The 55,453-nt window shown below is 65.7% G+C and carries 65 protein-coding genes (2 of these 65 running past the window's edge); 32 read left to right on the top strand and 33 right to left on the bottom strand.

Annotation, left to right across the window (positions count from 1 at the left end; all coding sequences use genetic code 11):
• The 3 genes in view from H289_RS0120170 to H289_RS0120160 are tightly spaced (at most 1 nt apart) and all read left to right on the top strand, a layout consistent with a single transcriptional unit that may run on beyond the window.
• A protein-coding gene (locus H289_RS0120170) for an acyl-CoA dehydrogenase family protein (RefSeq protein WP_020102629.1) crosses the window boundary here: on the top strand, positions 1–733 show its 3' portion. 83 nt of this gene lie to the left of the window's left edge; the window shows 733 of its 816 coding nt (coding positions 84–816); its start codon lies off the left edge, out of view; the stop codon is at positions 731–733.
• A complete protein-coding gene (locus H289_RS0120165; protein ID WP_020102628.1) occupies positions 720–1,808 on the top strand; it encodes an acyl-CoA dehydrogenase family protein in 1,089 nt (362 codons plus the stop codon). Before H289_RS0120170 ends, H289_RS0120165 begins: the two co-directional genes overlap by 14 nt.
• Before the next feature lies 1 nt (position 1,809).
• On the top strand, positions 1,810–2,574 hold the full coding sequence (locus tag H289_RS0120160; protein ID WP_029105492.1) for an enoyl-CoA hydratase/isomerase family protein: 765 nt from the start codon (positions 1,810–1,812) through the stop codon (positions 2,572–2,574).
• 63 nt (positions 2,575–2,637) lie between these two features.
• On the opposite strand, the gene H289_RS0120155 is transcribed toward H289_RS0120160, so the two are convergent.
• Complete coding sequence (locus H289_RS0120155) at positions 2,638–3,402, bottom strand: SDR family NAD(P)-dependent oxidoreductase (RefSeq protein WP_020102626.1); 765 nt, start codon at positions 3,400–3,402, stop codon at positions 2,638–2,640.
• 86 nt (positions 3,403–3,488) lie between these two features.
• Between H289_RS0120155 and meaB the strand changes: the two genes are divergently transcribed.
• Positions 3,489–4,358: a methylmalonyl Co-A mutase-associated GTPase MeaB gene (gene meaB / locus H289_RS0120150; protein WP_029105491.1), complete on the top strand. Its 870-nt coding sequence runs from the start codon at positions 3,489–3,491 to the stop codon at positions 4,356–4,358.
• Here meaB and H289_RS0120145 read toward each other — a convergent pair.
• Complete coding sequence (locus H289_RS0120145) at positions 4,355–4,915, bottom strand: TetR/AcrR family transcriptional regulator (RefSeq protein WP_020102624.1); 561 nt, start codon at positions 4,913–4,915, stop codon at positions 4,355–4,357. The genes meaB and H289_RS0120145 overlap by 4 nt on opposite strands.
• 157 nt (positions 4,916–5,072) lie before the next feature.
• Between H289_RS0120145 and H289_RS0120140 the strand changes: the two genes are divergently transcribed.
• From H289_RS0120140 to H289_RS0120120, 5 genes are read left to right on the top strand one after another with little or no spacing between them, the layout of a single operon-like run.
• Positions 5,073–5,708: a hypothetical protein gene (locus H289_RS0120140; RefSeq protein ID WP_020102623.1), complete on the top strand. Its 636-nt coding sequence runs from the start codon at positions 5,073–5,075 to the stop codon at positions 5,706–5,708.
• The gene (locus H289_RS0120135; protein WP_020102622.1) at positions 5,705–6,442 is read left to right on the top strand and encodes a hypothetical protein; all 738 of its coding nucleotides are present in this window, start codon (positions 5,705–5,707) and stop codon (positions 6,440–6,442) included. The genes H289_RS0120140 and H289_RS0120135 overlap by 4 nt, the downstream gene beginning before the upstream one ends.
• A gap of 3 nt (positions 6,443–6,445) precedes the next feature.
• Positions 6,446–7,033, top strand: coding sequence for a cytochrome c oxidase subunit 3 (locus tag H289_RS0120130; protein WP_020102621.1), 588 nt, complete (start codon positions 6,446–6,448; stop codon positions 7,031–7,033).
• Position 7,034: 1 nt separating this feature from the next.
• On the top strand, positions 7,035–7,304 hold the full coding sequence (locus tag H289_RS0120125) for a cytochrome C oxidase subunit IV family protein (protein ID WP_020102620.1): 270 nt from the start codon (positions 7,035–7,037) through the stop codon (positions 7,302–7,304).
• Positions 7,305–7,308: 4 nt separating this feature from the next.
• Positions 7,309–7,800, top strand: a complete 492-nt coding sequence (locus tag H289_RS0120120; protein ID WP_020102619.1) for a nuclear transport factor 2 family protein — start codon at positions 7,309–7,311, stop codon at positions 7,798–7,800.
• On the opposite strand, the gene H289_RS33110 is transcribed toward H289_RS0120120, so the two are convergent.
• The 4 genes from H289_RS33110 to H289_RS0120095 form a co-directional block, all read right to left on the bottom strand.
• Positions 7,797–7,973 carry a hypothetical protein gene (locus tag H289_RS33110; protein ID WP_155944186.1) on the bottom strand — a complete coding sequence of 59 codons (177 nt, stop codon included), beginning with the start codon at positions 7,971–7,973 and terminating at the stop codon, positions 7,797–7,799. The genes H289_RS0120120 and H289_RS33110 overlap by 4 nt on opposite strands.
• Positions 7,974–8,249: 276 nt before the next feature.
• Complete coding sequence (locus tag H289_RS0120105; protein WP_020102618.1) at positions 8,250–9,095, bottom strand: mycofactocin-coupled SDR family oxidoreductase; 846 nt, start codon at positions 9,093–9,095, stop codon at positions 8,250–8,252.
• 54 nt (positions 9,096–9,149) lie between these two features.
• The gene (locus H289_RS0120100; RefSeq protein ID WP_020102617.1) at positions 9,150–9,950 is read right to left on the bottom strand and encodes an acyl-CoA thioesterase; all 801 of its coding nucleotides are present in this window, start codon (positions 9,948–9,950) and stop codon (positions 9,150–9,152) included.
• Positions 9,951–9,993: 43 nt separating this feature from the next.
• Positions 9,994–10,650, bottom strand: a complete 657-nt coding sequence (locus H289_RS0120095; protein ID WP_029105489.1) for a TetR/AcrR family transcriptional regulator — start codon at positions 10,648–10,650, stop codon at positions 9,994–9,996.
• 161 nt (positions 10,651–10,811) lie between these two features.
• On the opposite strand from H289_RS0120095, the gene H289_RS0120090 reads away from it, so the two are divergent.
• Positions 10,812–11,984 (top strand): acyl-CoA dehydrogenase family protein, encoded by a 1,173-nt coding sequence (locus tag H289_RS0120090; protein WP_020102615.1) that lies wholly within the window; start codon positions 10,812–10,814, stop codon positions 11,982–11,984.
• A 148-nt stretch (positions 11,985–12,132) separates the two neighbouring features.
• Here the strand turns inward: H289_RS0120090 and H289_RS0120085 are convergent, their stop codons facing one another.
• Genes H289_RS0120085 through H289_RS0120055 form a run of 7 tightly spaced genes read right to left on the bottom strand, consistent with a single transcriptional unit; the run spans position 12,133 to position 17,847 of the window.
• Positions 12,133–12,942: an acyl-CoA dehydrogenase family protein gene (locus H289_RS0120085; protein ID WP_020102614.1), complete on the bottom strand. Its 810-nt coding sequence runs from the start codon at positions 12,940–12,942 to the stop codon at positions 12,133–12,135.
• A gap of 1 nt (position 12,943) precedes the next feature.
• Complete coding sequence (locus H289_RS0120080; RefSeq protein ID WP_020102613.1) at positions 12,944–14,059, bottom strand: acyl-CoA dehydrogenase family protein; 1,116 nt, start codon at positions 14,057–14,059, stop codon at positions 12,944–12,946.
• Positions 14,056–14,472, bottom strand: a complete 417-nt coding sequence (locus H289_RS0120075) for a nuclear transport factor 2 family protein (protein WP_020102612.1) — start codon at positions 14,470–14,472, stop codon at positions 14,056–14,058. Before H289_RS0120075 ends, H289_RS0120080 begins: the two co-directional genes overlap by 4 nt.
• Positions 14,459–15,670 carry a metal-dependent hydrolase family protein gene (locus tag H289_RS0120070; RefSeq protein WP_020102611.1) on the bottom strand — a complete coding sequence of 404 codons (1,212 nt, stop codon included), beginning with the start codon at positions 15,668–15,670 and terminating at the stop codon, positions 14,459–14,461. The genes H289_RS0120075 and H289_RS0120070 overlap by 14 nt, the downstream gene beginning before the upstream one ends.
• A 3-nt stretch (positions 15,671–15,673) precedes the next feature.
• Positions 15,674–16,012: a hypothetical protein gene (locus H289_RS0120065; RefSeq protein WP_020102610.1), complete on the bottom strand. Its 339-nt coding sequence runs from the start codon at positions 16,010–16,012 to the stop codon at positions 15,674–15,676.
• On the bottom strand, positions 16,005–17,312 hold the full coding sequence (locus H289_RS0120060; RefSeq protein ID WP_020102609.1) for an aromatic ring-hydroxylating oxygenase subunit alpha: 1,308 nt from the start codon (positions 17,310–17,312) through the stop codon (positions 16,005–16,007). Before H289_RS0120060 ends, H289_RS0120065 begins: the two co-directional genes overlap by 8 nt.
• Positions 17,313–17,316: 4 nt before the next feature.
• Complete coding sequence (locus H289_RS0120055; RefSeq protein ID WP_020102608.1) at positions 17,317–17,847, bottom strand: carboxymuconolactone decarboxylase family protein; 531 nt, start codon at positions 17,845–17,847, stop codon at positions 17,317–17,319.
• A 204-nt stretch (positions 17,848–18,051) separates the two neighbouring features.
• Here H289_RS0120055 and H289_RS0120050 point away from each other — a divergent pair, with 204 nt between their 5' ends.
• The 8 genes from H289_RS0120050 (at position 18,052) to H289_RS0120015 (ending at position 25,594) form a co-directional block, all read left to right on the top strand.
• Complete coding sequence (locus tag H289_RS0120050; protein ID WP_020102607.1) at positions 18,052–19,329, top strand: amidohydrolase family protein; 1,278 nt, start codon at positions 18,052–18,054, stop codon at positions 19,327–19,329.
• A gap of 11 nt (positions 19,330–19,340) precedes the next feature.
• A complete protein-coding gene (locus H289_RS0120045; RefSeq protein WP_020102606.1) occupies positions 19,341–20,507 on the top strand; it encodes an acyl-CoA dehydrogenase family protein in 1,167 nt (388 codons plus the stop codon).
• Positions 20,508–20,522: 15 nt separating this feature from the next.
• Positions 20,523–21,281 carry an SDR family NAD(P)-dependent oxidoreductase gene (locus H289_RS0120040; protein ID WP_020102605.1) on the top strand — a complete coding sequence of 253 codons (759 nt, stop codon included), beginning with the start codon at positions 20,523–20,525 and terminating at the stop codon, positions 21,279–21,281.
• On the top strand, positions 21,278–22,462 hold the full coding sequence (locus H289_RS0120035; RefSeq protein ID WP_029105488.1) for a CaiB/BaiF CoA transferase family protein: 1,185 nt from the start codon (positions 21,278–21,280) through the stop codon (positions 22,460–22,462). Before H289_RS0120040 ends, H289_RS0120035 begins: the two co-directional genes overlap by 4 nt.
• Entirely contained in the window at positions 22,462–23,250 is a 789-nt protein-coding gene (locus H289_RS0120030; RefSeq protein WP_020102603.1) for an enoyl-CoA hydratase/isomerase family protein, read from the top strand. The genes H289_RS0120035 and H289_RS0120030 overlap by 1 nt, the downstream gene beginning before the upstream one ends.
• The gene (locus H289_RS0120025) at positions 23,250–24,398 is read left to right on the top strand and encodes an acyl-CoA dehydrogenase family protein (protein WP_020102602.1); all 1,149 of its coding nucleotides are present in this window, start codon (positions 23,250–23,252) and stop codon (positions 24,396–24,398) included. The genes H289_RS0120030 and H289_RS0120025 overlap by 1 nt, the downstream gene beginning before the upstream one ends.
• A 96-nt stretch (positions 24,399–24,494) precedes the next feature.
• Positions 24,495–25,097, top strand: coding sequence for a TetR/AcrR family transcriptional regulator (locus H289_RS0120020; RefSeq protein ID WP_029105487.1), 603 nt, complete (start codon positions 24,495–24,497; stop codon positions 25,095–25,097).
• Positions 25,094–25,594: a hypothetical protein gene (locus H289_RS0120015; RefSeq protein ID WP_029105486.1), complete on the top strand. Its 501-nt coding sequence runs from the start codon at positions 25,094–25,096 to the stop codon at positions 25,592–25,594. The genes H289_RS0120020 and H289_RS0120015 overlap by 4 nt, the downstream gene beginning before the upstream one ends.
• Here H289_RS0120015 and H289_RS0120010 read toward each other — a convergent pair.
• The 6 genes from H289_RS0120010 to H289_RS0119985 form a co-directional block, all read right to left on the bottom strand.
• Positions 25,591–26,556 carry an NADPH:quinone oxidoreductase family protein gene (locus tag H289_RS0120010; protein ID WP_020102599.1) on the bottom strand — a complete coding sequence of 322 codons (966 nt, stop codon included), beginning with the start codon at positions 26,554–26,556 and terminating at the stop codon, positions 25,591–25,593. The genes H289_RS0120015 and H289_RS0120010 overlap by 4 nt on opposite strands.
• Positions 26,553–27,605: a phosphotransferase family protein gene (locus H289_RS0120005; RefSeq protein ID WP_020102598.1), complete on the bottom strand. Its 1,053-nt coding sequence runs from the start codon at positions 27,603–27,605 to the stop codon at positions 26,553–26,555. Before H289_RS0120005 ends, H289_RS0120010 begins: the two co-directional genes overlap by 4 nt.
• Positions 27,606–27,683: 78 nt before the next feature.
• Positions 27,684–29,369: a nitric oxide reductase activation protein NorD gene (locus H289_RS0120000; protein WP_020102597.1), complete on the bottom strand. Its 1,686-nt coding sequence runs from the start codon at positions 29,367–29,369 to the stop codon at positions 27,684–27,686.
• The gene (locus tag H289_RS0119995) at positions 29,366–30,184 is read right to left on the bottom strand and encodes a CbbQ/NirQ/NorQ/GpvN family protein (RefSeq protein ID WP_029105485.1); all 819 of its coding nucleotides are present in this window, start codon (positions 30,182–30,184) and stop codon (positions 29,366–29,368) included. The genes H289_RS0120000 and H289_RS0119995 overlap by 4 nt, the downstream gene beginning before the upstream one ends.
• 1 nt (position 30,185) lies before the next feature.
• Positions 30,186–31,340 (bottom strand): spirocyclase AveC family protein, encoded by a 1,155-nt coding sequence (locus H289_RS0119990; RefSeq protein WP_020102595.1) that lies wholly within the window; start codon positions 31,338–31,340, stop codon positions 30,186–30,188.
• 6 nt (positions 31,341–31,346) lie between these two features.
• Positions 31,347–32,501, bottom strand: coding sequence for a spirocyclase AveC family protein (locus tag H289_RS0119985; protein WP_029105484.1), 1,155 nt, complete (start codon positions 32,499–32,501; stop codon positions 31,347–31,349).
• Positions 32,502–32,591: 90 nt separating this feature from the next.
• Here H289_RS0119985 and H289_RS0119980 point away from each other — a divergent pair, with 90 nt between their 5' ends.
• From H289_RS0119980 to H289_RS0119920, 13 genes are all read left to right on the top strand, one after another.
• On the top strand, positions 32,592–33,194 hold the full coding sequence (locus H289_RS0119980; RefSeq protein ID WP_020102593.1) for a TetR/AcrR family transcriptional regulator: 603 nt from the start codon (positions 32,592–32,594) through the stop codon (positions 33,192–33,194).
• Between the two features lie 91 nt (positions 33,195–33,285).
• On the top strand, positions 33,286–34,551 hold the full coding sequence (locus H289_RS0119975) for an aromatic ring-hydroxylating oxygenase subunit alpha (RefSeq protein WP_020102592.1): 1,266 nt from the start codon (positions 33,286–33,288) through the stop codon (positions 34,549–34,551).
• A 2-nt stretch (positions 34,552–34,553) separates the two neighbouring features.
• Positions 34,554–34,883 carry a hypothetical protein gene (locus H289_RS0119970; protein WP_029105483.1) on the top strand — a complete coding sequence of 110 codons (330 nt, stop codon included), beginning with the start codon at positions 34,554–34,556 and terminating at the stop codon, positions 34,881–34,883.
• Complete coding sequence (locus tag H289_RS0119965; RefSeq protein ID WP_020102590.1) at positions 34,880–36,139, top strand: metal-dependent hydrolase family protein; 1,260 nt, start codon at positions 34,880–34,882, stop codon at positions 36,137–36,139. The genes H289_RS0119970 and H289_RS0119965 overlap by 4 nt, the downstream gene beginning before the upstream one ends.
• Positions 36,139–36,591, top strand: coding sequence for a MarR family winged helix-turn-helix transcriptional regulator (locus H289_RS0119960; RefSeq protein ID WP_020102589.1), 453 nt, complete (start codon positions 36,139–36,141; stop codon positions 36,589–36,591). Before H289_RS0119965 ends, H289_RS0119960 begins: the two co-directional genes overlap by 1 nt.
• Positions 36,592–36,723: 132 nt before the next feature.
• On the top strand, positions 36,724–37,740 hold the full coding sequence (locus tag H289_RS0119955) for a ferredoxin--NADP reductase (RefSeq protein ID WP_029105482.1): 1,017 nt from the start codon (positions 36,724–36,726) through the stop codon (positions 37,738–37,740).
• Positions 37,741–37,748: 8 nt separating this feature from the next.
• Positions 37,749–38,492, top strand: coding sequence for an SDR family NAD(P)-dependent oxidoreductase (locus tag H289_RS0119950; RefSeq protein WP_020102587.1), 744 nt, complete (start codon positions 37,749–37,751; stop codon positions 38,490–38,492).
• Between the two features lie 39 nt (positions 38,493–38,531).
• Positions 38,532–39,791 carry an aromatic ring-hydroxylating oxygenase subunit alpha gene (locus H289_RS0119945; RefSeq protein ID WP_020102586.1) on the top strand — a complete coding sequence of 420 codons (1,260 nt, stop codon included), beginning with the start codon at positions 38,532–38,534 and terminating at the stop codon, positions 39,789–39,791.
• A gap of 2 nt (positions 39,792–39,793) precedes the next feature.
• Positions 39,794–40,129 carry a hypothetical protein gene (locus tag H289_RS0119940; RefSeq protein ID WP_029105481.1) on the top strand — a complete coding sequence of 112 codons (336 nt, stop codon included), beginning with the start codon at positions 39,794–39,796 and terminating at the stop codon, positions 40,127–40,129.
• A complete protein-coding gene (locus H289_RS0119935; RefSeq protein WP_020102584.1) occupies positions 40,126–40,971 on the top strand; it encodes a TauD/TfdA dioxygenase family protein in 846 nt (281 codons plus the stop codon). The genes H289_RS0119940 and H289_RS0119935 overlap by 4 nt, the downstream gene beginning before the upstream one ends.
• Positions 40,972–41,064: 93 nt before the next feature.
• Complete coding sequence (locus H289_RS0119930; protein ID WP_020102583.1) at positions 41,065–42,354, top strand: cytochrome P450; 1,290 nt, start codon at positions 41,065–41,067, stop codon at positions 42,352–42,354.
• Positions 42,351–42,545: a ferredoxin gene (locus H289_RS0119925; protein WP_020102582.1), complete on the top strand. Its 195-nt coding sequence runs from the start codon at positions 42,351–42,353 to the stop codon at positions 42,543–42,545. The genes H289_RS0119930 and H289_RS0119925 overlap by 4 nt, the downstream gene beginning before the upstream one ends.
• Before the next feature lie 14 nt (positions 42,546–42,559).
• The gene (locus H289_RS0119920; protein ID WP_020102581.1) at positions 42,560–42,850 is read left to right on the top strand and encodes a DUF1330 domain-containing protein; all 291 of its coding nucleotides are present in this window, start codon (positions 42,560–42,562) and stop codon (positions 42,848–42,850) included.
• 23 nt (positions 42,851–42,873) lie between these two features.
• Here H289_RS0119920 and H289_RS0119915 read toward each other — a convergent pair whose 3' ends face one another.
• From H289_RS0119915 to H289_RS0119865, 10 genes are all read right to left on the bottom strand, one after another.
• A complete protein-coding gene (locus H289_RS0119915; RefSeq protein WP_020102580.1) occupies positions 42,874–43,629 on the bottom strand; it encodes an SDR family NAD(P)-dependent oxidoreductase in 756 nt (251 codons plus the stop codon).
• A gap of 85 nt (positions 43,630–43,714) precedes the next feature.
• Complete coding sequence (locus H289_RS30895) at positions 43,715–45,100, bottom strand: NAD(P)H-dependent amine dehydrogenase family protein (RefSeq protein ID WP_051128541.1); 1,386 nt, start codon at positions 45,098–45,100, stop codon at positions 43,715–43,717.
• 232 nt (positions 45,101–45,332) lie between these two features.
• The gene (locus H289_RS0119900; protein WP_020102577.1) at positions 45,333–45,536 is read right to left on the bottom strand and encodes a ferredoxin; all 204 of its coding nucleotides are present in this window, start codon (positions 45,534–45,536) and stop codon (positions 45,333–45,335) included.
• On the bottom strand, positions 45,533–46,744 hold the full coding sequence (locus H289_RS0119895; protein ID WP_020102576.1) for a cytochrome P450: 1,212 nt from the start codon (positions 46,742–46,744) through the stop codon (positions 45,533–45,535). Before H289_RS0119895 ends, H289_RS0119900 begins: the two co-directional genes overlap by 4 nt.
• Positions 46,741–47,544, bottom strand: a complete 804-nt coding sequence (locus H289_RS0119890; protein ID WP_020102575.1) for an NAD(P)-dependent oxidoreductase — start codon at positions 47,542–47,544, stop codon at positions 46,741–46,743. The genes H289_RS0119895 and H289_RS0119890 overlap by 4 nt, the downstream gene beginning before the upstream one ends.
• Positions 47,541–48,359 (bottom strand): NAD(P)-dependent oxidoreductase, encoded by an 819-nt coding sequence (locus H289_RS0119885; protein WP_020102574.1) that lies wholly within the window; start codon positions 48,357–48,359, stop codon positions 47,541–47,543. Before H289_RS0119885 ends, H289_RS0119890 begins: the two co-directional genes overlap by 4 nt.
• Positions 48,359–49,240 carry an alpha/beta hydrolase gene (locus tag H289_RS0119880; protein WP_020102573.1) on the bottom strand — a complete coding sequence of 294 codons (882 nt, stop codon included), beginning with the start codon at positions 49,238–49,240 and terminating at the stop codon, positions 48,359–48,361. The genes H289_RS0119885 and H289_RS0119880 overlap by 1 nt, the downstream gene beginning before the upstream one ends.
• Positions 49,237–50,880: a thiolase C-terminal domain-containing protein gene (locus H289_RS0119875; RefSeq protein ID WP_020102572.1), complete on the bottom strand. Its 1,644-nt coding sequence runs from the start codon at positions 50,878–50,880 to the stop codon at positions 49,237–49,239. Before H289_RS0119875 ends, H289_RS0119880 begins: the two co-directional genes overlap by 4 nt.
• Before the next feature lie 5 nt (positions 50,881–50,885).
• Positions 50,886–51,182 (bottom strand): ferredoxin, encoded by a 297-nt coding sequence (locus H289_RS0119870; protein ID WP_020102571.1) that lies wholly within the window; start codon positions 51,180–51,182, stop codon positions 50,886–50,888.
• Positions 51,179–52,450, bottom strand: a complete 1,272-nt coding sequence (locus tag H289_RS0119865; RefSeq protein WP_029105479.1) for an NADH-ubiquinone oxidoreductase-F iron-sulfur binding region domain-containing protein — start codon at positions 52,448–52,450, stop codon at positions 51,179–51,181. The genes H289_RS0119870 and H289_RS0119865 overlap by 4 nt, the downstream gene beginning before the upstream one ends.
• On the opposite strand from H289_RS0119865, the gene H289_RS0119860 reads away from it, so the two are divergent.
• Positions 52,449–52,910 (top strand): hypothetical protein, encoded by a 462-nt coding sequence (locus H289_RS0119860; protein WP_020102569.1) that lies wholly within the window; start codon positions 52,449–52,451, stop codon positions 52,908–52,910. The two genes, H289_RS0119865 and H289_RS0119860, sit on opposite strands and share 2 nt — an antisense overlap.
• A 2-nt stretch (positions 52,911–52,912) precedes the next feature.
• On the opposite strand, the gene H289_RS0119855 is transcribed toward H289_RS0119860, so the two are convergent.
• The 4 genes in view from H289_RS0119855 to H289_RS0119840 are tightly spaced (at most 16 nt apart) and all read right to left on the bottom strand, a layout consistent with a single transcriptional unit that may run on beyond the window.
• Entirely contained in the window at positions 52,913–53,800 is an 888-nt protein-coding gene (locus tag H289_RS0119855) for an alpha/beta fold hydrolase (RefSeq protein WP_020102568.1), read from the bottom strand.
• Entirely contained in the window at positions 53,797–54,186 is a 390-nt protein-coding gene (locus tag H289_RS0119850) for a Rieske (2Fe-2S) protein (protein ID WP_020102567.1), read from the bottom strand. Before H289_RS0119850 ends, H289_RS0119855 begins: the two co-directional genes overlap by 4 nt.
• 1 nt (position 54,187) lies before the next feature.
• Entirely contained in the window at positions 54,188–55,330 is a 1,143-nt protein-coding gene (locus tag H289_RS0119845) for an amidohydrolase family protein (RefSeq protein WP_020102566.1), read from the bottom strand.
• Positions 55,331–55,346: 16 nt separating this feature from the next.
• A protein-coding gene (locus tag H289_RS0119840) for an amidohydrolase family protein (protein ID WP_020102565.1) crosses the window boundary here: on the bottom strand, positions 55,347–55,453 show its end. It continues 973 nt past the right edge of the window; the window shows 107 of its 1,080 coding nt (coding positions 974–1,080); its start codon lies beyond the right edge, outside the window; it ends in the stop codon at positions 55,347–55,349.

Below are 55,453 nucleotides of genomic sequence, written 5' to 3'. Positions count from 1 at the left end.
CGCCGACCTCGATGATGCCGGCCGCCGCACTCAGCTGGAGAAGGCCGTCGACAGCACCGGGTTTCGGACGCTGCGCTCTGACGGGGCCTCCGGCGTCGAGGTGGCCATCGTCGCCGAGGAGTTCGCTCGCGGACTTGTCGACGTGCCGTTCCTAGGGCCGGTGCTGGCCGATGACCTCCGGCGGATACTCGGCCGAGAGCCGGAAGCCGCAAGTGCGCAACCGGATTCGGTCGATCTGCTGGGCGGAGTGACCGGCGTGGCGGAATGGCCGCCCGAATTGAGTGAGCTGTCCGCGGAGGACGCCGGCCGCTGGCATGCACTGGCGCTCACGGTCACGTGTGCCGATCTCGTCGGTGCCGCGCGCGGGGTGCATGCGCTGGCCGTCGACTACGCCAAGGTGCGCGAACAGTACGGTGCGGCGATCGGCTCGTATCAGGCCGTCGCGCATCTGCTGGCCGAAAGCCTTGCGCTCATCGAGGGCTCGGTCAGCGTGCTGCGGCACGCCGCCTGGGCTGTTGATGCCCTGCCCGCCGCCGAGGCGATCGAAGCGGCACGGGTTGCCAAAATCTACTGTGCGCGTGCGGCATTGACGGTCTGCGAGACGTCGATCCAGGTGCACGGCGGCATCGGCAACACCTGGGAATGTCTTGCGCACGTGTACCTGCGTCGCGTTCTGACCGCCACCGAGCTGTGGCCGGCCAAGTTGGAGGAGCTGACCATTGGACTTTCGTGACTCACCGGAGGAAGCCGCTTTCCGGGACCGGCTCCGGAATTGGCTGACCGAGCAGAAGGGCAGGTTCCCGACCTCGGGCGACGAATACTGGGCGGCTCAAGGTGATTGGCACCGCGCGCTCTACGGCGCGGGCTTCTTCGGCACCTCGTGGCCGCGACAATTCGGTGGGCAGGAACTGCCGCCGGTGTACGACGTCATCGTCGACGAGGAGATCGCGAAGGCGGGAGCGCCGGCGCGGCCGAGTCTCGGCTACCTCGTGGTGGGACTGGGCCACCACGGCAGCAAGGAACTGCAGCAACGGTTTCTGCCCGGGATGATCAATGGCACCGAGCGCTGGTGCCAGGGCTTCTCCGAGCCGGGTGCGGGCTCGGATCTCGCGTCGCTGACCACGACGGCCACGCGCGACGGTGACGAGTACGTCATCCACGGACACAAGGTCTGGACGAGCTATTCCGATGTGGCCGACTGGTGCCTGGTGCTGGCGCGCACCGACAAGGACGTTGCAAAGCACAAGGGCATCTCGGCGTTCATCGTCTCGATGCACCAGCCGGGCATCGAGCAGCGGCCGTTGAAGATGATCAGCGGTGTCACCAAGGAATTCGGCCAGGTGCTGTTCGACGGGGCCCGCGTGCCGGCGGAGAACATGGTCGGTGCGCCGGGGGAGGGCTGGAAGCTCGCGATGACGGTCGTCAGTCACGAGCGCGAACCCTCGACCCTCGGGTTCTCGGCGCGCTACGGAAAACTGGTGCGGCAGTTAGCCGCCCGGGTCGACGGCACGCCGCCGGAAGCGCTGTCGTGGGCATGGGTGCAGACCGAGATGCTGCGCCTGCACGTGCGCAGGCGGTTGTCCGAGCAGCTCGACGGGATCACGCACGGGCCGAACGGTTCCCTCGACAAGCTGCTGATGACGTGGACCGAGCAATCGGTGGGGCATGCGGCGCTGGCGACGGTCGGCACCGGAGATCCCGAGTTGTTCGGCGCCTACATGTACAGCCGTGCCCAGAGCGTGATGGGCGGCACCTCGCAGATTCAGAAAAACATAATCGCACAACGCATTCTGGGATTAGGAGTCTGACTTGTACGGCATGCCAACGGAAATCGACGTAACGGCCGACGGCCCGCTGCGGATCATCACGCTGAACCGCCCGGAGGAGCTCAACGCCGTCAACGACCCGCTGCACGTCGGTCTGGCGAGCATCTGGGAGTCACTCAACGAGGACGCCGACGCCCGGGCGGCGGTGATCACCGGAGCCGGCCGGGCCTTCTCCGCGGGTGGCGACTTCAACTATCTCGACGAGCTGCGCCACGATGAAGCCTTGCGGCAGAAGACCATCAAGCACGGCCGCGACCTCGTCATCGGTATGGTCCGCTGCCGCATCCCGGTCGTTGCCGCCGTGAACGGGCCGGCAGTCGGTCTCGGGTGCAGCTTGGCCGCGCTGTCGGACATCGTCTACATGGCCGAAAATGCGTTCTTCGCTGACCCGCACGTGCAGATCGGTCTGGTTGCGGCCGACGGTGGTCCGCTGGTCTGGGGGTCGCAGATAAGCCTGTTGCAGGCCAAGGAGTTTGCGTTGACAGGTGTGCGGATCAAGGCGGCCCGCGCCCTCGAGCTCGGTCTGGCGAATCATGTCGTCGCCGACCCGTTGGCCGAAGCCATCGCGTGCGCCAAACAGCTCGCGGAGTTGCCCAAGCAGGCCGTCGAGGCCACCAAGCGTCTGATGAACATCCAGCTGGAGCGTTCGGTGATGGCGTCGCTGGACTACGCGAACCTCGCGGAGTACGTGTCTTTCGGCACCGCCGACTTCAACAAGATCGTCGACGGACTGATCGCCAAGGGATAGTCGCGATACGAAAGTGGGGGTCACGCCGTCGGAGTGACCCCCACTTTCGTACCGGGTGGCCGGTCAGCGCGGCGGGAAGCGCAGGGCGCCGTCGAGACGGATGACTTCGCCGTTGAGGTAGTCGTTTTCGATGATGCTCTGGGCCAGTTGCGCGTACTCCGTCGAGCGGCCCATGCGCTTGGGGAACGGGATCTGCGGGGCCCAGTACTTCTCCAGTTGGTCGGCCGCCTGACCGTAGGCCGGGGTGTTGATGGTGCCCGGTGCGATGCTGACGACCCGGATGCCCAGCGGTGACAGGTCGCGGGCGGCGACCAGCGTCATCCCGAGTACGCCGCCCTTGGCCGCGGAGTAGGGGAGCTGGCCGATCTGGCCTTCCATGCCGGCGATCGACGCGGTGTTGATGATGACGCCGCGGGCGCCTTCCTCGAGCGGGTCGGTCTTGGCGATGGCGGCTGCCGCGAGGCGCATCACGTTGAACACAGCCGTCAGATAGAACTTGATGGTTGTCTCGAAGCCGTCGAGTCCCAGCGGCGAGCCATCCTTGCCGATCAGCCGTCCGCCGGCGGCCGGACCGCCGTGCGTGTCCACCGAAATCCGTAGCGGTCCAAGCGATTCGGCCTCGGCGATGGCGGCTTGCACAGATTCCTCGGAGGTGGCGTCGGTGTGGACGTAGCGAATACCCAGCTCGTCCTGCAGGGCTTTGCCCTTGTCGTCGGCGACATCGGCGACCACGACTTTCGCGCCCGCGGTGACGAGGCGCCGCACTGTTGCTTCGCCGAGCCCGCCGGTACCGCCGACGACGATGGCCGAGCTGCCACTGATCTCCATACCGCCTACCCTTCGTGCAAGGAATGCTCTCTTCATTGGAGAATAACATTCTCAATCAAGGGGGTGGGTCGGATAGAGTGCGGATGATGACGATCGACGAGCTCATCGCGGCGGCCCGCAGCGGTTCTCTCCGCGCGATCGGTCGACTGCTGAGCCTTGTCGAGAGTCCGCGCCGGACTGAGGTTCTCGACGCCCTCGGCGGCTCGCGGCCGCCCAGGGTGCTGGGGGTGACGGGGCCGCCCGGTGCCGGAAAGTCCACGACGGTCGGCGTGCTCGTCGGGGCCTACCGTGCGCGCGGGATGCGGGTGGCGGTGCTGGCCGTCGACCCGTCGTCGCCGTACAGCGGCGGCGCGCTGCTCGGCGACCGGATCCGGATGGCCGCGCACATCAACGATCCCGACGTGCTGATCCGGTCGGTGGCCACGCGCGGCCACCTCGGTGGCCTGGCCGCCGCGGTGCCGGCCGCCATCAGAGTGTTGGCGGCGCTGGCGTATGACCTGATCGTGCTCGAAACGGTCGGCGTCGGGCAGTCGGAGGTCGAGGTCGCCGCGATCGCCGACCCGACGATCGTGATCCTCAACCCCGGCGCCGGTGACGCGGTGCAGGCCGCGAAGGCCGGTCTGCTCGAAGTCGCCGACATCGTCGTCGTGAACAAGGCCGACCGGGACGGCGCCGACCAGACGGTCCGTGATCTGCGTGGCGAGACCGCCGTGCCGATCCTCAAACTCGTTGCCGCGCAGGGTGAAGGACTGTCCGAGTTGATCGACGCGATCGACGCGCATCACCGGGCCGACGATGCGGCCCACCGCGCCGCGCGTGCCCGTGCACAGATCCTGTCGCTGGCGCTCACCCGGCTGCGGGCCCATCCCGACCTCGATCGGCTCGCCGAAGCGGTCGCGAGCGGTGATGACGACCCCTACTCGGCCGCCGAGCGATTGTTCGCCCGCGAACCCTAGAGGCCGAGCATTCGGCGCGTCATCTCCAGGAGTTGCGTACGCAGGGTGTCGTCGTCGATATCGGCGACCAAGGGGTGCATCACCGCCACGCTGATCGCGCTCGACAACATCGCCGCGTGCAGCCTGGCCGCGACACCGTCCTCGGTGCCCAGCAGTGCGCCGTACAACCGCTCGACGAACCGCTGAAACGGCTCGTGTTCGGCCTGTAGTCGGATGATGACGGGATCAAATTGCAGCACGTTCACCGCGCCGCGACGATCGATGGCGAGGTCGATCACCCTGCCCAGCAATACTTCCCGGGCTGCAGCCGCCTGGCCGGTGGCCTCGGCGGCGTCGAGCGCATCCTCCAGCTTGCCGAGTTCGCGCTCAGTGATCGCGACGACGATCTCTTCTTTGGTCTTGAACTGCTTGTAGACGGCCGCCTTCGTCACGCCCATCGCGTCGGCGATCATCTGCAGCGATGTGCCACTGACGCCGTGCGCCGCGATCAGGGTCAGCGCGGCATCGAGCACCCGGGTCTGTGCGGCGCTGCGCGTGATCTCGCTGAATCTCCCCACGCGCCAAAGCCTAGCTGAGTATTGACCGCTAGGTTGCCGATCGGCTACCGTGCGGAAGTAGCCGATCGGCAACCGAATCGGCGGATGGAGGGAGTCCCCTGTGGACTTGCGACCCCAATGGATAAGCCTGTGGCTGGTACCGGTTTTCGGCGCGATCATGGCACTGGCGTTCGTGGCCTTTCCGGGTTTCTGGCCGCCGATGCCACCCAGCATGACCGCGGTACAGGTCGCGGACTTCTACGCACAGCACACCGCGTCGATCCGGTTCTCGATGGTGACGTTCAACCTGTGCGCCATCATGCTGATCCCGTTCTTCATGACGATCGCCGTGCAGATCAAGCGAATGTCGTTGCCGAGTCACGTCTTGGCGTACAGCTACCTGGGTGCGGCCGCCACGGGCGCAACGCTGTTCGCCATTGCCGACGTCTTCTGGCTCATCGCGGCCTACCGACCGGGTCGGGATCCTCACCTGGTCCTGCTTCTCAACGACATGGCCTGGCTCGTTTTCACCGCACCGGTCGGGGCCGTCGTCGTCATGAATCTCTGTCTGGCGCTGGCGGTTCATCTGGACCGCCGGCCGGCGCCGATCTTCCCGCGGTGGGTCGCCGGTTTCAGCGTGGTCACCGCGGCGGCGATGACGCCCGCGGTGTGTGCGGTGGTCTTCACCGACGGGCCGCTGGCCTGGAACGGCATCGTGTCGTTCTGGCTGCGACTGGGCGCCTTCTGCCTGTATCTCGCCGTCATGTTCGTGGTGGTGCGGTCGGCGATCAGTGCCCAGGCGAGGGAGTCATGACGGTCGGCCTCGCAGACGCCCCGGCCTGGACGCACAAGCCGAAGGTCGACCAGTGGATCACGTGGTGGACGATCCCGGTGTTCTACAACATCTTCGGGCTCATCTTCGTGGTGCTGACGCGGGTGATGCCACCGCCGCGGCCCGACATCACGCCGGCGCAGATCGTGCAGTTCTTCGTCGACCACTCGCTGACCATCCGGATCGGGTTCGCGCTGCTGATGTTCTTCATCGGCTTCGCCAGCATTGCGAACGGGCTCATCGCGCAACAGATCAAACGGATGTCGGTCAGCCCCGTCTTCGCCTACGCCTACATCGGCGCCCTGGTGGTCGGCGGACTGCCAGGCTGCCTGATCCCGGCATTCGCATTCGTGGCGGCTGCGTTGCGGCCCGACCGGGATCCACAGATCATGGTGATGCTGTACGACTGGTGCCTGCTGTCGTTCGTCGGCTCACTGGGGTGCTTCTGCACCCAGAACATGGTGCTGGCGCTGGCGATATTCCTCGACCGCAACGCCATTCTGCCGAAATGGCTTGCCTACATGTCGATCTGGATGATCGTGACGGAACTGCTCGCCGGCCCGGTGTTCGTCTTCCGGTCCGGACCGTTGGCGTGGAACGGGTCCATCAGCTTCTATCTCGGCACGGTGATCTTCGTGGTGTGGGAGTTCTGCATGATCCGGCTGCTGTATGTGGCGATCAAGAATCAGTCGCCCGGCGAGCAGGTCCAGGACTGAACGATGACGGAAACTTCCACGCCTGCGGCCGATTCGATGACGAGGCCCAAACGGCAGCTGCCGGCCGACAAGGACCTCTGGGTGTTCGTCCTGGGCGACTTCGTGATCTTCGGCAGCTACTTTGTCATCTTCATGATCTCCCGCCACCAGGAACGGGACCTGTTCATCGAGTCGCAGCGGCACCTGAGCCTGAACATCGGTGTGGTCAACACCTTGGTGCTGCTGGCCAGTTCGTGGTTCGTGGCCCGTGCGGTGCAGCTGACTCGCGGTGGCGAATTCGACCGCGCGCGCAAGCTGACCATCGGCGGCGGGCTGTGCGGCGTGCTGTTCATGGTCGTCAAGGCTTATGAGTGGGCCGCCAAAAGCGCTCAGGGCCATACCTTTCCGAGCAACAACTTCTTCATGTACTACTACATGCTCACCGGCGTGCACCTGTTCCACGTCGCCATCGGCCTGGTATTTCTCGGCGTCGCCTATGCCGAGCTGCGCAACGGCAAGCGGGTTGCACATGTCGAGACGGGAGCGACCTACTGGCACATGGTCGACCTGCTCTGGGTCGTCATCTTCGCGCTGCTCTATGTGATGAGGTGACATGACTGCTGGCGCACGTACCACCGCCGTCTGGGCCGGACTGTCGGCGATCACCGTGGTGTCGTGGTTCCTGGCGCCCGCTCACCACACCGGGCCGGTGACCGCGAGCGTGGGTATCACCGTCGCGGTACTCGCGCTCGGGCTGATCAAGTCCCGCCTGATCATCCGGGAGTTCATGGAGGTGCGAACCGCGCCACGATGGTTGCAGTTGGCCACAGACGGCTGGCTTGTGGTGCTGTTCGGTGCGATCGTGGTGATCTATGTCTGGTGATCGCATGACCGACCCCGGGGCATGGGCCGACGTCGAGGCCATCAAGCAACTCAAAGCCCGGTACTGCCGGCTGCTCGACACCAAGGACTGGGAGGCCTGGCGGGACCTCTTCACCGACGACTTCGTCAGTGACACCAGCCGGGCGGGCGGCGAGATCATCAGCGGTGCAGATGAATTCGTGGCATTCCTGCGCCGGACGTTGGGTAAGCCATCGCAACCGACCGTCCACCAAGTGCACGCACCGGAGATAACACTGACGTCGCCGTCCACCGCTATGGGGGTGTGGGCGCTGAACGATGTCGTGCGGCTTGCTCCAGGGGTGAACCTGCGGGGCTACGGCCACTACCACGAAACCTACGAGAAGGCCGGCGGGCAGTGGCGGATCAAGACGTCCACTCTCACCCGGCTGCGCGAAGACGTGTTCAATGCTGTTTTCTCGGTGCGGATTCCGCCCCGCGTGCGTGACGCCGCGGCCCGGCGATTGCGCGGGCGCTAGCCGTCGGCCATCGGTTCGCCCCATTTCTCCCTGATGGCTCCCCACGGGTCGGTGTATCGGCCGGGCCGGCCGCGAAACGCGTCGTTGTGCTTCATGAACGCGCGGGCCAGTGGTGCCGCCAACCGCATCGGATAGCGCGCCACGCCCACCTCACGGCGGTAGTCGGCAATCATTTGATCCCACGAAATAGGCTGGAAATCAAGGGCTTTCTGCGCCCGCGATCATCTGTCGGGTGCTGTCGGTGTCGGTCAGGTCGGACCAGTAGACCGCGACGTTGTTCGGGAATCGCCGTGCCACTTTGCGATTCGCTTTCGAATCCCGACTGGTCGCCACCACCGGACGGCCCGACGCCGCCATCCGCAGGACGGTCTATTGCCCCACCAGGCCGAATGCGCCGGTGATCAGTACGGCGTCGGACGTCATTGTCCGGAATCCGGGTGCGCGCCCCGCTACTTCAGGCAGCCACCGAGGTCGATCGGCAGCGTGACACCGGTGATGTATCGCGCCTCGTCGGAGGCGAGGAACAGGACGGCATTACTGACATCGATGGCGTCGATCCAGGGCACCGGCATGGTGTGGAACATCTGGCAGATGGGCGCCATGTCGTCTGGGCCGGGGTTCTCCAGGTCGGGCCGGAACATCTTCCAGGTGCCCTCGTTCATGATCATGTCGGTGCTGACATGGGTCGGGTGCACCGAGTTGACCCGGATGTTGTGCTGGGCCAGCTCGACGCCGAAGGAGCGCATCAGGCCGACCACACCGTGCTTGGCGGCAACGTAGTTGCCGATCATCGGGTAGGACTTCAGACCACCGACCGAGCTGGTGAGGATGATGGAACCGCCGCGGCCCCCGGCGATGATATGTGGCACAGCAGCTTTCACGGATTTCCAGACACCGGTGAGGTTGATGTCGATCATCTCGTCCCAGTCGAGCTGGTTGGTCTCATGCAGCAGGTTGCCGCCGTTACCGATGCCTGCGTTGGCCACGATGATGTCCAGCCGGCCGAGCTGTTCCACGCCGCTGTCGACGGCGGACTTGAGGGCAGCGGCGTCGCGGACGTCGACTTCGGCGGTCACGATTCGCCGGTTGAGGCCCTTCACCAGGTCAGCGGTCTCAGCGAGGTCCTCGGGCGTGGACGCCGGGATCGCGGTCTCCTCGCCGGGGCGGATCGGCGCACAGATGTCGATCGCGATGATGTCGGCGCCCTCCTGGGCCAACCGGACCGCGTGGCTGCGGCCCTGCCCGCGGGCCGCCCCGGTGATGAACGCGACCTTGCCTTCGACTCTTCCGGTCATGTGATGCCTCAATTCCTCACTAGCAGTGGATGTTCAGGGATCTGGGGTCCGGCGCTAGAGCCGGAGGAGAGCTTCTTGCGCATAGGAGGCAACCAGTGCGCCCTCGGCGGTGAGAATGTCGCCGCGGCCGAAGCACCGGCCGTGCGCCGCCAGCGGGCTGTGCTGGCGCAGCAGCAGCCAGTCGTCGGTCCGGAACAGCCGGTGGAACCACAGCGTGTGTGAGGTCACCGCCGAGGTGAATGCGGTGCCGTTGCCGCGCTGGCTCAGTCCGTCCAGCGGACGGATCGCAGTGCCGATCAACGTCAGGTCGGTCGCGTACGCGGCGAGTGCCGGGGCGAGCTCCGAGTCAACGGCTGGGGTGCGCATCCATAGCGCGTACTCGGCCGGCCCGACCGCGGTCGTGTCGAGGCTGTCGGCAGAGCGGGTGTCCCACGGGATCAAATCAATCCGAGCCTCGTGCTCGGGGCCGAGAACCGTTGGCACGGTGTCGATGAACTGCTGATCGTGGCCGTCTTCGACGGCGTGCATCGAGATCGACGCTGTCGCGATCGCGCCCTTGCTCTGCGTGGCCGCGATCGACAGCGTCGCGAACGAGCGGCCCTCGTGGTGGCGCGTCACCGCGTAGGTGATCGGCTCGTCGGCGCGGCCTTCACGGGGGAACACCGCGTGGATCGATTTGATCGCCTTGTCGGGTGTGGACAGGCAGGCCGCGCGGACGAACTGCCCGAGGATCTGTCCGCCGAAAACCCGGTGGTACTCCAGCGTCTGGTTACGCCCCTCGAACAGGTCGTCGTCGTCAGACGACCGCGGAGCCAGATTCAGGCAATCGAGAAGATCGGTCCACAGGTCGGGCACCTATGCAGTGTAAGTCAAATTCTTGAAAGCGAGAACCCTATTCTCACTTTTGTGCGGCAAAACCGTTCGCGAGGAAGTCCCAGACCTCGTCGGTGGTGATGGGATGGGCGGTCGCTTCGTCGGCTCCGCCACTGGACTGCGCGATGAACATGACCGTCTGCATGGCCATCGCGGCCATGCGTCGCGGATTGACCGTCGAGCGCAATTCGCCTGCGGCGCTGGCGCTTTCCATCAGTTCGGTGAGGAGCGCCAACAGTGGTGCGTGGGCGATCTTCACCTCGGCCGGGTGAGTGACCAGGAGTCGGGGCGCGAAGTCGGTGAACAACGGTCGCTTGGCCGCGGGGTCGGGCCGGCACAGTTCGTAGAGCAGTTCGATGGCGATCTTCAGACGCTGCAGCGGATCTGTCTCGCCTTCGGTGGCGGCCCGGATCTGGTCGGCCGACCGGCTCAAGGCGTCTTCGAACAGCGCCAGCAGCAGTTCATGCTTGCCGTCGAATTGCAGGTAGAAGCTCCGCAGGGACTGACGCGAGCGGTCGACGACCTCCTGGACGGTGAAGTCCGTGCTGCCCTTTTCGATGATGATCGACTGGGCTGCGTCCAGGAATCGTTGGACGCGTTGGGCGGCGCGCAGTTTCGCGGTCTTGATGGAGCGCTCGACCGCGCGTTGCTTCCAGGCCGGATCTTCTGTCGGGCTGGTCATCATGCACCCATGTCATCAGCGGAGAACATGCATGAACTGTACCTGAGAAGGGCCTGGTAGTTGTTCGCCACGGGCCTTCTCATACTCCGTGTCAGAGATTGTAACTGTCCCATGACGAGAATGGTATTCTCCTGCGGGGATTGCCGGAAGGGTTTGTCGAGATGCAGCTGACGTTCGACGCGGAAGTCGAGGCATTTCGGGCGGAGTTCGTCGACTTCCTCGACACGCATCTGCCCCCGGAAGCCGAGTCGATCGAGCGGCCGCGGTCGACCGCGCACATCCCGGACTGGGCGCGTCGCTGGCAGTGCCTGTTGTTCGACAACGGCTGGCTGCTGCCGGGGAATCCGCCGGAGTTCGGTGGGCGCAACGCCACACTGCTGAAGCAGTACGTACATCAGGAGGAGATGTCCAGGCGCCGGATACACCACAGCTTCAATCCGCAGGGTGTCGGCATCATCGCGGCGTCGCTGTTGACGTTCGGTACACCGGATCAGCAGCACCGTTGGGCCGTGCCGATTCTGCGCGCCGAGAAGACGGCAGCGCTGGGCATGAGCGAACCCGGTGCGGGATCCGATCTCGCGTCCCTGTCCACGCGTGCGGTCCGCGACGGGGACCATTTCGTGCTCAACGGGCAGAAGGTCTGGACCTCCGGCGCTCACGACGCCGACGTCATCCTGGCCTTCGTCCGCACCGACCCCGACGCACCCAAGCACAAGGGCATCAGCGTGCTGCTGGTGCCGACCGACACCCCGGGCGTCGTGCGGCGGCCCTTCGCCTCGGCATGTGACGTCGACGATCTGGACTTCAACGAAGTGTTCTTCACCGACGCGCGGGTTCCTGTCGAGAACCTTCTCGGGCCGCTGAACGAGGGCTGGCGGGTCGCCAACGGCTCTCTGGGCCACGAGCGCACGATGTTGTGGATGTCGTTCGCCGACCGCCTGACGGACCTCGTCGCGGATCTCGAACCGACGACCGAGCGCGACCGGTCCCGGTTGGCCACATTGGTCATGGACAACCAGTCGTTGCGGCTGCTCGGTTCTGCCGCGCTGGCGCGCGCCGCACGGGGTGAGGAGGACGTGGCGAGGATGTCAGTGCTGAAACTCCTTGGCTCCGAGGCGGTGCAGACCGCGTCCGAGCTCGCGATGGACATCGCCGGCGCCGACGCGCTCAGCCATCCCGCCATGTCGTCGCCCTATGTGCCACTGAATCTCGACCCGCATGCTGGCAGCTGGTTCGACCGCTACGTCCGCAGCTTCGCCGGCACCATCGCCGGCGGCACCTCGGAAATCCAGCGCAACATCATCGCCCAGCGGGTGCTCGGCCTGCCGAGGTGACCGCCGGGCGACGTTGATCCTGCGGCGCTTGCGATTGAGCGTGCGTCTACGCAGACGACTACTCGAACAAATTCAGCGTCAGTGCACGATCAACGCGCACAAGGCAATTGCTAGTCAGATGCCCAGCATGGGCCACCCGAGGTGATCGCTACAGCTGCGCCAGCCGCGGTGCCGAGCCCCGGGCCCGCAGGCCGCCGCCGGCCTTCTTGGTGAGTTCCCGTGAGCTGCCGAGTAATCCGTCGAGAACCAGCACCCGCTTCATGTGGTGGTGAAAATCGTGTTCCGCGGTGAAACCGATGCCGGCAAGAACCTGCTGACAGTTCTTGGCCGCGGTCAGCGCTGTCTTGCCCGCGGCGGCCTTCGCGAGTAGCGCGACGAGGTCGGGACTGTCGGAAATCGGCAGGGCCAGAGTCGCTTCGGCGCCCTCGATGGCGACGAGGGTCTCGGCGAGCCGGTGCCGGACCGCCTGGAACCCCGCGAGGGGCCGACCGAACTGCACCCGGTCCAATGCATGTTGGCGGGCCAGCGACAGCATGGCCCGGGCCGCGCCGACGAGCCACCAACCCACGGCGATGCGGGCTTCGGCGACCCGAATGGGATAGCCCTCGTCCTCGCGTCGCAGGGGCAGTCCGCCCAGCGTCGAATCGACGCTCTTGGCGCTTCGGTCCCACACCACCCACGTGTTGCCGGTGTACGGCAGCGGCAATTCCACCGTGTCACCGATGGTGTTGCCGGTGGCGTGCAGCACCACATCCATGAGAACCGATGCGTGCGAGCCGGTCTCGCCGAGGAGGCGAAACATCAGCGGTACCGCTACGTCGGCCATGTCGGAGAGCATCTCGGCCCAACCGAGCTCGGTGAGTGCCGAGTCCAACTCCGGACCCGAGCAGGTCAACATCGTCTTGCGCAGCGTTTCTTCCAGCAGCGCGAGCGAGTCGGCGTCAAGGTGGGTGGACATGTCACTCCCTCCCGAGATCGAGCAGTCGGCGGGCGATGATGTTGCGCTGCACTTCGGCGGTGCCGCCGTAGATCGTGGCCGCGCGCGAGTACAGATATTCGGTGCGCCAGGGGGTTTCATCGAGTTCGATGACGCCGGGTAGCAGATCACGCGCCGCGTCGTAGAGCCGTTGTTCGGCACTGGCCAGCAACACTTTGTCGATCGAGGTGTCCGGCCCCAACTTGTGGCCCTCGGCCAGTCGGAGCTGGGTAGCGCGGGAGCGACAGCGCAGTGTATGTAGAGCCAGAAAGACCTCGCCCAGATCCGCATCCACGGGCTGTCCCTCGTTGCGGACCTCGTGGATCAACGCGTCGAATCGCGAGTACAGGTAGGCGATGCGCTGCCAGAAGCAGGTCGAGCGTTCGTAGGGGAGCAGGTCCATCGCGAGCTGCCAACCGTCACCGGGCTTGCCCAGCATCCGGCTCGCATCGACCTCGACGTCGTCGAAGTACACCTCGCAGAACTCGTCGATGTCGTGCATGGTGCGCAGCGGCCGCACCGTGATGCCGGGGGAGTCCATGTCGATGAAGAACGCGGTGATGGCTTGGTGATTCGGAGTGTCGGCGTCGCCGGTGCGGGTCAGCAGGATGCAGCGGTGCGAATACTGCGCGAAGCTCGTCCACACCTTCTGCCCGTTGATGATCCATTTGTCGCCGTGCTGGACGGCGCGGGTGGTCAACGACGCCAGGTCGCTCCCCGAGCCGGGCTCGGAAAACCCTTGGCACCATTGTTCTTCGCCGCTGAGCAGTTTGGGCACCATCTCGGCGGCCAACTCGGGTGACGCGTAGTCGATCATCGTCGGCGCCAGTACTTCGAGCATCGAGTACGGCCCGGGCTCGGCCAGCCGCCGGCCGACGACCTCCTCGCCGACGACGGCCCGCAGCATCGCCGGACCACCGAGCCCACCGGCGTGCTCGGGCCAGCCGTAGCGGCTCCAGGCGGCGTCATACAGCGCCTTCTGCACACGCGCGAACTGGCGTAGGTGCCCCTCGAGCGAGTGGTCGGGTCCTGGGGTCAGATCGTTTTCGTCGAGCCAGGCCGTGAGGCGAGCGCGGAATTCGGAGACGTCGGAGATCACGGGCGGGGGCGACCCACTGCGTGCGGCTTGCCGGAGTCGTGGTCGCCACTGCGCCGGATGAAAGTCATTGCCCTGGTGCGCAATCGCCAGCCGTCGTCGGTACGGACGTAGGTGTCGCGGTAGTAGCCGATCCGCATGTCGTGGCTGGAATGCTCGACGAAGCACAGTGGCTGGGTTCCGGTCGCGCTGTCGCCATCGAGGTCGACGAGTGCGGTGCCCGTCATGAACAGGCCCTTGGGCGCCGCGTCCACCAGTTCGGGAAACCGGTCCAGCGGGTAGGTGTCGCCGAACGCACTGTAGGTGCCGTCGGGCGTGAACACCGACACGAGACCGTCGATGTCGCCCTGGGTGATGGTGACTGCGTACTTGGCGAGGAGCTGCTGTATCGCGACGATTTCGTCAGTTGTTGACATAGACCTTTCCCCCTTTCATCACGAAGCTGACGTGTTGCGTAACGCTGATGTCGGCCAACGGATCCGAGGGCACGGCGATGATGTCGGCCAGCAGTCCTTCGGCGATGCGCCCGCGGTCGGTGACGTTGAGCAGCTCGGCCGCCGTGGTGGTGGCACCCCGCAACACCGCGAGCGGCGGCAGGCCCAACTCGACCAGGGTGACGAGTTCGTCGGCGTTCTTGCCGTGCGGGATGGCCGGTGCATCGGTGCCGACCGCTACCTTCACCCCGGCTTCGTACGCGGCCAGGATCGACTTGCGGGCGATGGGGAACATCTCGGCCGCCTTGGCCTGCAGTTCCGGCGGAGCGTGCGAGACGTCCATCGCGTCGGCCAGGCGCCGGGTGCTGACCAGGAAGGTGCCGTGCTCGACCATCGAGGCGATGGCCTCGTCGTCGATCAGGAAGCCGTGCTCGATGCAGTCGATGCCGGCGTCGACTGCGTGCATCACCGCTTCGGCGCCGTGCGTGTGCGCGGCGACGCGCAGCCCTCGCCGGTGTGCCTCGTCGACGATCGCCCGCAACTCTTCGTCCGAATAGTGCTGTGCCCCAGGCGGACCGGTCATCGACATGACGCCGCCCGAACAGCAGACCTTGATCAACTGGGCCCCGTGCTTGATCTGATAGCGGACCGCCTTACGGATCTCGTCGACGCCGTTCGCGATGCCCTCCTCGATGGTCAGTTCCAGTGTGTTGGGAGCGAACGCCGCGAACATCGTCGGGTCCAGGTGGCCGCCGGTCGGGGTGATGGCGTGACCGGCCGGGACGATCCGCGGCCCGTCGATCCACCCGGCGTCGATCGCCCTGCCCAGGGCGACGTCGAGCAGGTACCCGCCCGTCTTGACGAACAAGCCGAGATTGCGCACCGTGGTGAATCCCGCGCGCAAGGTCCGGCGGGCGTTGCCGACGGCGCGCAGCACGCGCGTCGGCGGATCGTCCTGAACCTGGGACAGGCCGGGGTTTTCGCCCCGGCCGCCCATCAGGAGGTTGACCTCCATGTCCATCAAACCGGGCAGCAGGATCGCATCGCCGAGATCGATCACCTCGCCGTCGACCGGACCACCCACTCCCACGATCCGGTCACCGTCGACGCGGACGATGCCGGGGCGCACGATCTCCCCGGCGTCGACGTCAAGCAGCCCAGCGGCTTTCAGCGTGAGCACCGTCTAGACCACCGGCTCTCGCACCAGTTCGACCCACGCGGCCCCGCTGTCGAGGACACGCGGTTGCTTCCACACCTCGACCGGGAATGACACCATGACGACCGATTGCATCAGATGCATCAACCGCTTGGCGTCATCCGGCATGTCGTGCAACGGGAATCGGGCATCGAGGTAGACCATGACCTCTTCGAGCCGCGCCATGCCGACGTCGTAGAGGTCCTGCATCTCGGCCATGCTGGACGCCAGCCGCTTGGCGTAGCGCTCGGGTTCGGTCGCGAGAATCCAGTCGGAGAATCGCTCGAGATCGGCAAATTCGGCTGGAAGCAAAGGGGTCTCAGACATGCGCAACTCTCCCGTTGGTCTTCACCGACTGCTCGGACTTGTATTCGTCGACATACTTGTGCGCCGTGTGATGCAGGTGGCGCAGCAGAATCTCCTGATCGCACAACGGGAATTCGGTGACCGCCCGCGTGCCGATCTGCGTCTGGGTGGCCTCCAGGGTATTGGCGTCCTGCAGGGCGTACTCCTTGAACGTCACCGCGGCCAGTTCCTGCGACAGTCGTTGCCGCGTGTTCTTCGGCGGGACGAAGTAGAGGTTCGCCTCGAAGATGTGGCTGTCCACGCCTGTCGGCCAGTAGTTGTAGGTGAGGTACCAACCCGGAACCCACAGCAGCAGAGTGAAATTGGGGAAGAACTCGAAAGAGTCCTGGCCCCAGGTCTTCTGCCGGGCGGGGTTGACGGCCGGTGGCAGTTCATCGGGCAGAATGCCCTTGATGTCGGGCCGGTCCCACGGACCGAACAGGCCGCTGTGCAGAATCCGTTCGATCGGCTTGACCATATTGAGGTCCTTGGGCGGGCTCATGCCGCCCCAGGACGAAATCATCGAATGGTCGCCCTTGATGTCGTAGTGCAGTGCCTCGAAGCCGACCTTGGCGAGCTTGTCGGCCTCTTCCTTTGTCGCCTGCTTCATGTGCAGGATCGGTGCGTGGTAGAACTCGACGAACGCGTCGATGAACAGCTTCCAGTTCGCCTTGATGTCGGACCGGTAGCTGTAGACCTCGGTCATCTCGTGGAAGGGATAGCCCTCCAGGCCTTTTGCGAAATCGCCGAGGTATTCCTTCAGCGGCGCGGCGTCGTCATCGAAGTTGACGAAGATGAACCCCTCCCACACCTCGCAGCGCACGGGCTTGAGCGGATAGTCGGCCTTGTCGACGTCGAAGAACTCCTGTTCCTGCTGGATGAACGTCAGGTCGCCGTTGAGCGCGTAACGCCAGGCGTGGTACTTGCAGGTGAACTGGCGGCACGAGCCCGAGACCTCTTCGCCGGGATAGTCGTTCCACACCAGCTTGTTTCCGCGGTGCCGGCACATGTTGTAGAACGCGCGGACGGTCTCGTCTTTGTCCTTGACGATGATGATCGAGGTGCCGGCGCCGACCGAGGGCATCTCCCGGGTGAAGTAACTACCTACCTTGGGCAGCCGCTCGACGCGGCCGACGTGCAGCCAGGTCTTGCGGAAGATGGCCTGCTGCTCCAGCTTCCACTGCTCCGGGTCGATGGAGTCGGTGTAGTCGACCGGTGCTGTGCCCAGTTCGGGCCAGTTCTCGGTCCAGCTGCCTGCAGCGGGTTTGGGGAAGTGGGCCATATGTTTACGTCTCCTTGTCCAGCTCTACGCCAAATGTGTTGAAAGCCATAGCCAGTGCCGCATATGACCCGATGGTGAACATCAAATCCATGAGCTGACGCTCTTCGAGCCGCTCGCTCAGCGCTGACCAAGTGGCATCGGAAAGGTTGTATTTCTCGAGCAGTTCGTCGGCCGCGATCAGCACCGCTCGCTCGAAGTCGTCGCCGGCCTCGCCGCGGGTGACCGCGTCGATCTCGTCGTCGGTCAGCCCGACCTGCCGGCCGAGATTGACGTGCTGGGCCCATTCGTACTCACTGCCGGTCTGGTGCGCGACGCGCAGAATGGCGAGTTCGCGGACCCGGTCCGGCAGTGTCGAGGAGTACAGCAGATAGAAGCTGTACCGGAGGTAGGGCCTGGCGAGCTTCGGGTGGCGGGCGAGCGTGCCGATCAGATTGCTCACCTTTTCAGGATCGCGCTGCTCGTCCGATACGAGGCCTGCCAACGCTTTGTCGACCTCGTCGTCCCAGCGGTCTGCGGGAAGCGGGGGGAGGCGCATCAGGCCAGGTCCTCTCGTCGATGAGAATGGGATTCTCATTTCTGACTAATACATTTGCATGTTTCGTCGCCGTGGTCAACGCCGGGCCGAATTTTGGTTGGCGTGTTGCCTGGTCGGCGGGTATTTACGGCCGTAGACGTTGATTCTCGTGTAGCGAGAAGCTAGTTTTCATTTGTAGAGAACTAAGCGGGAGGAAGGCTGGTAATGAAGAAGGAAGACATGATCCTGATCAGCGTGGACGACCACTTGGTCGAACCGCCGGACATGTTCAAGAACCACCTGCCTGCGAAGTACCTCGATGAGGCGCCCCACCTGGTGCACAACGCCGATGGCAGCGACATGTGGAAGTTCCGCGACGTCGTCATTCCGAACGTCGCGCTCAACGCGGTCGCCGGCCGGCCCAAAGAGGAGTACGGACTCGAGCCGCAGGGGCTCGATGAGATCCGGCCGGGCTGCTACAACGTCGACGAACGCGTCAAGGACATGAATGCCGGCGGCATCCTGGGCTCCATCTGCTTCCCGTCGTTTCCCGGGTTCGCCGGCCGGTTGTTCGCGACCGAGGACGAGGATTTCTCGCTGGCGCTGGTTCAGGCCTACAACGACTGGCACATCGATGAGTGGTGTGGCGCCTACCCGGCCCGCTTCATCCCGATGGCCATCCCAGTGATCTGGAGCGCCGAGAAGTGCGCGCAGGAGGTGCGGCGCGTGGCCAAGAAGGGCGTCCACGCGCTGACGTTCACCGAGAATCCGGCTGCCATGGGATATCCCAGCTTCCACGACCCGTACTGGAATCCGCTGTGGGAAGCGCTGTGCGACACCGGAACCGTGATGAACGTCCACATCGGCTCGTCGGGCAAGCTGGTCGTCACCGCGCCGGACGCCCCGATGGACGTCATGATCACCCTGCAGCCCATGAACATCGTGCAGGCCGCCGCGGATCTGCTGTGGTCGCGGCCCATCAAGGAGTACCCGGACCTCAAGATCGCGCTGTCCGAGGGCGGTACCGGGTGGATTCCATACTTCCTCGAGCGCGCGGACCGCACCTACGAGATGCACTCGACGTGGACCAAGCAGGACTTCAAGGGCAAGGTGCCCAGTGACGTGTTCCGTGAGCACTTCCTGACCTGCTTCATCAGTGACCCGGTGGGCGTCGCGCTGCGCAACAACATCGGGATCGACAACATCTGTTGGGAAGCCGACTACCCGCACAGCGACTCGATGTGGCCGGGTGCGCCGGAAGAACTGTGGGATGTGTTGTCCGCCAACAGTGTTCCCGACGACGAGATCAACAAGATCACCCACGAGAACGCGATGCGCTGGTACAACTTCGATCCGTTTCGGCACATTTCACGCGAGCAGGCCACGGTGGGCGCGCTGCGCAAGGCGGCCGAGGGACACGACGTGTCGATCCAGGCACTGAGCCATCACGCCCAGGGCGCTCGGGGTGAAGCGCTGCACGCTGCCGCGGAGGCCAACAGTTGACCCCGTCCGGCATGAACTTCGCGCTGTCCGAGGATCAGGAGCTCATCAGGTCATCGGTGGCGGAGTTGGCGGCCAAGTTCGACGACCACTACTGGATGGAGAAGGACCAGGCGCACGAATTCCCCCAGGAGTTCTACGACGCCATCGCCAAGGGCGGCTGGCTCGGTATGACCATCCCGGAGGAGTACGGCGGCCACGGTCTGGGCATCACCGAGGCGACGCTGTTGCTCGAGGAGGTGGCCCGGTCCGGGGCGGCGATGAACGGCGCCAGCGCCATTCACCTGTCGATCTTCGGCATGCAACCGGTCGTCAAGCACGGCTCGGAGGAGATGAAGCAAGAGACGCTGCCGCGCATCGTCAACGGCGACCTGCACGTCTGCTTCGGTGTCACCGAACCCGGTGCCGGGCTGGATACCTCACGCATCACGACGTTCGCGAAGCGCGAAGGCGACAAGTACCGCATCAACGGCCGAAAAGTGTGGATCTCCAAAGCCATCGAGTCGGAGAAGATCCTGCTGCTGACCCGGACCACGCCGTACGACCAGGTCACCAAGAAGACCGACGGCATGACGCTGTTCCTGACCGACCTCGACCGCAATCACGTGGACATCCGGCCGATCCGCAAGATGGGCCGCAACGCCGTCAGCTCCAACGAGGTCTTCATCGACGACCTCATGGTGCCCGAGGCCCATCGGGTCGGTGAGGAAGGCCAAGGATTCAAGTACATCCTCGACGGGCTCAACCCGGAGCGGATGCTCATCGCTGCTGAGGCTTTGGGCATCGGGCGGGTCGCGCTGGAAAAGGCCGTCAAATACGGCAACGAGCGCACCGTGTTCAACCGCCCCATCGGCATGAATCAGGGCCTGCAGTTCCCGCTGGCCGATTCGCTGGCCCGGCTCGACGCGGCCGAGCTGATCCTGCGCAAGGCAACGTGGCTCTACGACAACGGCAAACCCTGTGGGCGCGAGGCCAATACCGCGAAATATCTCTGTGCCGACGCGGGATTCGCCGCGGCCGACAGGGCCCTGCAATTGCACGGCGGTATGGGCTATTCCGAGGAGTATCACGTGTCGCGGTACTTCCGAGAGTCGCGCCTGATGAAGATCGCGCCGGTGAGCCAGGAGATGATCCTGAACTTCCTGGGCGAACACGTGCTCGGCCTTCCCCGCAGTTATTGAGACGGAGTGTTACTGATGCGGACGTATTTCGACCTGACCGGCCGCTCGGCGCTGGTCACCGGTGCTGCCGGGGGAATCGGCACGGCGGTGGCCGGCGCCTTGGCCGCCGCGGGTGCCGCCGTGCTGGTCACCGATCTGGACAAAGACGCAGCAGCGGCTGTGGCGGAACGTATTTCGGAAGCCGGTGGGCGCGCCGAGTCCGCCGCACTCGACGTGGCGGACCGTGGCTCGGCGGATGCCGCCGCCGCGCAGGCGGCGGCACTGGGTGATGGAAAGCTGCACATCCTGATCAACAACGCGGGCGTCACCAAGCCCGCGATGTTCGAGAAGACGACGCAGGACGCGTTCCGGTTGCTGTTCGACATCCACGTGATGGGCGCGTTCAACGTCACGCAGGCCGCGCTGCCCTACCTGCCGGCGGACGGTACCGGGCGCATCGTCAACGTCACGTCGGCGGCCGGGCTGACCGGGACCCTCGGCCAGGTCAACTATTCGGCGGCCAAGGCCGGCATCATCGGTTTCACCAAATCGCTTGCGCGCGAACTGGCGACGAAGAGCATCACGGTCAACGCGCTGGCCCCGCTGGCAGCCACGCCGATGACCGAGACCATCCGCACCAACGAGAAGTTCGCGGCGAACATGATGAACCGCATCCCGATGAAGCGCTGGGCCGATCCCGACGAGGTCGCCGGTGCGTTCGTCTTCATGGCCTCGGATGCCGCGTCGTACATCACCGGCCAGGTGCTGCCGGTGGACGGCGGAATGGTCATGTGAGCGCACCACTTTCGGGCGTGACGGTGATCGCCCTCGAACAGGCCGTGTCGGCGCCGATGTGCACCCGAACGCTTGCCGACTTCGGTGCGCGGGTGATCAAGGTGGAGAACCCGAACGGCGGGGATTTCGCCCGCGACTACGACGACGTCGTCAATGGTCAAGCGGCGCACTTCGTCTGGGCGAATCGCGGCAAGGAATCGGTGACGCTCGATCTGAAGACGGATGACGGCCTGGCTGTGCTGCACCGGCTCTTGGACCGCGCCGACGTCCTGGTGTCGAATCTGGCGCCGGGAGCGACGGCCCGACTGGGTATTTCACCCGCCGCCCTCGCGCAGTCGCATCCCGACGTGATCGCCGTCGAGATCGATGGTTACGGGTCCGGCGGGCCGCTGTCCCACAAGCGAGCCTATGACCTGCTGGTGCAAGCCGAATCGGGGACCTGCGCGATCACCGGACAGCCCGGAGCACCGGCCAAGCCCGGCCCGCCCGTCGCGGACATCTCGTCGGGGCTGTACTCGGCGCTTTCGATTCTGGCCCTGCTGTTCTCGCGGGACGGGCGGTCGCGCCGCGGCGCGACCGTGAACGTGAGCCTGTTCGACACCATGGCCGAGCTGATGGGGTATCCGCTGACCTATACCCAGCATTCCGGCATCGACCAGCAGCCCCTGGGTATGAGCTCGCCCGCGGTGTCGCCGTACGGGGCCTTCGGCACGGCCGACGGCCAGACCGTGGTGCTGGGCACCACCAACGACCGCGAATGGCAGCGCCTGGCGCGCGACATCATCGCGCGCCCCGATCTCGCCGACGACACGAGGTTCGCCACCAACTCCGGCCGATGTGAACACCGCGATGTGCTGAACGAAGCGATCGGATCATGGTGCGCCGCCAACGATCTGGCCGACATCCAGAAGGTCGCCGACGACGCCGGCATCGGCAACTCCCGCTACAACCTGCCCAGCGAGGTGCTGGTGCACCCGCAACTGTCGGAACGCGACCGCTGGCGCCGGGTCGACACACCGGCGGGCCCGATCCTAGCCATCTTGCCGCCGCCCATCATCGACGGCTTCGAGTTCTCGATGGGTGCGGTGCCCGGTCTCGGGCAGCACACCGAGGCCATCCTGGCCGAATTCGGCTACACCGGCGAGGAGATCGCCGGCATGCACGCGCGCGGTGTCATCTGATGAGTGTGCTGCTGCGCGAAGACCGTGACGGTGTCCGCACGCTGACGCTGAACCGTCCGGAACGCAAGAACGCCATCAACCCGGAACTGTGGGTGCGCTTGGCCGAGGAGTTACATGCCGCGGACCGCGATCCCGGGCTGCGGGCGCTGGTACTCGCCGGTGCCGGGGGAGCCTTCTGCTCAGGGGCGGACATCTCCGAGCCCGAGGACATCCATCCGCTGCGCAAACTGCAGAAGCTCACCGATGTCGCGGTCGCGCTGCACGAGCTGTCGTTGCCCACCATCGCCAAGGTGACGGGCGTCGCCGTCGGCGCGGGGTGGAACCTGGCACTCGGCTGCGACTTCGTCGTCGCGACCCCGGAATCGCGCTTCTCTCAGATCTTTTCGAAGCGCGGCCTGTCACTGGATCTCGGGGGCTCGTGGCTGCTACCCAAGATCGTCGGGCTGCAACAGGCGAAAAGGCTTGCGCTGCTGGCCGAGACCATCGACGCCGACGAAGCTCAGGCGCTCAATCTGGTGACGTGGGTGGTGTCAGGGGCGGAGATCGACGGATTCGTCGATGACCTCGCGGCACGGTTGGCGGCGGGCCCGCCGGTCGCGCTCGGCCAGGCCAAAGCGTTGTTGAACCAGGGCGCCGACGCCACGATGCGGGAAGCGCTGGCCAACGAATCCCGCGCGCAGGTGGTCAATTTCGCCACCACTGATGCTGCGACGGCATATGCGGCCTTTGCCGCGAAACACGAACCGACGTTCACCGGCCGATGGGCCGTGCCCAGATTGGAGTCCTGATGCGCCGCGACCTGTTCACCGAAGACCACGAGGCCTTCCGGAAGTTGGTCCGCGACTTCGTTGCCAAGGAGGTCGAGCCGTACTTCGCCGATTGGGAGAAGGCCGGCCAGATGCCGCGTTCGATCTTCGAGCAGATGGGCGCATTGGGCATGCTCGGGATGGCGATTCCGGAGGAGTACGGCGGCTCCGGACTGCCGGACTACCGCTACAACGTGGTGCTGCAAGAAGAGGCGGCGCGCGCACTGGTGACGCTGTCGACGGTCCGCACGCAGCTCGACGTGATCCTGCCGTACTTCCTGCACTATGCCAACGACGAACAGCGTGCCCGCTGGTTTCCCGGGCTCGCTGACGGCACGCTGCTGACGGCCATCGCGATGACCGAGCCCGGGACGGGCTCCGACCTCGCCGGCGTGCGCACCACCGCGGTCCGCGACGGCGACAGCTATGTCCTCAACGGTGCCAAGACTTTCATCACGGGCGGGCTGCTGGCCGATCTGGTGATCGTGGTGGCCCGCACGTCGACCGATCCGGAGAACCGCCGGCGCGGCCTGTCTCTCGTCGTCGTGGAGGACGGTATGCCGGGCTTCGAGAAGGGCCGGGTTCTGGACAAGATGGGCTGCAAGGAGCAGGACACCGTCGAACTCGCCTTCACCGATGTGCGGGTGCCCGCCGCGAATCTGCTGGGGGAGGAGGGCGAGGCGTTCGTCTACCTCGGCCACAACCTGCCGCAGGAGCGGATGACCGTCGCTGTCGGGTCCGTGTGCCAGGCACGCGCGGCGGTGGCGACGACCATCGATTACGTCAAGGAGCGCAAGGCATTCGGGACGCCTGTCGCATCGTTCCAGAACACCAAGTTCGAACTCGCCGCCATGTCGGCCGAGATCGAGGCGGCCCAGACCATGGTCGACAAGGCCGTCGTCGAGCTGAACGCGGGTGAGTTGTCCGGCGCTGACGCGGCGCGCGTGAAGCTGTTCTGCACCGAGGTCCAAGCTCGCGTGGTCGACCGCTGCGTCCAGTTGTTCGGCGGCTACGGCTACATGCTCGAGTATCCGATCACGCGGCTCTACATGAACGCCCGCGTGGCGCGGATCTACGCGGGTACGAGTGAGGTCATGAAGCTGATCATCGCCAAATCGCTGGGTCTGTAGACAACGCGGTGAACAAATCTCGGTGAGACCCTTGTCACACCGGCCAAACCAACCTACTGTGTGTTCACTAGGTTGGTTCGGTCGAAGGGAGTGGGCGTGACGGAGCCCCGGCCTTACGCCGCACTCTTCGCCAAGGGTGACGATCGTAAGGCTCGGATCCTCGAGGTCGCGCAACGCCTACTTGCCCGAAATGGCTGGCGCAGTACCTCTTTGGCGCAGATCGCCCGCGAGGCGGGAGTAACGCCGGCGGGGCTGCTGCATCACTTCGAATCCAAGGAGCAACTGCTGCATGCAGTGCTCGACGCCCGCGACGCCGACGACGACGCCCATGCCGACCGCAGTGGCGACCTGATCGAAGAGCTCATGACGGTACCCGAGCGGTTCGAGCGATCACCCGAACTCGTGGGCACGTTCGCCGTGCTGCTGATCGAAAACATCCTGCCCGACGCCCCGCTGCACGACCGCATGCTGCTGCGCTACCAGGCCGCGCTGAGAATCCTCGGCGACGGCATCCGGGAAGCCCAGGAAGCGGGCCGATATCGCAGCGACATGGACCCCGCCATCAAGGCGGTACAGATTTTGGCCTTTGTCAACGGAATGGAGACATTGTGGTTGCTCGATCCTTCGATGCCCGTGACGGACGTGTTCAAGGACTACGTCGAGTCATTACGCCGGGAGCTCGCCCCGACAGTCCCCTGACGCGCTACCGCCTCGACGTCGTCGCCGCCACGGTCGCAGAGGCCGTCGAGAATGCCGGCGGCTGGCTGTTCGACCGGGTGACGGCGGGCTGGGATGTCACCGTGCTGATCGCTGACGCCGACGAGGACGACCGCCCGCTGCAGATCCTGGGCGTCCACGCCCAGGACCTCGAGTCGGCATTGGTGGAGGCCAGGAGCCGGCCGCACCCGCAGACGGTGGCCGTCGCGGCGCACCTGTTCGACACTGACGCCCGGGTCCGCGGGGGCGTGCTGGCGGCGCTGGCGGCCGGCCAGACCGAGGTGACGCTTTGGGGCGAGACCTGTCCGGCGGAGTTGCACGGCATCGGTGCCGTCAATCATGAATTGAGCGCTGCAGCAAGGGCATTCAAGTCGCAGGCGCTGGCAGCCTGCGGCGTTCCGCAGGCGGTGAACTCTGTCGAGACTTTCCGCATCGGCATGATGGCCTCGGTCGCCGCCGACCTGGTCCCGGCGAGCTAACCGACGTCGATGAGGACCTTGCCGACGGCCTTGCCGTCGGCAACCAGGCGGAGAGCCTGCGCAGTGTCCTCGAGTCGGTAGACGGCGCCGACGTGGGGCACCACCTGGCCGCCGGCCAGCAGTTCGGCGAGTTCCGTTCGGTTGCGGTCGAATTCGTCGGCTGGAATGTCGCGGAGCTGGAACCCGATGACATGTGCACCCTTGATGAGGACGAGGTTCAGCGGGATGTGGGGGATGACGCCCGAGGCGAAGCCGACGGTGACGAAGCGCCCGCCGGGCCGCAGGGACCGCAGCGCCGGTTCGGAGGCGTCGCCACCAACCGGGTCGATGACCGCGTGCGCTCCATCGGGGGCGACGTCACGCAGGGCGCCACGCAGGTCGGGGCAACGGTGATTCACGAGGTGGGCGGCGCCGTATGACGCTGCGGTGGAGAGCTTTTCCTCCGACGATGCCACTGCGATGACCGTCGCACCCAGCAGGACACCCAGTTGCACCGACGCCAACCCGACGCCGCCGCCGGCGCCCAGCACCACCAGGTCCTGGCCGGGGCCGACCTGCGCCGCCGACCGCAACGCGTGGTAGGCGGTGCCGTGGGCGACGCCGTATGCGGCGGCCGTCCGGTCGTCGACGCCGTCGGGGACTCGGGTCAGGCCGTGGGCGGGCGCCACCACCTCCTCGGCGAACGCGCCGTACAGCGCCGCGCCGGACACCCTGTCACCCACCGCGAAACCGGCTGCGGCATCGGCGACTTCGGTGACGACGCCGGCGAACTCGCTACCGGGCACGAATGGCACGGGCACACTCACCTGATATCGATCGGCGATGAACAGCACGTCGGGAAAGTTCACCGCGGCGACGTGCACCCGGACCCGGACCTGTCCCGCGGACAGCGTGGGCGGCGGCACGTCGTCGATCCGGACCACTTCCGGCGGGCCGTATTCGGGGCAGACGACGGCCTTCACCGGTAGTCGCTGGACTCGGCGAGCTCGGCCGCTTCCCGCATCAGGGCGGTGATCACGGGCCCGTAGGCGAGAAGCTTCTCGTTGTCGCCGGCCCGCTGGAAGCCCTGCTCCAGCACGATGGCCAGCTTCCACTTGGCCAGCACCAGGTAGTAGTCCAAATCGTCCACCTGGCGCCCGGACACCTTGGCGTAGTGGTCGACGACAGCTGTACGCGAGGGCATTCCACGCATGTCGACGTAGTTCATTCCGGTGGAATCCGTGGCTTCTCCAACTTCTGCTCCTCGCGTGCGCGAAGGCCAGCTCTGCACCATCCAGCCCAGATCGAGCTTGGGGTCGCCGACGGTGCCCATCTCCCAGTCGACGATCGCGGCCATGGTCGCCGGTGCGCCGTGCCGGTACATCACGTTGGCAAACTGGTAGTCGCCGTGCATCAGCCCGGGGATGAAGTCGAGCGGCCGGTGGTTGCGCAGCCATTCGGTGGTGACGTCAAGGCCGTCGATCTCGCGGCCTTTGATGCGCTCGAAGAACGAAATCCACCGATCGACCTGGCGTTCGTGGAACCCATCGGGTCGGCCGAGATCGTGCAGTCCCTTGGCTTTCCAGTCGACCTTCGACAGTAGCGCGATGCCCTCGGCCAGTTGATACGACAAACCCGCGCGGGCTTCGATGTCCTCACCGAACGGGTCGGGCCAGACGCCGTGCCGGTCCATGGGTGACCAACCGTCGACGTACCCCATCAGGTAGAACGGCCGGCCGAGCACCGACGCGTCCTCACACACTCCGACCGCGGCGGTGTGCGGCACATCGGTCCCATCGAGGGCTTCGATGATGCGCCATTCGCGCAGGATGCCCTTGTCGCGGTCGGCGGGCGCCTCAGATGGCGGCATGCGGAGCACACATGTGTGGTCGCCGCGGGTGATCCGGTAGATGACGTTCTGGGTGCCGCCGGACAGGTAGTCGGCTTGGAGGGGTTCGCCGGCGCCGGGTAGTTCCGACCGGTCCAGCCAATCGGCAAGGCGCGCAACGTCGATCACAAATACCCCACTCATCCGCCCTTGTGACGCGAGAGCGTCCTCTCAGTCATAGCGCACCCGGGGCGAAATGTTAAGTACTTGAGATCTGTGGCCTCAACCGCGTGCCGGCTTCGGTGCGGCCAGTTCACGCAGGGACGACAGGAACAATTCGTCCATGCGTGGGCTCAACTCGGCGAGCGTGCCGGCGCCGGCATAACTGGCGGACCCGAAGACGCGCTCGAGCGCTTCGGTCTCGCTGGCACCGCCGATCGAAAGGCACAGGCAGGCAACGCCGTCCATGCGCAGTTCTTCCAGCGCCTTGTGAGCGTCGGCTTCGGCGTAGCGGCCTTCATATCCGTCGTCGTACGGGAAGCCGTCGGACAATACAAGGAGCAGCCGATTGGGTGTGCCGGCCTGCTCCTTGAGGATCTCACCCGCACCGCGGATGGCAGCCCCGAGCCGGGTATAGCCGGATGGCTCAAGCTGATTCAGTCGCGCTCGCCCCACCGCGCCGAACCGCTGGCCGAACGGCTTGATGGCGGGCAGGTGGACGGCATGACGGCCCTGTGACCGGAAGCCGTAGACGGCGACGCGGTCGCCGAGCTCTTCGAGGACGGCGGCCATGGTGGCGGCCGCGCGGCGCTGGTGCTCGTGGACGGCGAGACCGTCGGCGTCGGTTTCGGTGGCCGAGCCCGAGGCGTCGACGAGGATGAGCACGCCCAGATTACGAGAGAGCTTGCGCTGCTCCAGATAGACGTGCTCGGGCGGCGAGAAACCGGAGCGCAGGTCGACGAACAGATCGATCAGCGCTTCGATGTCCAGCTCGTCGCCATCGGCCCGGCCACGAAGAACTTTGGGACCGAGCCCGATCCGCGACAAGCGCCGTCGCAGGACATCGTCGTGCGGCACGCCCGCCGCGGAAACGTCGGCGGCGGCGGTGAGCGGAAAATCGATGACCCGGCACCAATCCTCCTTGTATCGGCCCCCGAAGACGTCCCACTCGGGGTACAGGGCGCCGCCGACGCCCAGCGTGGCACCCGGACGGCGGTCGTCGGTGAACCGGATTTGGGTGGGCAGGGGCCGCGCGTCGGGACCAACCTTGGCCACGCGCCGCACGCTCCCGATCTGCATCTCGGCCCCGGCGGCGTCCTCGCCCTTCGACTTCGAACTGCCGAACAGCTTGGAGAGGAAGTCGGATACCGTCCGGGAACCGACCACGGGCGCTTCGAAGAGCTTGAGGATCTTGCTGTCCTCGGATTCCCCGTCGTCGTCCTCGTCGTCGAGTTCCTCGTGCACATCCGGAACCTCGAACTTCAGTTGGAGGTCCTGGTCGGTGGGCCGCGCGCCCGGACTCGCCGGCGCGGCCAGCAGCCGAGAGGGCTTGATGACGCCGAACCAGTCCGGTGCATCGTCGACAGCCCTGCGGCCCTTCGCGATTCGCAGCGATTCGTCGGCGTCGGCGGTGCTCGGCTCGCCGACATCGAGCTCGGCGGCCAGGGGGAGCTCGCGGGCCAGGTACGCGATGACCCGACGGCCCTCCAATGCCAGGTAGCGGCGTGCCACCGCGGTGCGGCCCCGCAAGCCCTTCATCCGGGGTGCATCGAGGCTGCCCGCGCCCAGCAGGGCGCTCTGCACCAGTACCGCGTTGCGCTGTTGTGCCACCGGCACGGCCGAGACGTAGATGACATGGCCGTCGGTCCACGCGGCGTCGCCCGCCCGGGCCTCGGCGATGTCGACCGGCCGGCCTGCGACATGGGTCGCGAGGAGCCGAAACCGCTCCGGCCCGGCGGAATCGGTCACGACCGCGGGAGGACGGCGTCCGCGAGCTCGCCCAGCGCGCGGACGATGTCGTGATCGTCGGAGAGCACCTTGACGACGGCAGACTGCACGGCGCTGCGGATGCTCAGTCCTTCGGCGACGAGTTCGCCGGCAAGGATCAGCATGCGGGTGGATGCCACTTCACGAAGCGGTGAGCCATCGAGGTTGCGGATCGCGTTGCCGAATTTGACCAAGCTGCGGGCGGTTTCGGTATCGATGCCGGCCTCGTGCATCACGATTTCCGTCTCGGCCGCGGCCGGTGGGAAGTCGAGTTCGATGGCGACGAACCGCTGCCGCGTGGATTCCTTGATGTTCTTCAGGACGCTCTGATAGCCGGGGTTGTAGGAGATGACGAGCTGAAAACCCGGTGCTGCGGGCAACGTGACGCCGAGGCGGTCGACAGGCAACTCCCGCCGGTGGTCGGCCAGGGGGTGGATGACGACGGTGGTGTCCTGACGTGCCTCCACGATCTCGTCGAGGTAGCAGATGGCGCCCTCGCGCACCGCACGCGTCAAAGGTCCGTCCACCCAGACGGTTTCACCGCCCTTCAGCAGGAATCGGCCGACGAGGTCCGCGGACGTCATGTCCTCATGGCCGGCGACCGTGATGAGGTCGCGCCCGAGTTCGTGTGCCATTGCCTCGACGAAGCGCGTCTTTCCGCATCCCGTCGGGCCTTTCAGCAGTACCGGCAGACCCCGGCGGGCTGCCGCGTGGAAGACCTGCACCTCGTCGCCGACGGCGCGGTAGAAGGGTGCGTTCGGCACCGGTCTGACAGCTGCGGAAGTGTGGTTCAACACGTCATTTGCCCTTCTCGACAGGAACGACTTTCGGAATGGTGACGCCATCGGGCGTCACCAACTGGCCGTGGATATTGACGTAGCTCGAGTTCTGCAGGGGGATCGGGATCGACGGGTCGGGACAGGCCCGGTCGGTGCCGTCGCCGCATACGCCCATCAAGAAGTACGAGCGCTTCAGCAGATCCTCGGGCCACGGGTCCTGGTGCATGGCGAACCATTGGGCGGGCAGGTTGTACAGCACGAAGAAGAACGCGCTGCAGGCCGCGAAGATCGCCAGGAAACGCGTGATCTGTTGTGTGACAAAGCCACCGCGGACGGTGTCGAGCCCGCGCTCGACGAAGGTGCGGCCGCGGTCGTCGGTGAAGTAGCGCAGGCAGCACAGGCCCGCCTGCACACCGCCCCACATGAGTCCCTCGTAGATCGGCCATTGGTAGTAGGTCCCGGGATTGACCGACAGGGCCCTGATGGCGCCGGGATAGGTGAACAGCCCCATCGGCATGAGGAACAGGCCCTCGATGACGAAGTCGAAGAAGAACGTCCACACGATGACGACGCCGATGAGGCCGAGGGTGTTGATGGTGGGCCACTTCGCCTTTGCCTTGCGCATCACCCAGCAGCCCAGCATCGTGCACAGCAGGACGAAGCAGTAGCCGGGTGCATTCATCAGGAACGGTTCGGCCATCATGCGGCCGGGCTCGCCGAACGACATCCAGCCGGGGACGTCCTGCACCCACGAGCCGCGGTTCCACATCCAGGTGTTGTAGGTGCTCCAGGTGTTGACGTAGTTCAGCAGCGGGTCCTGGAAGAACAACAGGCCGCACGCGATCAACAGCATGCCGTCGAGGGTGATGCGCCGCTCGCGCCGCCAGGGCCGGATGATGAACCACCACACCGCAACTGGCAGCCCGACGATGATCACGCCGGTCCAGGTGAACAGGATGGCCTTCATGTACGTCGGTGGATCGCTCGGACCGGCGGGAACCCGCTCGAAGTTCGGTCCCGTCACCCAGCGGGTCCAGACGTAGAGCTGGAACACCAGGATCGCGCCACCGACCGCGGCCCAGATGCGTACGGGCGTGATCCGCGACGGCGCGGCCAGTGCTGCTCCGCTGAGCGGTTCGGTGACAACCGCCTTCTTCTGCGACAGGTCACTCATGCGGCGTCACTTCCCGACCTGTACGGGAGCGTCTTTGGGCATCTCCTTGCCCGGCGGCAGCACGAGCTTGCCGTCGACATCGATATAGCCGGAGCGCTTGGTCGGTATGGGCAGCACTGGGTTCGGGCACGGCGTGTGTTCGTCGCAGACGCTCTGGCTGAAGTACGAGCGCTTCTGGACGTCCTCGGGCCACGGGTCGGCGTGGAGGCCGAACCACTGCGCGGGGACGTTGTAGAAGAAGAAGAACGCGCCGCTGCAGGCGGCGAAGATCGCCAGGAACCGGACCAGTTGCTGCCGGAAGACGCCGCCGCGGACGTGGTCGAGTCCGCGTTCGACGACGGTGCGGCCGCGGTCGTCGGTGAAGAACCGCAGACAGCACAGCGCGGTCATGACGGCGCCCCACATCAGCCCTTCATAGACGGGCCATTGGTAGTAGGTGCCGGCGTTGAACGACACCGATCGAATCGCGCCGGGATACACGTAGAGGCCGATCGGCAACAGGATCAGCGCTTCCATGACGAAATCGAAGAAGAAGCAGAAAACGTATGTCGCCAGGACCAATCGGAAATTGCTGATATCCGGCCGACGCTGCTTGATCTTCTTCATCGCCCAGCAGCCAACCATCACCGTCACCAGCACCAGGCCGTAGCCGGGCATGTTGATGGGGAGCGGTTCACCGACTTGATGCCCTGGTGATTCCGGCGAGATCCAGCTGGGGATGTTCGACGTCCAGGAGCCCCGGTTCCAGAGCCACATGTTGTAGGTGCACCAGGTGTTGGAGTAGTTCAGCAGCGGGTCCTGGAAGAAGAACAGGGCACACGACACGAAGAGCATGCCGTCGAGCGTGATGCGCCGCTCGCGGAGCCACGGTCTGATGAGGAACCACCACACGGCGGCGGGGAAGCCCACCACCATGAAGGCGCAGTTCACCATCAGCATGGTCTTCATGAACGTGGGCGGGTCGGTGGGACCGGCCGGTACCCGGACGAAATACGGCCCGGTGACCCAACGGGTCCAGACGTAGATCTGGAACAGCAGCAGGGCGCCGCCGAAGAACGCCCAGATCTTGACGGGAGTCGACGGGGCTTGGCTGCCACCGAGATTCGCGGTTCCGCCCAGCGACTCGGTAACAGTGGATTTCTTGCTCAGCATTTCACTCACGAGGCCTCCTCGAGTTCGTGTTGTCTCGAAGATACCCATCGGTATCTCAGTTTCCAATAGGAATCTTGGATTCTGTGGCAGAATTTTTCCATGGTGGAGCGTTGGACGCGGGAGCGGCGACTGGAACACACGCGTTCGCTGCTGCTGGATGCAGCTGAGGACGTCTTCGCTGAAAAGGGCTTCACGCCAGCGACTCTCGACGAGATCGCATCCGTCGCCGGCTACACCAAGGGTGCCATCTACAAGCATTTCGCCACCAAGGAAGACCTGTTCCTCGCGGTCAATGACCGCTACTGGCGCCAGTACTTCGACAAATTCACCGAAGTGATGTCGCGGTCGGAGCGCGTCGGGGCGCATGAGCGGGATGAGATCGCCGAGCGCTGGCTCGAGCTGAGTCGTGGCCGCGGCGCCGAACACGCTGCGCTGGGCTACGAGTTCACGCTCTATCTGCTGCGCAACCCTGAAGTGCGAGACCGCGTGGCGGCCAGGCGATCCGAGGTCGTCGAGGCATTGGCGGGTTTCATCGTCGAGGGCGTCGACCGGCTGGGCGGGACGCTGCTGATACCCGCGTCGACGTTCGCGCAGATTCTGCTGGCCACCAGCGATGCCATCGTCTTGAGCAATGAGCTCGACGGCGTCGACCTGTTCCGGCCGGTCGTCGACATGTACGTCTCGGCGATCAAGTTCGCCTGAAGAACCCCGGCGACATGAATATCAACTACTTGTCATTGGCGCGCGCGGCGGATACCGTCGCCTGTGTAGGCACGTCGATGAGGAGTGCGTCATGGCTCGGTTTCCCAAGCCGCCCGAGGGCAGTTGGACCGAACACTATCCGCGGCTGGGCACCGACCCGGTGTCGTACGAGGACTCGATCAGTCCCGAGCAGTTCGAGATTGAACGCAAGGCGGTGTTCAAGCGGGCGTGGCTGAATGTCGGTCGCGTCGAACAACTTCCGCGCAAGGGTAGTTACTTCACCAAAGAGCTCAAGGTGGTGGGCACCTCGATCATCGTGGTGCGCAACAACGCCGGCGAGGTGAAGGCGTTTCACAACATCTGCCGGCACCGGGGCAACAAGCTGGTGTGGAACGACATGCCGCTGGAGGAGACGAAGGGCTTCTGCAAGCAGTTCACCTGCAAGTACCACGCCTGGCGCTACGACCTCGACGGCAATCTGACGTTCGTGCAGCAGGAGGGTGAGTTCTTCGACCTCGACAAGGAGCGGTACGGCCTGGTGCCCGTGCACTGCGACGTCTGGGAGGGGTTCATCTTCGTCAACTTCGCACCCGAGCCCGAGCAGTCGCTGCGCGACTTCCTCGGCCCGATGATCCTGGGGCTGGAGGGCTATCCGTTCGAGAAGCTGACCTCGAAGTTCACGTATCGCTCTGAGGTCAAAGCGAATTGGAAGCTGTACATGGACGCGTTCCAGGAGTTCTACCACGCGCCCGTGCTGCATGCGAACCAGTCGCCGACCAACTATTCGAAGGCCGCGGCGCAGGCCGGTTTCGAGGCGCCGCACTACCGCATCGACGGACCGCACCGGCTCGTCAGCACTTCCGGGGTGCGGGTGTGGGAGATGGGCGCCGAGATGCGCAAGCCCATGGAGGACATCTGCCAGAGCGGATTGTTCGGGCCGTGGGATTCACCCGACCTGGGGGAGATGCCCGTCGGCCTGAATCCGGCGAAATGTGATCCGTGGGGCCTGGATTCGTTCCAGTTGTTCCCCAACTTCGTCGTGCTGTTCTGGGGGCAGGGCTGGTACCTCACCTACCACTACTGGCCGACGTCGTACAACACCCACACCTTCGAATGCACGCTGTATTTCCCGCCGGCACGTAGTCCGCGCGAGCGCATCGGACAGGAGCTCGCGGCGGTGACGTTCAAGGAATACGGCCTGCAGGACGCCAACACATTGGAGGCCACGCAGTCGATGATCGAGTCCCGCACCGTCAACGAATTCCTGCTGTGCGACCAGGAGGTGCTGATCCGCCACCTGCACCACGAGACCGCCGCCTGGATCGAGGACTACCAGCGCAAGACGGCGGAGGTGTGATCATGGCCGTGACGCTGCCGGCCGAATTCGCCGACCTGGAGCCGTTTTCCGAGTGGTGCCTGCCGACGGAAGCCCAGCGGTATGCCAAGCGGCTCGACAGTTCGATGGCCCAGATGCAGGCGTTCTACGACGCGATCACGCCGCGGGCAGAGGACGCTATCGCGTTCTGCGACAAGTTCAGCCTCGACGACATGCCTGAGGATGTCCTGAACCTCATGCACCTGCTGTACTCCATGATCATGGTGTCGTTCCCCATCGAGTGCTGGAAGCAGCCGCGGGTTCCCGACTCCGGCGCCACAAAGCTCGACTGTGTTTACGAACCGGTGCCATGACGGCACTCACTGTCCTGCGGGCCGCCCGCTGGGCCGATGTAGACACCGGCGAAGTTCGGTCGCCTGCCGTCGTCGTGGTCGAGGGCGACCGCATCAAGGCCGTCAATCCGGTTGAACCCGTGCCGGATTCGGCCACCGTCATCGATCTCGGCGATGTGACGCTACTGCCCGGCTTGATGGACATGGAGCTCAACCTGCTCATCGGTGGACCCGGTGGGCCGGAAGGGCTGCCCAGTCCGATGCACGGCGTGCAGGACGATCCGGCGTATCGGACACTGCGCGGCGCCGTCAACGCCCGCACCACGCTGGACGCCGGGTTCACCACCGTGCGCAACCTCGGGCTGATGGTCAAGACCGGCGGCTACCTGCTGGACGTCGCTCTCATGCGGGCGATCGAGCAGGGCTGGCACGTCGGGCCCCGGATCTACCCGGCCGGGCACGCCGTGACGCCGTACGGAGGTCACCTCGATCCGACGGTGTTCCAGCGCCTGGCGCCGGGCATCATGCCGCTGTCCGTCGGGGAGGGCATCGCCAACGGCGTCGACGAGGTCCGCGCCTGCGTGCGCTATCAGGTCCGGCACGGCGCCAAGCTGATCAAGGTGTCGGCTTCCGGTGGCGTGATGTCGCACAGCACGGCTCCGGGTGCCCAGCAGTATTCCGACGACGAGTTCGCCGCGATCGCCGACGAGGCGCACCGCGCCGGCGTGCGGGTGGCCGCACACGCGGTGGGGGACAGCGCTATTCGGGCCTGCATTCGCGCCGGCATCGACTGCATCGAACACGGCTTCCTGGCGAGCGACGACACCATCAAGCTGATGGCCGACACGGGCACATTCCTGGTGTCGACGACCTACCTCACCGAGGCGATGGCGATCGACCGCATCGCGCCCGAGCTGCGCAAGAAAGCCGAGGTCGTGTTTCCGCAGGCACAGGCGATGTTGCCCAAGGCCATCGCGGCCGGAGTGCGCATCGCCTGCGGAACCGATGCGCCGGCAGTGCCGCACGGGCAGAACGCGAAAGAGCTCTGCGCGCTCGTCTCGCGCGGCATGACGCCGATGCAGGCCATCCGGGCCGCGACCGTCACGAGCGCCGAACTCATCGACGCCGACGACGAACTCGGGCGCCTCGCCCCCGGCTACCTTGCGGACATCGTGGCCGTGCCCGGGGACGTATCCAGCGATATCGCCAGTACGCTGGACGTGCGCTTCGTGATGAAAGCGGGGCAGATCTACAAGCAGGTCGATGGAGGTGCGTAGTGGACCTGGACGAGAACCTCCTCTGGCATCTCAAGCAGGCGTTCTACTTCTCACTGACATCAGTGAACGAAGCCGTCAGTGGCCACGGCGTCAGTACCGCGCAGATCGGTGTGCTGCGCCAACTCGCCAATGAGCCGGGACTGTCCGGCGCCGACCTGGCGCGCCGGCTGCTCATCACCCCGCAGGGCGTGCAGTTGGCGCTCAAGGCGCTCGAGGATCGCGGGCTGGTGCAACGCAAGCCGGATCCGCAGCATGCCCGCATCCTCCAGGCCTTCCTGACCGAGCAGGGACGCAAGACCGCTGCCGCGGTCGTCAGCGACGCAGTCGAGGCACACGAAGCGGTGTTCGGTGTGCTCACCGCCGAGGAGCAGGAGACCCTCAAGCGGCTGCTCACACGCGTCGTCGAGCAGGGCACCGGACACAAGTTGATCGACGATCACGTCGGCGACTGACGGTCCCCGGCCCTGCCGTTGACCCTGTACGCAGGGCGTAAAAGTGCGAGTGGGGTACGCCGTAAGTGCAGAGTCAACAAGTCAATATCAACCACTTGATATCAATGACAAGTACTTGATACTGTCGAGGGGATGGCTGATCTTGTGGACGACTTCGCGTCACTACGCATCAAGCGGGTGGTGCGGGAAACCGGCGACGCCGTGTCGCTGGTTCTCGACATCCCCGAGGACTGCGCGCCCCGATTCCGTTACCAGGCAGGGCAATTCCTGACCCTGCGGGTGCAGCTGGGCGGCGATCAGCACCGCCGGTGCTACTCGATGTCGTCGTCGCCCCATAACGGCGACGACCTGCAGATCACGATCAAACGTGACGGCAGCGGGCTGGTCTCAAACTGGCTGAACGACAGCGCTGAGGTCGGCGGTCACATCGAAGCCGCGCCGCCGGAAGGACGTTTCGTGCTGGGCGACGGGGAGCGTGACCTCGTCGCCTTCGCCGGTGGCAGCGGGATCACGCCGATCCACTCTCTCATCGGGGCCGCGCTGGCAGGAACCGCGCGCCGCATCCGGTTGTTCTATGCCAATCGCAGCAGCGACTCGGTGATCTTCGCCGATTCCCTTGCCGCACTGGCAGAGTCCCATCCCGACCGGCTGACAGTGCGGCACCACTTCGACGATGTCGACGGCATCGTGCAACCGGAGGCCATCGCGTCCTTCATTGCCGAGGCGGGCGACGCGGAGTACTACATCTGCGGACCCGGACCGTTCATGGCCGCAGTGGAATCCGCGGTCATGCAGACCGGGACGCCACGGAGCCGGATTCACCTGGAGCGCTTCGAGGTTGCGACGGTATCGGCCGAGGAGACGGCTGCGTCGGTAACCGAGGAAGTCACCATCGAACTCGACCGCCGCAAGACGACGGTGGAATACCGGGCGGGCAACACGCTGCTGCAGACGGCCCGCATCGCGGGTCTGCGGGCGCCGTCGTCGTGCGAAACCGGTTCCTGCGGAACGTGTATGGCGCGCATCGTCGAAGGCAGTGCGCACATGCTCAACAACGATGCCCTCGACGACGACGAGGTCGCCGACGGCTGGGTGCTGACCTGCCAGTCCCTGCCGACCAGCAGGACCGTTCGAGTGGTTTACGAGTAGGAGTGCGCATGACACGCGTGGCTGTGGTGACCGGCGGTGCGTCGGGTATGGGGGAAGCGACCTGCCATGAATTGGGGCGGCGGGGGCACAAGGTCGCCGTCCTCGACCTCAACGGGGAAGCGGCACAGCGGGTTGCGGAAAATCTGCGCGCCGACGGGGTGGAGGCAGTCGGGATCGCCGCCGACGTCAGCGACCGCGTCTCTGTGGAAGACGCCTTCGCCAAGGTGCGCAGCGAGTTCGGGCCCGTGCACATCCTGGTCACCAGTGCCGGCGTGGTGGACTTTGCGGCTTTCACCGACATCAGCCTGGATTCGTGGCAGCGGCTGATCGACGTCAATCTGACCGGTACGTTCCACTGCTGTCAGGTCGCGATACCCGACATGCTCGCGGCCGGGTGGGGTCGCATCGTGATGATCTCGTCGTCCAGCGCGCAGCGCGGGTCGCCGGGGATGGCGCATTACGCCGCGTCCAAAGGCGCGTTGCTCTCGCTGACGAAATCACTTGCCCGCGAATATGGTCCGGCGGGGATCACGGTGAACAACGTACCGCCGTCGGGCATCGAGACGCCCATGCAGCACCAGTCGCAGGCGGCGGGCAATCTACCGCCCAACGAGCAGATGGCGGCCAGTATCCCGGTTGGCCACCTCGGCACCGGCGACGACATCGCAGCGGCCGTCGGGTTCCTGTGCTCGCCGGAGGCCGGCTTCATCACCGGGCAGACCCTCGGTGTCAACGGCGGGGCCGTGATGTGACGGGAAGCGATGTGACCGAACAACTTCGAGGAGGAGTTCATGGCTAAGTGGCCCAAGCCCGCGGAAGGCAGCTGGACCGAGCACTATCCCGAACTCGGCACCGGGCCGATTTCGTTCCGCGATTCGATCTCGCCGGAGTTCTACGAACTCGAGCGCGAAGCGGTCTTCAAACGCGCGTGGCTCAATGTCGGACGGATCGAGGAGGTGCCCCGGGTCGGCAGCTACTTCACCAAGGAGATCGACGCTGCCAGGACCTCGGTGATCGTGGTGAAGGGCAAGGACGAACAGATCCGCGCCTTCTACAACATCTGCCGCCACCGCGGAAACAAGCTGGTGTGGAACGACTTTCCGAACGAGGAGACCAAGGGCGGGTGCCGGCAGTTCACCTGCAAGTACCACGGCTGGCGCTACGACCTCAAGGGCGACCTGACGTTCGTGCAGCAGGAGGGCGAGTTCTTCGGGCTCGACAGCTCGCGATATGGCCTCAAGCCCGTGCACTGCGATGTGTGGAACGGCTTCATCTTCATCAACTTCGATCCCGAGCCGCAGTGGAGCCTGCGGGAGTTCCTCGGCCCGATGATCACCGCACTCGACGACTACCCGTTCGGGGCGATGACCGAGCGGTACGACTTCGCCGCGGAGAACAACAGCAACTGGAAGATCTTCGCCGACGCGTTCCAGGAGTATTACCACGTACCGTCGCTGCACTCCCAGCAGGTGCCGAGCGCGGTGCGTCAACCCAACGCCTCCTTCGAGTGCGGGCACTTCCAGATCGACGGGCCGCACCGCCTGGTGTCGACCGCCGGTACCCGCCGCTGGAAGCTCGATCCCGACTACATGTACCCCGTCGAGCGGATCACCCGCAGTGGCCTGGTCGGCCCGTGGCGTACCCCGGAGACCCATTTCTCGGCGGGGCTCAACCCGGGTGGTATCGAACCGTGGGGCATCACGAACTTCCAGATCTTCCCCAACCTGGAAATCCTGATCTACCACGGCTGGTATCTGCTGTACCGCTACTGGCCGACGTCGCACAACACCCATAAGTTCGAGGCGTACAACGCCTTTCATCCGGCACGCACGGTGCGCGAGCGCATCGAGCACGAAGTCGCCTCGGTGGTGCTCAAAGAGTTTGCGCTCCAAGACGCCGGCATGCTCGGCGGCACCCAGGCGGCGCTGGAGTACGACGTCGTCGACGACTACCCGCTGTCCGATCAGGAGATCCTGGTTCGGCATCTGCACAAGGTTTCGGTCGACTGGGTCGAGCAGTACAAGGCCCAGCGGGCCCCGGTGGGGGTGTGATCGTGGCGGAAACCAAGCTGCCGAGCGCCTTCGCCGAGTTCGAGCCGTTCGCCGAGAAGTGGTGCCTGGCAACCGAACCCGAACGCTGGGAAATGCGCCTGAACACGCCGATGACCGAGATTCGGGAGTTCTACGACGCGTTCACGCCACGCTTCGAAGAGGCCATCGACTACTGCGACAAGTTCGGCCTCGACGACCTGCCGGATGACGCGCTCAACCTGCTGCACCTCATCTACTCGATGATCATGGTGTCGATGGCCGTCGAAATCTTCGGCACCCAGAAGCCCGCCGACTCCGCCGATGCCGTCATGAATCGCATCGGGGCGCCGGTGCCGTGAGTGTCCTGACCATCAACAAGCTCACGTCATCGGTCGGGGCCGAAGTGTCCGGCATCGATGCCGAACGGCTGGCCGCCGACGATGCGCTCGCCGCGGCAGTACTGGATGCCTTGGAGGACAACGGCGTACTGGTCTTCCCGGGACTGTGGCTCGAGCCGCAGCAGCAGGTCGCGTTCTGCCGCCGGCTCGGGCATGTCGATCACTCGTCGGACGGACACCATTCCGTTGCGGGCATCTACCCGATCACGCTCGACACGTCCAAGAACGCCTCGGCGGCGTATCTGCGGGCGACGTTCGATTGGCACATCGACGGCTGCACACCCATCGAGGACACTTGCCCGCAGCAGGCGACCGTGCTTTCGGCGGTCGCGGTGGCGGCGTCCGGCGGCGAGACCGAGTTTGCGAATTCCTATGGCGCATATGACGGACTGACCGACGACGAACGGGAGCGGTACGGGCAGCTGCGGGTGGTGCATTCGCTCGAGGCATCGCAACGCCGCGTCACACCCGATCCGTCGCCTGAACAGCTCGCCGTGTGGCGGTCGCGGCGGACGCACGAGCATCCGCTGGTCTGGACGCACCGTTCCGGACGCAAGTCACTCGTTCTTGGTGCGTCGGCGGACTACATCGTCGGCATGGAGCCGGACGAGGGACGCGCGCTGCTCGCCGAACTGCTGGAGCGGGCCACTGCCGCAGACAAGGTGTACAGCCACACGTGGTCGGTGGGGGACACCGTCATCTGGGACAACCGCGGGGTGCTGCACCGTGCCGCCCCCTACGACCCGGATTCGCCGCGGGAGATGCTGCGGACGACCGTTCTGGGGGACGAGCCGATCCAGTGATCGGCCGATTGACGTCGGCGGATCACTGTGGAAATGTAATCATCAAAGATGAGAATCACATTCTCATCTGAGCCTGCTTCGAATGGAGGACGCGTGTCGGAAGACCTCACCGCGGTCGATTTCTTCCGGGATGATCGGCTGACCGACGACCCGTACCCGTTTTACGAGGCCCTGCGCAACAAGTGCCCGGTGACCCGTGAAGAGCACTACGGCGTCACGATGGTCACCGGCTGGCAGGAAGCGGTCGATGTCTACAACGACGCCGACACGTTCTCGTCGTGCATCTCGGTGACGGGCCCGTTCCCGGGCTTCCCGGTACCGCTCGAGGGTGACGATGTCAGCGAGCTCATCGAGAAGCACCGTGATGAGATTCCCTACAGCGACCAGCTGCCCACGCTCGATCCGCCGACGCACACCAATCACCGCGCCCTGCTGATGCGGCTGATCACCCCCAAGCGCCTCAAGGAGAACGAGGACGCGATGTGGCGGATCGCCGACGACATGCTGGGTGAGTTCCTGGCGCCCGGCGCGGGCGAGTTCATCAAGGGGTTCGCCGGGCCGTTCACGCTGCGCGTCATCGCGGACCTCCTCGGGGTTCCCGATGAGGATTGCCCCGAACTGCTCGAGCGCCTCGCGAAGGGCACCCATGGGGGCGGGCTCGGTAGTACCGACGAAAAGACGCTCTCCAAAACGCCTTTCGAGTATCTCTACGAGGCCTTCGCGGTCTACGTCGAAGACCGCCGCCGCGAACCCCGCGACGACGTGCTGACGGGCCTGGCGACCGCCACCTTCCCCGACGGCACCATGCCGACGGTGGACGACGTGGTGCGCGTGGCCACGAATGTGTTCTCGGCCGGTCAGGAGACCACCGTCCGACTGCTCAGCACGGCGCTGAAGGTTATCGGCGAGCAACCCGACATGCAGGCCAAGCTCCGCGCGGATCGCAGCCTGCTGCCGAACTTCATCGAGGAGTGCCTACGCATCGAAAGTCCGGTTAAGGGCGACTTCCGGCTCTCGCGTGTGCCGACCACGATCGGTGACGAGGCGATCGGTGCGGGCTGCACGCTGATGGTGATCAATGGTGCGGCCAACCGGGATCCGCGACGCTTCGAGGATCCCGACACCTTCGACGCCGAACGCAAGAACGCGCGTCAACACCTCGCCTTCGGCCGCGGTATCCACAGCTGCCCGGGTGCGCCGCTGGCGCGGGCCGAGACCCGCGTGGCGCTGGAGCGGCTCCTCGACCGGACATCGGATATCAGAATCTCCGAGGCCCACCACGGACCGGCGGGAAATCGCCGGTACCAATACATTCCGACCTACATCCTGCGTGGCATCATCGACCTCCACCTCGAATTCGATCCGGCCGGGAGCGCGTCATGAAGGTTGTTGTCGATGAGGATCGGTGCCGCGGGCACGGCATGTGCCTGACGTTGTGCCCAGATGTCTTCAGCATGACTGACGACGGTTATGCGGTCGCCGACCCCTCGGAGATCGGCCCCGGCCTCGAGGACGCGGTTCGCGATGCCATGACGAACTGTCCGGAACAAGCAATCGTCGAAACGAACGACTAGTCAAGGAGATTCGAGTGGCCAAGGGATATGTGATCCTCACCGAGGACGTCAAGGACCCCGCCGGCATGGCGGAGTACGCCAAGCTGGCCGGCAAGGCGATGTCGTCGGCCACCATCGTGTCGGTGGACCAGAATCCCCAGGTGCTCGAGGGTAGCTGGCACGGCAACCAGACCGTCGTGCTGGAGTTCGAGTCGGTGGATGCCGCCCGAGCTTGGTACGAATCCGACGCCTACCAGGCGGCGGCCAAGGTCCGCCAGTCCGCCGCGGATTGCAACGCCGTGATCCTGTCGGGCTTCGGGGCCTGACGGGGCCTGACACTCAGCGGGCCTCAGCCCGCTGACCACCCGCCGTCGGCTGCCACGATTGCGCCGTTGACGAACGCGGCGGCGTCGGAGGCCAGGAAGACGATCACGTCGGCCATCTGCTCCGGCAGGGCGATGTTGGGCGCGGCAGAGATGATGGGCGTCAGTCGGGCCTGACCGGTCTCGTCGAATCCGCTTATGCTGCCGGTGATTCCGGTCAACGTGGGGCCGGGCAGGATCGCATTGCACCTGATCCCGTCCTTGGCGTAGGACCAGGCGATGTTTCGGGTCAATCCGATGACGCCATGCTTGGAGGCGGTGTACGCGGCGCCCGCCGATCCACCGCGCACGCCGGCGGCCGAGCTGGTGTTGACGATGACGCCGCGCTGCCGGCCGAGCATGTGGGGGAGTACCGCATGCGTCACGATGAAGGTGCCGGTCAGGTTGATCCGGATAACCCGGTCCCATTCGGCGAGCGTGGTATCGGCCGGTAGCGCCATGGTGTCGATGACGCCCGCGTTGTTGGACAGCACGTCGATATGGCCGTAGGCGTCGAGGGCCGCGGTCACCGCACGCGCCACGGACTCCTCGTCGGCGATATCCGCGGCGATGGCGATGGCCGCGTCACCGATCAAGGCTGCGGTTTCGCCGGCCGCATCACCGTTGATGTCGGTGGCGACGACGCGGGCACCCGCCTTGGCGAATGCCAGGGCGGTGGCGCGTACGATGCCCGAGCCCGCGCCGGTGATCAGAGCAACCCTTTCCTCGAATCCTTCTTTCATGCAAGGCCTTTCATGCGGGGCAAGGTCAGTGGCAGGTCGTTGTAGGTGGCGATACCGGCGCGACATCGAAACTCCCCGGGGTCGTTTACGAGGTTGCTCGCCATCGTTTCCGGACCCCGGCGACGGCGCGCCCAGCGATACGATGGGGTTGACCGTTCGCCAGATCGATGATCGAGTCCGCGACCGGCCAGGACATCTTGCCGTCGCTCATCAAGACCAACTGCTCAATGCTCTGGTATGCGGCCATGCCGACGAACATCGCAACGTCACGGTCGGTGGTGGCAGTCTTCTTGGCCTGCCTGGCGACGATTCGGTTCAGCAGCCGCCCGACCGGCGAGGCGGTGAGTTCCTGCAGGGTCGATTGGCGCGTGAAATGTGGACGCGAGGGTGGCGGGACCGCAGCACTCTGTGCAGGCGGCGAGGCCGGTATCAGACGGGTCCCGACGGCTGGAAGGTCGGAGTAACCGACGATGCCGGGCCGCGCCGCGACGACGGCCGGGATGGCGTTAACAACGGGCATCGCCGTGATCACTGAACCGATGCCGACCATCTCGTCCATCGTCATCGAGCCGAACTCGGGTAACACTCCGGCGCGGAGGGTGACGTTGGGGTGGCCGCGGATCTCGATTTCGTAGTCCATCGTGATGTCCCATGCTGGGACGAGGTCCGCGGTGATAGTCCACTTCACCGCGGTCTCCACGACATCGAGACCGCCCGCTGAGCCGATCCAGCGTGCGTAGACCCCCGCGACGGTGCCTGCGCGAACGTCACGTCCGGGGATATCGAGATCTTTGCCTGCGTAGGTGAACTCCACATCGCACCGAATTCCGTCGACGGAGACGTCTAGCAACTCGGCCAGGGCCTCGCAGGCGTCGCCAAACGGGATGGTGGCGTGCTTGATGTCCGCCGCGTGGTTCGGGTCACCCGCAGGACGCCCCCAGCCCAGCTCGTCCTGGTTCGCGTCCCCGGCCCAAGGCCCGATGTCGAACGACTCAAGGATTCTGACGTAGCTGGCGGTACGGCACACGTTGGTCGCGACCGACGCCAGATGCTGCATGTATCCGGGATTGATGCCGCTGCCAAACATGCTGGCACCACCTTCCACGGCGGCGGCCTCGAGCCGCGCTCGCGCCTCCTCGCCATAGGCACGGCCGGTCATGAAGTGCGCAGTCGTCGCGACGTTGATGCCCGCTCGAAGCAGCGTCTCCAGATGTTCGATTTCAGGGTGCAACGGCATGTAGACGACGCAGTCCGGCTGCAGCGCAACGATGTCCTCGATGCGATTGGTCGCCGCGATGCCGAGTGTGCGGTCGAGCCCGCACAGCTCGCCGAGGTCCCTCCCGACCTTGTCAGCGCTATAGGCGAAGACACCGACGAGTTCAAGGCCGGGGCGTTCGAGGATGCCCTTGACCGCTTCGCGCGAGACGTTGCCGGTCGTCCACTGCACCAGACGGATTGGGGGAGAAGTCATTCAGTGCTCCAGGATCTGGCGCGGATGAGGGTGTAAGACCAGCGGCCGGGCTCCGAGGACGAGCCAGGCTGTGGCCGCGGAGCCGCGAGTACCCCGGGTTGTCGACTGAAGCGATGCCCTGCCCCAAGAGGACGGCGGCTTCAATTCCGAGAGCCGATCTGTTGTGCGGCAACGGCTTTGACCGAACTCGCCCCGACGTTGCCGGTCGTCCACTGAACGACGCGGTAGGGCTTCATACGGGATCCTCCGTGATCGATATGGCCTGGCGGGGACATTGGCGAACGGCTTCGGCGATCCGGTCGTGGTTGTCCGGGGTTACCTCGTCCTGCAAGACGTGCAAGTAGTCCTGGTCGTCGAGATGGAACACGTCGGGGATGAGGCCCTCGCAGACGCCATTGCTCTCGCACAGCCCGAAGTCGACGTGTACTTTGCTCACCGCAGCACCCGCACCGGAATGTTCTGCCAGCCCATGACGTTCTGCATGTGGACGCGTTTGCAACCGTCCCAGTCGATTTCATAACGCGGCATGAAGTCCAGCAGGGCCTCCAGTGCGACGGCGCTCTCCATCCGTGCCAGTGCCGCCCCCAGACAACTGTGGATGCCGTACCCGAATCCGAGGTTCTGGGCCTCGGTGTGGTTGCGGTCGATGTCGAAGGCATCAGGGTCGGTCCACGCTTCGGGGTCGCGGTTGGCCGATCCGCCGAGCAGGAAGACCGGCGCACCCTCGGGAATCGTCGTGCCGTGCAGGTGCACGTCTTTCATGCTGCGACGCACGTTGTACTGCGACGGCGCCTCGTACCGCAGCAGTTCCTCGACGGCTGCGGGAATCTTGCCGCGATCGTCCAGCAGCCTCTGCCACTGTTCCGGATACCGGGCGAAGAGGTAGACGGCGTTACCGACCAGCTTGGTCACCGTCTCAGCGCCAGCGCCGCCCAGAAGTGAGGCGAATCCGGCGATCTCGTAATCCTCCAGCTTCGTGACCGTCCCGTCTTCGCGTTCGGTCTCGGCGGCGAGAAGGCGGCTGATCAAATCGTCACCGGGTTCGTCCTTGCGCCGGCGCGCCAGGTCGAAATAGAAAGCCGCGCTGTCGAGGTAGGCCTGGATGCCCTGCTCCGAGGTTTCGACCTGGCCGATCTCGCGGTGCAGCGATTCGTCGATCCAGTACCGGACCTGTTGGGCCTGTTCGTCGGGGACACCCATCATGTTGGTGATCACCTCGACCGGGAACGGTCCGGTGAAGTCCTGCACGGCATCGAATCCATTGGGGTCGAGGCGGTTCAGGTACTTCTCGATCTTCGCCCGGACCATCTCGCGTTGTGACTGGATCGCGCGCGGCGTGAACACCTTGTTCAGCAGACTGCGGATGTGGCGGTGTTCGGGCGGATCCATGAAGATGATCATCCGCATGTTGCCCGGCAACTCGACTCCGGTGCGTACCTGTGCCAAATCCGCGCCGTACGCCGATGAATAGGTCTCGAAGTCGCGGTAGGCGGGAGCGACGTCCTCGTGCCGCGACAGCGCGTAGAAATCGTGTTCCTCGCTGTAGTAGACGGGTGCCTCAGCGCGCATTCGCCGGTAGGTATCCCACGGCCCGTTGAAGAAGTCCTCGGAGAATGGGTCGAACACGAGTTTCGTTGCGGTCATGCGGTATTGCTCCCTCCGGTTGGCGCCAGGCCAACATCGATGACGGCGTCGAGCACGCCCAGTCCGGTGCCCAACTCAGCTGCGGTGGCGCGGACCGTCGCGACATCCTTGGTCAGGAACTCGCCGACGACCGCGCGGAACGACGCGGCAGAACCTGCCCGCGCGACGCTGTCGAGCGCGCGGCCCCCCGCGCTGGCGTGGGGCAGGGCTGCCAGCAGCGTCGATTCCGGAATGCCCAGCTGTTCACCGAGTTCGGCTGCGGCGCTGATCAATCCGATCTGCGCGGCGAACAGTGCATTATTGATCAGTTTGACTCGCTGACCGGCGCCCGGCGGCCCGGCGTGAATGATCGGGTCGCCGTAACACGACAGCACCGGCTTGGCCCGCCCGACCGCGGCGTCGGACCCGCCGACGAACAGCGTCAGCCGGCCCGCCGCGATATCGTGCGGGCCGCCGCTGACCGCGGCATCGACGACGTCCACCCCGCGGGCGGCGATGGCCTCCGTGGTGTGCGGGCTGCCGGTGGTGTGAATGACCAGGACGGCGCCGGGCTGCAGATCAGACGCCAGCGCAGCGGCGACCTCGCGGACCTGTTGGTCGGTGAAGACGCAGATGACGACGGCATCGGCGTCGGCGCACACAGCGGCGAAGTCGGGGACCGGTGTTGCGCCGAGTTCCGTTATGACGGTGCTCTTCTCGGGAGAGCGTGCCAGAACATTCACATGGTCGTCGGCCGCGACGAGCCGGCGGACCATGGCACTGCCCATGCGCCCCGCTCCGACGAAGCCGACCGTGCTCACCGGGTTCGGCCCATCAAACCCAGTGCAGCATCGGCGGATTCGAGCACTGCGCCCGGTGTGGCGCCGGCGGCCTCGGCGAGGTCGGCAATCAGGCTGACGTCCTTCTTCAGTAGGTCCGCGGCCACCGACTTGAGGATGTCGAGGCTGCCGCCGAACTGGGCGATGCGTCCGAGCGCGAAGCTGTTGGCAGAGCCCTGGGTGATCACCTCGGCGAGGCGGTCCACCGAGACACCGAGCGCTTCGCCGAGGTCCAGCGTCGTCTTCGCGGTCGCGATATTGGCGGTGAAGAGCAGGTTGTTCAGCAGTTTGGTCACCTGGCCGGAACCGACACCCCCGAGGTGGACGACCGGTTCGGCGTACGTGGCGAACACTGGCCGACAGCGCTCGACGACGTCGGGGTCGCCGCCGACCATCACCAGGAGCCGGCCGGCGGCCGCCGCGGGGCCACCGCCGCTGACCGGCGCGTCGAGCAATGAAATGCCCTTGGCCGCTGCGGTTTCGGCGAGTTCGCGACAGGTGTCGGGATGTACGGTGCTGTGGATGGCGACGATGCCGCCCGGCGACAGTCCCGCGAAGATACCGGTGTCGCCGTCCAGTACCTGACGGACGTCGTCGTCGCCGACCACGCACACACAGACCAGATCGCTGATGGCAGCCAACGCGGCGGGGGTGTCGACGACTTTGGCCGCGGTGTCGGCGAACGGTTCGACGGAGGCCGCCCGCCGGGCCCACAACGCCAGCGGATATCCGGCCTCCACGATGCGGCGCGCCATCGGCGCCCCCTGGCTGCCGAGACCGATGAATCCGACTCGCACTAACCGACCTCCAATGTGACTGTGGTGCTGCGCTGCCTGGCCAGGCATTCCTCGATGAACGCCAGGACCGTGAGGTGGTACGCCGCGGCTCCCACCGAAACGCTGATGTTGTGGCCCGTGTCGACCTGGCGATGAACCGTCATCCGCGGTGCGGCGGTGAACAATCCGCTGATCTCCGCAACGGCATCCGGGTCCGAGTGCCAGACCCGTTCGTGCTCGGCGACCGTGAAGTGCACTGGCAGCCGGACTTCGGCGGCCAGCGCCGGGAATTCACTGCGGGGCCAATCCTGGACCATCGCGGCCTCGTACCGGGCGCCGCTGCGCGCATTGGGAGTGTTGGTCAGCGGCGGATAGAGATCCGCCGGGTGCCACAGCAGTTCGCGCAGCCCCGGCGGGCGGTGGGTGACCGACGCCGACTTGAGCATCTCCACGGCGGCATCCTGGTAGCGCAGTCCGGTACCGGCCAGCCCGATACCGAAAACCCGCTGCCGCTCGGCTCTTTCGTCGGTGGCCATGCGTAGGACCAGTTCGCACCCGTTGGAGTGGCCGAGCAGGAAGACGCCGGCGCCGCGGTCGCGCGCCCCCAGTATCGCGTCGACCGCACCGTACGCCAGGGCGATCCGTTGTTCCGGCCGAACGACCGCATCGGGATAGGCGTCGGACGCCCCGTATCCGGGGCGATCCAATGCGACAACGGTGTAGCCGAGCGCCGCCGCGGTGCGCATCAGCGACAGTCGTGGGTGCCCGGGGCAATCGAAATACGCTGCGCTGCTGCCACCGCCGTGCGCCGCGACGATGACGGCGCGCGGCGCTTCGGCCTCGGCGAGCAGCCCTGACATCATGATGTCGCCGACGCGGACGATCCGCGGGGTGACCGTCATGAGTCGGTCCGCAGGAGGAGCACCCCGCTGGGGGTGAGGCCGCCGCTGCTGACCACCGCCACACGAGCGTCCGCGACCTGTCGTTCGCCCGCCTCGCCGCGCAGTTGGGTGATCGCCTCGTGGACCAGGCCCATGCCGTGCGTGCGGCCGTGCGACAACTGACCGCCATGTGTGTTGAGCGGTAGCACGCCGTCGCGGGCGATGTTGGCGCCGCCGTCCAGGAAGTCCTTGGCTTCCCCGATACCGCAGAAGCCGAGCGCCTCGATCCAGGACAGACAGTTGAACGTGAACCCGTCGTAGAGCTCGGCGACGTCGACGTCCTTGGGGGTCAAGCTGGTTCGGGTCCACAAGTGTGCGGCCTGGCCGAGCACCTGTGGCTCGTGGGTCAGCGTGCTCTGGTCCCACTCGATCGGTTCGAGGATCTGGGTACCGACGGCTTCGACTCGAATCGGCGGCTTGGCGAGGTCGCGGGCCACGTCGACGGCCGACACGATGACCGCGATCGACGCGTCACACGGCACGTCGCAGTCGTAGAGCCCGAACGGCGTGGTGATGGGCCGAGCGTTGAGGTAGTCGTCCATGGTCATCGGGTCGCGGTAGATCGCCGTCGGGTTCAGTGCGGCATTCGCGCGCTGGTTCAGCGCAATCCAGCCGAGCGTCTCCTTGGTGGTGCCGTAGCGGTGCATGTGGCGTTGCGCGTTCTGCGCCAGCGTGTGTGCGGCGGACGTGGCACCGAACGGGATCTGCCAGCTGGTGGTCCGGGCCCCACCCATCGGCGCGGCCTTGCCCTGCTTCATGAGTTCGTCGTAGGTGGCCTGCCAGAGCGTGCGGAAGCACAACACGTGGCGGGCGAATCCGCCGGCGACGGCCAGCATGGCCGCGATCACCGAGCCGCCGGGCCCGAATGTTTCCGGACCGCCGTTGTACCAGGTCGGCTTGAGTCCCAGAGCGGTCTCCAGCGCGGTCACCCCGCCCTCGCCGAAAGGACCGGGGAGACCGGCGCCCGGCCACGTGGACAGTCCGTCGATGTCGTCGATGGTCAGCCCGGCATCGGCGATGGCGTTCTCGCACGCCTCGATGGTCAGCGAGAGTGGGTCCACCATCAGGCGCCGGCCCATCTGCGAGGCACCGACACCGGTGATGGCCGCCTTGTCTTCGAACTTGTTGGTGGTGATCATCGGCCGGACGTGTTTGGCGAAGTCCTGCGGTTCGATAGCGTCGGCCGGCAGTGGGGCCAGTGCCGGCTGGTCGGCGACCGGCCGGAACAGCGGAAGCCAGACGTCGTCGTGCTGCTCGAAGACGACTTCCATCTGTTGGCCCAGTGCCAGCTGCTTGGGATCGCAGTCGATGATGTTGGTGGTCAGGCGAACTCGCGGGTCTTCGACGAGCGCCACTTGGGCGACCACATAGGGGGCCGGCAGTCCGGGAAGGCTGAATCGTTCGTTGAGTGTGAAGCCGATGAGCGTCGCGAGCCCGGACACCGTGCGGGTGCCCATCTTGCGTTCGCGGCAGTACCGGCAGACCGGTGCCGGGGGATGGATCAGCGCGTTGCAGTTCTCGCATTCGGTGATGCGCAGCACGCCGTCGGCCCCTGCGGTCCAATAGAACTCGTTCTCGGGCGTCACCTGTGGCAGCGGCATGCGGGTCAACGGACAATTCCCCATTCTGCTTCGTTCGCGTCGGTCTCAGGGTGTGGCTCGGGCGCCTCGTCGGCAATCGGCGCGGCGGTGGGCACCGCGATCGGCCCGCCGGTCATTTCGATGATGGCGTGCGCCGGGCAGTCCAGGAGCGCGCGCGTGACGGCGGGCTGGTCCGGTTCAGGGACTTCGCCGTTGCCGACTAGGGCGGCGTACCCCCAGTCGTCGAGGGAGAAGTACGCCGGCGCGTGCTTGGCGCAGATGCCGAACCCATCGCACATCGTCCGGTCCAGGCGGATCCTCATGCCGTCATCACCGCCTCGATTTCGTAGGGCCGCAGGGTGCGGAACTCGCCGGATTGGCATGCTGGGCAACCAGTCTCCAGATGGCGTGCCACTTCGGTGGGGAATTGGTCAAGGAGACTGGCTGCGATGTTGGCGGCGCCGTCCAACGTTCCACATGCGCCACGCCCACGCAGCTCGCGCGACCACCGGCGCAGTCGTGCAAGGTCATCAGCAGTCGCGACGCCGTCGCGCAGCCCCGCTGCGGCCGCCGCCATCGCCGCGGTGCCGTTGAAGCACGAGCCGCACTGCCCGGCGTTCTCCCGGTCGAAGTACGCCAGCACCGACGCGGCCACGGCCACGGGGCAGTCGCCGTTGAGGATGGAGACGGCGCCGCAGCCCAGACCGCTGCCCAGCCCGCGGAGGCTCTCGTGATCCAGCGTCGCGTCCAGCACACCCGGGCCCAGTAAACCGGCGAAGTAGCCGCCCATCAGGGCGCCCGTCGCCATTTCGGTTGGCACACCATGGAGTTCGAGCACATCGGCGAATCTGACGCCGTGCGGCAACTCATAGAGAGCAGACGGCCGGCCGGCTCCGGTGATGGTCGCCAGGAATGAGCCGGGTGACGATGCGGTGCCGACGGACCTGTAGTCCTCGGCGCCGTGCGTCTGGATGTAGGGGAGGTTGGCCAGGGTCTCGACATTGCTGACGAGCGTGGGCAGCGCGCCGATACCCTGCTCGAACGGGCGGGGTGGTTTGTCGGTGGGTTTGGCCGGGCCGCCGTTGATGGCGCGGACCGCGGCGGTCTCCTCGCCGGCGACGTATCCGGGCGCGACGGTCACCACTTCGACGGCAGAACCCGGGCTCCGCTGCGCGACAGCGGCTTCCACGCTGGCCGCGGCCGCCGGGTCCGAGACGTAGACGTACGTCCGCTGGGCGGCGACCATGGCCGCCGCCAGCCGTAAGCCGTCCAGGACCAGGTGGGGGCGGTTGCGCAACAGCCAGCGGTCTTTGATCGACGCGGGCTCACCCTCCTCACCGTTCGCGACGACGACCGCCCCGCCGCGCCTACGGCCGTTGTCGCGGACCGAACGCAATTTGACCGCCATGGGGAATGCGGCGCCGCCGCGGCCGCGCAGTCCCGAGCGTTCCACCTCGTCGAGCAGGCGATCGGGGTCGGTGAGATCGAGGTAGCCCCCGGCCGCTACGTAGTCGTCGTACGTCTCGTCGTCGACCCGCAGCAGTCGCGGGGTGAGGCCCGGCCAGGCGGCCACCGTTAGGCTGACCGGCATGCGCACTGCGGTGGTACGGGTCGATGTCGATCCGGCGGGTGAACTCACGCCTGAGCAGTTAGCGGACGGCATGGCGGCCCTCAAGGAGCTTGCCGCAGCGGCCGGCCAGGACGTGCTCGAGGTGGATCTCGCCGCGATGCCGCCCCGGCGTCGCCAGGTGCTGCTGCTGATCGCCGGCAGCCAGCCGGATACGGGTGTTGCCCTGTGCGCCAAGGCGTTCGGCACCGCGCCGCAGCTCGGCGTCGTGACCTACGTCAGCCGTGGGACCGATGACGACGCACACGGCGTGCTGGCGCGATTCGGGATCACCGGAGAGGTGGCACGCGAACCCGGCTCCGAGGGCTTCGACATCGTCACCGTGACCGTGGCCCGAGTCGATCTGGAACGGATTCCGGAGAGCCGCATCCACACGGCGCTGGAGGCGTCGCTGAATTGTGAGGTGCACATCCGCCCGGTGTGATGTCATCGGCGGAGGAACTCCAGGATCGGCGGAGCGGCCTGCACCCAGGTGTCGAACATGTTGAAGTGCTTGACCTTTCCCGCGGCCCGGGCCTCGTTGGCGCGTTCCCAGGCGTCTTCCGGCCACGGCGGGTCGATCAGTTGCGAACCTTTGATGAGGCAGCTGACTTCCAGTGACGTCCGCTTCGGATGATCGAGGTCGTTCTCGCCGCCGCGGATGATCAGGGTCGGCACCGTGATGTTGTCGAACATCTCGTCCTCGACGCCCGGGATCGTCTGGCCGGGTTTGGGTACGAACGCGTTCAACCATCGGAGCATGAGTTTGAGGTATTCGTCAGCGTCATAGGACTGAATGCGCGCGGCATTCGCCGGGTTGTCAGCGATGCGCTCACGCCACTCATCCACTTGGGCAACCCCTTTCATCCCTGCCCCGCGAACGGCCAGGATGCTCGGCACGATGTAGTACGAGCCCAGCACGAACGAGCCGTAGACACCGCCGACGATGTTCCAGACCACGAGTTTGGTGACGACCTCGGGATAGAGCATCGCGGTGAGCATGGAATCCCGCGCCCCGCCCGATCCGCCGGCGAGGATGCAGGGCCCGATGCCCAGTTTGGAGATGAGCGTGTACAGGGTCTCGGCGCGCATGTGCGATTCGCTCTGGCCGTAGAACTGCACATCGGACTTGCCACAATTGGGCCGGTCCCACAGCAGCACCCGGTAGCCGCCCTTCGCCAGGGCCTGCGCCAGCGGACGCAGACCCGGAATGTCCTTGCTGAACCGGCCGCCGGGCGTGAGGGCGATGAAATCGCCGGTTTTGCCGAGGATTTCGTAGACGACGTTGCCGCCGTTGATCTCGATGGCCTTCTCGCCGCGCTTGAGTTGCGTCATGCCTGTACCAACACCTCGTTGCCGATGACCCGGACCGGGTAGGTCCGGATACTCCATTCGGGCTTCACCGCTGTTGTCCCGGTGGCCAATTCGAAGCCCCACTGATGCCATGGGCAGTAGATGAACTCCAGGTCGCGCACCATCACGGCGTCGCCCGGCACGCTGTCGTCGACGATGGTCCGGCCGCGTGGCCGGCCCGAGCACAACGGACCGCCTTCGTGCGGACAGTAGTTCGCGATGGCGTAGAACGTGCCGCCCACGTTGTACACGCCGACGCCGTGGCGTCCGATGGGCACCAACTTGTGTGTGCCTGGCGGGATTTCGTCGACAGTGGCGACGGCGTGCTCGCGTCCCTGCGCGAGCCGGGGTTCTTTGGGCTCAGTCAATTCAGAACACCCGGACCTGTCCCTCGAGCGCCGGCACCGTGGTCGGAAGCTTGTACGTCTCGATGCCGTTGCGGAACATCACGGCTTCCCGCGCGCGCTCGGGCAGGTGCTTGACGAGCCAGCGGGGGTCGTCGAAGGTCCAGTGCGGGTAGTCCGAACTGAACAGCAGGATCTTCTCGCACTCCATCCACTCGAGGGCCCGGGTGAGTTCGGTCTTGTCCTCGGGGTAGTCCAGCGGCTGCGTGGTGAACTTGATGTGATCTTTGACGTACTCGCTCGGCTTGCGCTTGATGTCGAGCCAAGGCTTGCGCGCCTCATAAATCTTGTCCATGCGCCACATGAGCGGCAGGATCCACGTGAACGCGTGCTCGACGAAAACGATTCGCAGCGTGGGGAATCGATCGAAGAGCCCGTCGAACACCATGCTCATCACCTGGTTGGCTGCGAGCAGCGAATAGGTGACCATGAAGTCGTGGTTGTAGCTCGGCATGCCGACCGGCGGCATGGGGAGCTCTTCGTGATGGCTGCGGGACAGGTGACAGCTCACCGGCATGTCGGCTTTGGTGGCCGCGGCCCAGATCGGGTCGTATTTCGGATCACCCCAAGCTGGTCGCGGCTCGGCCTTGATCAGAATCTGTCCCAGGAACGGGTGGCCGGCCAGCCGGTCGATCTCCGCGGCCGCGGCCAGCGGTTCTTCGATCGCCACGCAGATCGAGCCGCGCCAGCGTTCGTGCCAGTTGTTGTGACTGTCGAGCCAATGGTGGAGCTGCCATTCGTTCAGCGCCACGTTGAGCGCGTGGTTGGCGCCGCCGATACGGGCCGGGTACGCGGCGGGTTCGAGGATCGCGATGTCGGCACCGGCCTGCATGATCAGCTGCTGGAAAGCCAGATGGGGGTCGCTGCAGGCGAATTCACCGTCCGGCGGGAAGGCGTCGGCGCGCATCGCGTACGTGTGCGCGTAGTCGGGGGCGTCGTAGTAGATCTGCTCGCCGACATTGCGGCTCAAGAAGTACCTGGTGCGCCAGGGTTCGGGGATGTATTGGATCAACTCGCCCCGACGTGGGGCCGGGTGGACATCGGAATCGACGCACCGCACGGCGATCCGCTCAGCGGCCGGTTTGCGTTCTGTGACAGTCACACTCATTGCGATCGTTCCTTCCTCACACGCCGACCGGCAGCGTGATGCCGTACAGGTCGGCGGCATTGCGCCAGCAGAGCTTGTCGCGCTGCCCAGTGCTGTAAGAACTCGGCACCGTGAGGTCGTTGA

The sequence above is a fragment of the Mycobacterium sp. 360MFTsu5.1 genome, assembly GCF_000383495.1.
GTDB lineage: Bacteria > Actinomycetota > Actinomycetes > Mycobacteriales > Mycobacteriaceae > Mycobacterium > Mycobacterium mucogenicum_B.
The sequence above is the reverse complement of the archived record's forward strand: the minus strand, read 5'-3'. Positions and strand labels throughout refer to the sequence as shown.

Coding starts and splice junctions, on each gene's coding strand:
- H289_RS0119950 (WP_020102587.1), top strand. CDS start 37,749: ATGACACGCGTGGCTGTGGTGACCGGCGGTGCGTCGGGTATGGGGGAA.
- H289_RS0119945 (WP_020102586.1), top strand. CDS start 38,532: ATGGCTAAGTGGCCCAAGCCCGCGGAAGGCAGCTGGACCGAGCACTAT.
- H289_RS0119970 (WP_029105483.1), top strand. CDS start 34,554: ATGGCCGTGACGCTGCCGGCCGAATTCGCCGACCTGGAGCCGTTTTCC.
- H289_RS0119845 (WP_020102566.1), bottom strand. CDS start 55,330: ATGAGTGTGACTGTCACAGAACGCAAACCGGCCGCTGAGCGGATCGCC.
- H289_RS0120090 (WP_020102615.1), top strand. CDS start 10,812: ATGCAGCTGACGTTCGACGCGGAAGTCGAGGCATTTCGGGCGGAGTTC.
- H289_RS0120005 (WP_020102598.1), bottom strand. CDS start 27,605: ATGAGTGGGGTATTTGTGATCGACGTTGCGCGCCTTGCCGATTGGCTG.
- H289_RS0119965 (WP_020102590.1), top strand. CDS start 34,880: ATGACGGCACTCACTGTCCTGCGGGCCGCCCGCTGGGCCGATGTAGAC.
- H289_RS0119955 (WP_029105482.1), top strand. CDS start 36,724: ATGGCTGATCTTGTGGACGACTTCGCGTCACTACGCATCAAGCGGGTG.
- H289_RS0120055 (WP_020102608.1), bottom strand. CDS start 17,847: ATGCGCCTCCCCCCGCTTCCCGCAGACCGCTGGGACGACGAGGTCGAC.
- H289_RS0119915 (WP_020102580.1), bottom strand. CDS start 43,629: ATGAAAGAAGGATTCGAGGAAAGGGTTGCTCTGATCACCGGCGCGGGC.
- H289_RS0119865 (WP_029105479.1), bottom strand. CDS start 52,450: ATGCCGGTCAGCCTAACGGTGGCCGCCTGGCCGGGCCTCACCCCGCGA.
- H289_RS0119990 (WP_020102595.1), bottom strand. CDS start 31,340: ATGAGTGACCTGTCGCAGAAGAAGGCGGTTGTCACCGAACCGCTCAGC.
- H289_RS0120040 (WP_020102605.1), top strand. CDS start 20,523: ATGCGGACGTATTTCGACCTGACCGGCCGCTCGGCGCTGGTCACCGGT.
- H289_RS0119860 (WP_020102569.1), top strand. CDS start 52,449: ATGCGCACTGCGGTGGTACGGGTCGATGTCGATCCGGCGGGTGAACTC.
- H289_RS0119875 (WP_020102572.1), bottom strand. CDS start 50,880: ATGCCGCTGCCACAGGTGACGCCCGAGAACGAGTTCTATTGGACCGCA.
- H289_RS0120085 (WP_020102614.1), bottom strand. CDS start 12,942: ATGTCCACCCACCTTGACGCCGACTCGCTCGCGCTGCTGGAAGAAACG.
- H289_RS0120045 (WP_020102606.1), top strand. CDS start 19,341: ATGAACTTCGCGCTGTCCGAGGATCAGGAGCTCATCAGGTCATCGGTG.
- H289_RS0120050 (WP_020102607.1), top strand. CDS start 18,052: ATGAAGAAGGAAGACATGATCCTGATCAGCGTGGACGACCACTTGGTC.
- H289_RS0120155 (WP_020102626.1), bottom strand. CDS start 3,402: ATGGAGATCAGTGGCAGCTCGGCCATCGTCGTCGGCGGTACCGGCGGG.
- H289_RS0119980 (WP_020102593.1), top strand. CDS start 32,592: ATGGTGGAGCGTTGGACGCGGGAGCGGCGACTGGAACACACGCGTTCG.
- H289_RS0120075 (WP_020102612.1), bottom strand. CDS start 14,472: ATGTCAACAACTGACGAAATCGTCGCGATACAGCAGCTCCTCGCCAAG.
- H289_RS0120095 (WP_029105489.1), bottom strand. CDS start 10,650: ATGACCAGCCCGACAGAAGATCCGGCCTGGAAGCAACGCGCGGTCGAG.
- H289_RS0120125 (WP_020102620.1), top strand. CDS start 7,035: ATGACTGCTGGCGCACGTACCACCGCCGTCTGGGCCGGACTGTCGGCG.
- H289_RS0120130 (WP_020102621.1), top strand. CDS start 6,446: ATGACGGAAACTTCCACGCCTGCGGCCGATTCGATGACGAGGCCCAAA.
- H289_RS0119870 (WP_020102571.1), bottom strand. CDS start 51,182: ATGAGGATCCGCCTGGACCGGACGATGTGCGATGGGTTCGGCATCTGC.
- H289_RS0120065 (WP_020102610.1), bottom strand. CDS start 16,012: ATGTCTGAGACCCCTTTGCTTCCAGCCGAATTTGCCGATCTCGAGCGA.
- H289_RS33110 (WP_155944186.1), bottom strand. CDS start 7,973: ATGATTGCCGACTACCGCCGTGAGGTGGGCGTGGCGCGCTATCCGATG.
- H289_RS0120140 (WP_020102623.1), top strand. CDS start 5,073: ATGGCACTGGCGTTCGTGGCCTTTCCGGGTTTCTGGCCGCCGATGCCA.
- H289_RS30895 (WP_051128541.1), bottom strand. CDS start 45,100: ATGACTTCTCCCCCAATCCGTCTGGTGCAGTGGACGACCGGCAACGTC.
- H289_RS0119855 (WP_020102568.1), bottom strand. CDS start 53,800: ATGACGCAACTCAAGCGCGGCGAGAAGGCCATCGAGATCAACGGCGGC.
- H289_RS0120120 (WP_020102619.1), top strand. CDS start 7,309: ATGACCGACCCCGGGGCATGGGCCGACGTCGAGGCCATCAAGCAACTC.
- H289_RS0119880 (WP_020102573.1), bottom strand. CDS start 49,240: ATGACGGTCACCCCGCGGATCGTCCGCGTCGGCGACATCATGATGTCA.
- H289_RS0119895 (WP_020102576.1), bottom strand. CDS start 46,744: ATGACCGCAACGAAACTCGTGTTCGACCCATTCTCCGAGGACTTCTTC.
- H289_RS0120060 (WP_020102609.1), bottom strand. CDS start 17,312: ATGGCCCACTTCCCCAAACCCGCTGCAGGCAGCTGGACCGAGAACTGG.
- H289_RS0120105 (WP_020102618.1), bottom strand. CDS start 9,095: ATGACCGGAAGAGTCGAAGGCAAGGTCGCGTTCATCACCGGGGCGGCC.
- H289_RS0120135 (WP_020102622.1), top strand. CDS start 5,705: ATGACGGTCGGCCTCGCAGACGCCCCGGCCTGGACGCACAAGCCGAAG.
- meaB (WP_029105491.1), top strand. CDS start 3,489: ATGACGATCGACGAGCTCATCGCGGCGGCCCGCAGCGGTTCTCTCCGC.
- H289_RS0119925 (WP_020102582.1), top strand. CDS start 42,351: ATGAAGGTTGTTGTCGATGAGGATCGGTGCCGCGGGCACGGCATGTGC.
- H289_RS0120030 (WP_020102603.1), top strand. CDS start 22,462: ATGAGTGTGCTGCTGCGCGAAGACCGTGACGGTGTCCGCACGCTGACG.
- H289_RS0119975 (WP_020102592.1), top strand. CDS start 33,286: ATGGCTCGGTTTCCCAAGCCGCCCGAGGGCAGTTGGACCGAACACTAT.
- H289_RS0120025 (WP_020102602.1), top strand. CDS start 23,250: ATGCGCCGCGACCTGTTCACCGAAGACCACGAGGCCTTCCGGAAGTTG.